This is a genomic window from Erythrobacter sp. GH1-10, assembly GCF_045363165.1.
Lineage (GTDB): Bacteria > Pseudomonadota > Alphaproteobacteria > Sphingomonadales > Sphingomonadaceae > Erythrobacter.
The window spans coordinates 1,845,180-1,900,258 of sequence record NZ_JBJFLP010000001.1; the positions used below are offsets into that span (position 1 = coordinate 1,845,180).

The 55,079-nt window shown below is 61.6% G+C and carries 59 protein-coding genes, 1 tRNA gene and 1 pseudogene (2 of these 61 cut by a window edge); 46 read left to right on the forward strand and 15 right to left on the reverse strand.

Annotated features, from left to right (window positions below; genetic code table 11):
* Positions 1-1,050 carry the 3' portion of a DNA topoisomerase IV subunit B gene (parE, locus tag ACI5KX_RS09090; protein ID WP_406810350.1) on the forward strand. It extends 939 nt beyond the left edge of the window, so 1,050 of the gene's 1,989 nt are visible here — the last part of the coding sequence; the start codon falls outside the window, past its left edge; the stop codon is at positions 1,048-1,050.
* A complete protein-coding gene (locus ACI5KX_RS09095) occupies positions 1,043-1,411 on the forward strand; it encodes a hypothetical protein (RefSeq protein ID WP_406810351.1) in 369 nt (122 codons plus the stop codon). Before parE ends, ACI5KX_RS09095 begins: the two co-directional genes overlap by 8 nt.
* Here ACI5KX_RS09095 and ACI5KX_RS09100 read toward each other — a convergent pair.
* On the reverse strand, positions 1,408-2,631 hold the full coding sequence (locus tag ACI5KX_RS09100; protein ID WP_406810352.1) for an alpha/beta fold hydrolase: 1,224 nt from the start codon (positions 2,629-2,631) through the stop codon (positions 1,408-1,410). The two genes, ACI5KX_RS09095 and ACI5KX_RS09100, sit on opposite strands and share 4 nt — an antisense overlap.
* A 111-nt stretch (positions 2,632-2,742) precedes the next feature.
* Between ACI5KX_RS09100 and ACI5KX_RS09105 the strand changes: the two genes are divergently transcribed.
* From ACI5KX_RS09105 to ACI5KX_RS09125, 5 genes are all read left to right on the forward strand, one after another.
* Entirely contained in the window at positions 2,743-3,267 is a 525-nt protein-coding gene (locus ACI5KX_RS09105; RefSeq protein ID WP_406810353.1) for an RNA polymerase sigma factor, read from the forward strand.
* Positions 3,264-3,839, forward strand: coding sequence for a hypothetical protein (locus tag ACI5KX_RS09110; RefSeq protein WP_406810354.1), 576 nt, complete (start codon positions 3,264-3,266; stop codon positions 3,837-3,839). Before ACI5KX_RS09105 ends, ACI5KX_RS09110 begins: the two co-directional genes overlap by 4 nt.
* A gap of 46 nt (positions 3,840-3,885) precedes the next feature.
* A complete protein-coding gene (locus ACI5KX_RS09115) occupies positions 3,886-5,196 on the forward strand; it encodes a serine hydrolase (protein WP_406810355.1) in 1,311 nt (436 codons plus the stop codon).
* Between the two features lie 113 nt (positions 5,197-5,309).
* Entirely contained in the window at positions 5,310-6,179 is an 870-nt protein-coding gene (locus tag ACI5KX_RS09120) for an AAA family ATPase (RefSeq protein WP_406810356.1), read from the forward strand.
* A gap of 91 nt (positions 6,180-6,270) precedes the next feature.
* Positions 6,271-7,848, forward strand: coding sequence for a hypothetical protein (locus tag ACI5KX_RS09125; RefSeq protein WP_406810357.1), 1,578 nt, complete (start codon positions 6,271-6,273; stop codon positions 7,846-7,848).
* Positions 7,849-7,850: 2 nt separating this feature from the next.
* On the opposite strand, the gene ACI5KX_RS09130 is transcribed toward ACI5KX_RS09125, so the two are convergent.
* The gene (locus tag ACI5KX_RS09130; protein WP_406810358.1) at positions 7,851-9,251 is read right to left on the reverse strand and encodes a methyl-accepting chemotaxis protein; all 1,401 of its coding nucleotides are present in this window, start codon (positions 9,249-9,251) and stop codon (positions 7,851-7,853) included.
* Positions 9,252-9,385: 134 nt separating this feature from the next.
* Here ACI5KX_RS09130 and ACI5KX_RS09135 point away from each other — a divergent pair, with 134 nt between their 5' ends.
* From ACI5KX_RS09135 to ACI5KX_RS09145, 3 genes are all read left to right on the forward strand, one after another.
* Positions 9,386-10,570 (forward strand): vWA domain-containing protein, encoded by a 1,185-nt coding sequence (locus ACI5KX_RS09135; RefSeq protein WP_406810359.1) that lies wholly within the window; start codon positions 9,386-9,388, stop codon positions 10,568-10,570.
* 61 nt (positions 10,571-10,631) lie between these two features.
* Positions 10,632-11,045 (forward strand): hypothetical protein, encoded by a 414-nt coding sequence (locus tag ACI5KX_RS09140; RefSeq protein ID WP_406810360.1) that lies wholly within the window; start codon positions 10,632-10,634, stop codon positions 11,043-11,045.
* A 54-nt stretch (positions 11,046-11,099) separates the two neighbouring features.
* The gene (locus ACI5KX_RS09145) at positions 11,100-12,287 is read left to right on the forward strand and encodes a serine/threonine-protein kinase (RefSeq protein ID WP_406810361.1); all 1,188 of its coding nucleotides are present in this window, start codon (positions 11,100-11,102) and stop codon (positions 12,285-12,287) included.
* On the opposite strand, the gene ACI5KX_RS09150 is transcribed toward ACI5KX_RS09145, so the two are convergent.
* A complete protein-coding gene (locus tag ACI5KX_RS09150) occupies positions 12,284-13,480 on the reverse strand; it encodes an exo-beta-N-acetylmuramidase NamZ domain-containing protein (protein ID WP_406810362.1) in 1,197 nt (398 codons plus the stop codon). The two genes, ACI5KX_RS09145 and ACI5KX_RS09150, sit on opposite strands and share 4 nt — an antisense overlap.
* On the opposite strand from ACI5KX_RS09150, the gene ACI5KX_RS09155 reads away from it, so the two are divergent.
* Positions 13,479-14,036 carry a TspO/MBR family protein gene (locus ACI5KX_RS09155; protein WP_406810363.1) on the forward strand — a complete coding sequence of 186 codons (558 nt, stop codon included), beginning with the start codon at positions 13,479-13,481 and terminating at the stop codon, positions 14,034-14,036. The genes ACI5KX_RS09150 and ACI5KX_RS09155 overlap by 2 nt on opposite strands.
* On the opposite strand, the gene ACI5KX_RS09160 is transcribed toward ACI5KX_RS09155, so the two are convergent.
* Positions 14,033-14,551 (reverse strand): hypothetical protein, encoded by a 519-nt coding sequence (locus tag ACI5KX_RS09160; protein WP_406810364.1) that lies wholly within the window; start codon positions 14,549-14,551, stop codon positions 14,033-14,035. The genes ACI5KX_RS09155 and ACI5KX_RS09160 overlap by 4 nt on opposite strands.
* Before the next feature lie 90 nt (positions 14,552-14,641).
* Between ACI5KX_RS09160 and tyrS the strand changes: the two genes are divergently transcribed.
* From tyrS to ACI5KX_RS09185, 5 genes are all read left to right on the forward strand, one after another.
* Positions 14,642-15,874, forward strand: coding sequence for a tyrosine--tRNA ligase (tyrS, locus tag ACI5KX_RS09165; protein WP_406810365.1), 1,233 nt, complete (start codon positions 14,642-14,644; stop codon positions 15,872-15,874).
* A gap of 101 nt (positions 15,875-15,975) precedes the next feature.
* The gene (locus tag ACI5KX_RS09170; protein ID WP_406810366.1) at positions 15,976-16,314 is read left to right on the forward strand and encodes a PilZ domain-containing protein; all 339 of its coding nucleotides are present in this window, start codon (positions 15,976-15,978) and stop codon (positions 16,312-16,314) included.
* A gap of 62 nt (positions 16,315-16,376) precedes the next feature.
* Entirely contained in the window at positions 16,377-17,690 is a 1,314-nt protein-coding gene (locus tag ACI5KX_RS09175) for an MFS transporter (protein WP_406811349.1), read from the forward strand.
* 1 nt (position 17,691) lies between these two features.
* Positions 17,692-18,612, forward strand: a complete 921-nt coding sequence (gene cysK / locus ACI5KX_RS09180; protein WP_406810367.1) for a cysteine synthase A — start codon at positions 17,692-17,694, stop codon at positions 18,610-18,612.
* Between the two features lie 126 nt (positions 18,613-18,738).
* Positions 18,739-19,515 carry an aspartyl/asparaginyl beta-hydroxylase domain-containing protein gene (locus ACI5KX_RS09185; RefSeq protein ID WP_406810368.1) on the forward strand — a complete coding sequence of 259 codons (777 nt, stop codon included), beginning with the start codon at positions 18,739-18,741 and terminating at the stop codon, positions 19,513-19,515.
* Positions 19,516-19,585: 70 nt separating this feature from the next.
* On the opposite strand, the gene ACI5KX_RS09190 is transcribed toward ACI5KX_RS09185, so the two are convergent.
* The 4 genes from ACI5KX_RS09190 to ACI5KX_RS09205 all read right to left on the reverse strand — a co-directional run bounded on the left by ACI5KX_RS09190 (position 19,586) and on the right by ACI5KX_RS09205 (position 23,529).
* Positions 19,586-21,391 carry an acyl-CoA dehydrogenase C-terminal domain-containing protein gene (locus tag ACI5KX_RS09190; RefSeq protein ID WP_406810369.1) on the reverse strand — a complete coding sequence of 602 codons (1,806 nt, stop codon included), beginning with the start codon at positions 21,389-21,391 and terminating at the stop codon, positions 19,586-19,588.
* Between the two features lie 50 nt (positions 21,392-21,441).
* Positions 21,442-21,906, reverse strand: coding sequence for a MerR family DNA-binding transcriptional regulator (locus ACI5KX_RS09195; protein WP_406810370.1), 465 nt, complete (start codon positions 21,904-21,906; stop codon positions 21,442-21,444).
* Between the two features lie 60 nt (positions 21,907-21,966).
* Positions 21,967-22,353: a phosphoribosyl-AMP cyclohydrolase gene (hisI, locus tag ACI5KX_RS09200; protein ID WP_406811350.1), complete on the reverse strand. Its 387-nt coding sequence runs from the start codon at positions 22,351-22,353 to the stop codon at positions 21,967-21,969.
* Positions 22,354-22,722: 369 nt separating this feature from the next.
* On the reverse strand, positions 22,723-23,529 hold the full coding sequence (locus tag ACI5KX_RS09205) for a ComF family protein (protein WP_406810371.1): 807 nt from the start codon (positions 23,527-23,529) through the stop codon (positions 22,723-22,725).
* Between the two features lie 55 nt (positions 23,530-23,584).
* Between ACI5KX_RS09205 and ACI5KX_RS09210 the strand changes: the two genes are divergently transcribed.
* A complete protein-coding gene (locus tag ACI5KX_RS09210; RefSeq protein WP_406810372.1) occupies positions 23,585-24,301 on the forward strand; it encodes a methyltransferase in 717 nt (238 codons plus the stop codon).
* Here ACI5KX_RS09210 and ppdK read toward each other — a convergent pair.
* The 3 genes from ppdK to ACI5KX_RS09225 all read right to left on the reverse strand — a co-directional run bounded on the left by ppdK (position 24,298) and on the right by ACI5KX_RS09225 (position 30,411).
* Positions 24,298-26,970, reverse strand: a complete 2,673-nt coding sequence (gene ppdK / locus ACI5KX_RS09215; RefSeq protein WP_406810373.1) for a pyruvate, phosphate dikinase — start codon at positions 26,968-26,970, stop codon at positions 24,298-24,300. The two genes, ACI5KX_RS09210 and ppdK, sit on opposite strands and share 4 nt — an antisense overlap.
* A gap of 121 nt (positions 26,971-27,091) precedes the next feature.
* The gene (gene glyS / locus ACI5KX_RS09220) at positions 27,092-29,542 is read right to left on the reverse strand and encodes a glycine--tRNA ligase subunit beta (protein WP_406811351.1); all 2,451 of its coding nucleotides are present in this window, start codon (positions 29,540-29,542) and stop codon (positions 27,092-27,094) included.
* A complete protein-coding gene (locus ACI5KX_RS09225; protein WP_406811352.1) occupies positions 29,542-30,411 on the reverse strand; it encodes a glycine--tRNA ligase subunit alpha in 870 nt (289 codons plus the stop codon). Before ACI5KX_RS09225 ends, glyS begins: the two co-directional genes overlap by 1 nt.
* Before the next feature lie 301 nt (positions 30,412-30,712).
* On the opposite strand from ACI5KX_RS09225, the gene ACI5KX_RS09230 reads away from it, so the two are divergent.
* The 10 genes from ACI5KX_RS09230 to ACI5KX_RS09275 all read left to right on the forward strand — a co-directional run bounded on the left by ACI5KX_RS09230 (position 30,713) and on the right by ACI5KX_RS09275 (position 36,434).
* Positions 30,713-31,054, forward strand: coding sequence for a UrcA family protein (locus ACI5KX_RS09230; protein ID WP_406810374.1), 342 nt, complete (start codon positions 30,713-30,715; stop codon positions 31,052-31,054).
* 90 nt (positions 31,055-31,144) lie between these two features.
* Positions 31,145-31,549 carry a hypothetical protein gene (locus tag ACI5KX_RS09235; RefSeq protein WP_406810375.1) on the forward strand — a complete coding sequence of 135 codons (405 nt, stop codon included), beginning with the start codon at positions 31,145-31,147 and terminating at the stop codon, positions 31,547-31,549.
* Between the two features lie 70 nt (positions 31,550-31,619).
* Positions 31,620-32,111, forward strand: a complete 492-nt coding sequence (locus ACI5KX_RS09240; protein ID WP_406810376.1) for a hypothetical protein — start codon at positions 31,620-31,622, stop codon at positions 32,109-32,111.
* The gene (locus tag ACI5KX_RS09245) at positions 32,108-32,302 is read left to right on the forward strand and encodes a helix-turn-helix transcriptional regulator (RefSeq protein WP_406810377.1); all 195 of its coding nucleotides are present in this window, start codon (positions 32,108-32,110) and stop codon (positions 32,300-32,302) included. Before ACI5KX_RS09240 ends, ACI5KX_RS09245 begins: the two co-directional genes overlap by 4 nt.
* Positions 32,289-32,924 carry a hypothetical protein gene (locus ACI5KX_RS09250; RefSeq protein WP_406810378.1) on the forward strand — a complete coding sequence of 212 codons (636 nt, stop codon included), beginning with the start codon at positions 32,289-32,291 and terminating at the stop codon, positions 32,922-32,924. Before ACI5KX_RS09245 ends, ACI5KX_RS09250 begins: the two co-directional genes overlap by 14 nt.
* A 61-nt stretch (positions 32,925-32,985) precedes the next feature.
* Positions 32,986-33,912 (forward strand): TraB/GumN family protein, encoded by a 927-nt coding sequence (locus ACI5KX_RS09255; protein WP_406810379.1) that lies wholly within the window; start codon positions 32,986-32,988, stop codon positions 33,910-33,912.
* Positions 33,909-34,799, forward strand: coding sequence for a TraB/GumN family protein (locus tag ACI5KX_RS09260; protein WP_406810380.1), 891 nt, complete (start codon positions 33,909-33,911; stop codon positions 34,797-34,799). The genes ACI5KX_RS09255 and ACI5KX_RS09260 overlap by 4 nt, the downstream gene beginning before the upstream one ends.
* Positions 34,800-34,912: 113 nt before the next feature.
* A complete protein-coding gene (locus ACI5KX_RS09265; protein ID WP_406810381.1) occupies positions 34,913-35,596 on the forward strand; it encodes a 50S ribosomal protein L25/general stress protein Ctc in 684 nt (227 codons plus the stop codon).
* Positions 35,597-35,734: 138 nt separating this feature from the next.
* The gene (locus tag ACI5KX_RS09270) at positions 35,735-36,040 is read left to right on the forward strand and encodes an ArsR/SmtB family transcription factor (RefSeq protein ID WP_406810382.1); all 306 of its coding nucleotides are present in this window, start codon (positions 35,735-35,737) and stop codon (positions 36,038-36,040) included.
* A gap of 4 nt (positions 36,041-36,044) precedes the next feature.
* The gene (locus tag ACI5KX_RS09275) at positions 36,045-36,434 is read left to right on the forward strand and encodes a VOC family protein (RefSeq protein ID WP_406810383.1); all 390 of its coding nucleotides are present in this window, start codon (positions 36,045-36,047) and stop codon (positions 36,432-36,434) included.
* A 36-nt stretch (positions 36,435-36,470) separates the two neighbouring features.
* Here the strand turns inward: ACI5KX_RS09275 and ACI5KX_RS09280 are convergent, their stop codons facing one another.
* Positions 36,471-36,914 carry a hypothetical protein gene (locus ACI5KX_RS09280; protein WP_406810384.1) on the reverse strand — a complete coding sequence of 148 codons (444 nt, stop codon included), beginning with the start codon at positions 36,912-36,914 and terminating at the stop codon, positions 36,471-36,473.
* A gap of 35 nt (positions 36,915-36,949) precedes the next feature.
* On the opposite strand from ACI5KX_RS09280, the gene pth reads away from it, so the two are divergent.
* The 9 genes and pseudogenes from pth (at position 36,950) to ACI5KX_RS09325 (ending at position 42,639) form a co-directional block, all read left to right on the forward strand.
* The gene (gene pth, locus ACI5KX_RS09285) at positions 36,950-37,519 is read left to right on the forward strand and encodes an aminoacyl-tRNA hydrolase (RefSeq protein ID WP_406810385.1); all 570 of its coding nucleotides are present in this window, start codon (positions 36,950-36,952) and stop codon (positions 37,517-37,519) included.
* A gap of 40 nt (positions 37,520-37,559) precedes the next feature.
* Positions 37,560-37,883 carry a (2Fe-2S) ferredoxin domain-containing protein gene (locus ACI5KX_RS09290; RefSeq protein ID WP_406810386.1) on the forward strand — a complete coding sequence of 108 codons (324 nt, stop codon included), beginning with the start codon at positions 37,560-37,562 and terminating at the stop codon, positions 37,881-37,883.
* 84 nt (positions 37,884-37,967) lie between these two features.
* On the forward strand, positions 37,968-38,960 hold the full coding sequence (locus tag ACI5KX_RS09295; RefSeq protein ID WP_406810387.1) for an SDR family oxidoreductase: 993 nt from the start codon (positions 37,968-37,970) through the stop codon (positions 38,958-38,960).
* Positions 38,960-39,535: a hypothetical protein gene (locus ACI5KX_RS09300; protein WP_406810388.1), complete on the forward strand. Its 576-nt coding sequence runs from the start codon at positions 38,960-38,962 to the stop codon at positions 39,533-39,535. Before ACI5KX_RS09295 ends, ACI5KX_RS09300 begins: the two co-directional genes overlap by 1 nt.
* A 4-nt stretch (positions 39,536-39,539) precedes the next feature.
* Positions 39,540-39,617 (forward strand): annotated as a pseudogene (locus ACI5KX_RS09305) (GTPase); the annotation flags it as partial.
* 56 nt (positions 39,618-39,673) lie between these two features.
* Positions 39,674-40,234, forward strand: coding sequence for a hypothetical protein (locus ACI5KX_RS09310; protein ID WP_406810389.1), 561 nt, complete (start codon positions 39,674-39,676; stop codon positions 40,232-40,234).
* 14 nt (positions 40,235-40,248) lie between these two features.
* Positions 40,249-41,349: a redox-regulated ATPase YchF gene (ychF, locus tag ACI5KX_RS09315; RefSeq protein ID WP_406810390.1), complete on the forward strand. Its 1,101-nt coding sequence runs from the start codon at positions 40,249-40,251 to the stop codon at positions 41,347-41,349.
* Positions 41,350-41,404: 55 nt separating this feature from the next.
* On the forward strand, positions 41,405-42,139 hold the full coding sequence (locus ACI5KX_RS09320; protein ID WP_406810391.1) for a MauE/DoxX family redox-associated membrane protein: 735 nt from the start codon (positions 41,405-41,407) through the stop codon (positions 42,137-42,139).
* 86 nt (positions 42,140-42,225) lie between these two features.
* Positions 42,226-42,639 carry a hypothetical protein gene (locus ACI5KX_RS09325; protein WP_406810392.1) on the forward strand — a complete coding sequence of 138 codons (414 nt, stop codon included), beginning with the start codon at positions 42,226-42,228 and terminating at the stop codon, positions 42,637-42,639.
* 767 nt (positions 42,640-43,406) lie between these two features.
* Here ACI5KX_RS09325 and ACI5KX_RS09330 read toward each other — a convergent pair.
* Together ACI5KX_RS09330 and mutL are read right to left on the reverse strand one after the other, a co-directional pair.
* Entirely contained in the window at positions 43,407-43,826 is a 420-nt protein-coding gene (locus ACI5KX_RS09330; RefSeq protein WP_406810393.1) for a hypothetical protein, read from the reverse strand.
* A 255-nt stretch (positions 43,827-44,081) separates the two neighbouring features.
* Entirely contained in the window at positions 44,082-45,917 is a 1,836-nt protein-coding gene (mutL, locus tag ACI5KX_RS09335) for a DNA mismatch repair endonuclease MutL (protein ID WP_406810394.1), read from the reverse strand.
* 192 nt (positions 45,918-46,109) lie between these two features.
* Here mutL and ACI5KX_RS09340 point away from each other — a divergent pair, with 192 nt between their 5' ends.
* From ACI5KX_RS09340 to rodA, 5 genes are read left to right on the forward strand one after another with little or no spacing between them, the layout of a single operon-like run.
* Positions 46,110-47,153 carry a rod shape-determining protein gene (locus ACI5KX_RS09340; protein ID WP_406810395.1) on the forward strand — a complete coding sequence of 348 codons (1,044 nt, stop codon included), beginning with the start codon at positions 46,110-46,112 and terminating at the stop codon, positions 47,151-47,153.
* Positions 47,154-47,206: 53 nt separating this feature from the next.
* On the forward strand, positions 47,207-48,112 hold the full coding sequence (gene mreC, locus ACI5KX_RS09345) for a rod shape-determining protein MreC (RefSeq protein WP_406810396.1): 906 nt from the start codon (positions 47,207-47,209) through the stop codon (positions 48,110-48,112).
* Positions 48,109-48,672 carry a rod shape-determining protein MreD gene (locus ACI5KX_RS09350; protein ID WP_406810397.1) on the forward strand — a complete coding sequence of 188 codons (564 nt, stop codon included), beginning with the start codon at positions 48,109-48,111 and terminating at the stop codon, positions 48,670-48,672. Before mreC ends, ACI5KX_RS09350 begins: the two co-directional genes overlap by 4 nt.
* Positions 48,672-50,750: a penicillin-binding protein 2 gene (mrdA, locus tag ACI5KX_RS09355; RefSeq protein ID WP_406810398.1), complete on the forward strand. Its 2,079-nt coding sequence runs from the start codon at positions 48,672-48,674 to the stop codon at positions 50,748-50,750. The genes ACI5KX_RS09350 and mrdA overlap by 1 nt, the downstream gene beginning before the upstream one ends.
* 41 nt (positions 50,751-50,791) lie before the next feature.
* Positions 50,792-51,865, forward strand: a complete 1,074-nt coding sequence (gene rodA, locus ACI5KX_RS09360) for a rod shape-determining protein RodA (RefSeq protein ID WP_406811353.1) — start codon at positions 50,792-50,794, stop codon at positions 51,863-51,865.
* Positions 51,866-51,868: 3 nt separating this feature from the next.
* Here rodA and ACI5KX_RS09365 read toward each other — a convergent pair whose 3' ends face one another.
* A complete protein-coding gene (locus ACI5KX_RS09365) occupies positions 51,869-52,579 on the reverse strand; it encodes an autoinducer binding domain-containing protein (protein ID WP_406810399.1) in 711 nt (236 codons plus the stop codon).
* 239 nt (positions 52,580-52,818) lie between these two features.
* Between ACI5KX_RS09365 and ACI5KX_RS09370 the strand changes: the two genes are divergently transcribed.
* The 5 genes from ACI5KX_RS09370 to ACI5KX_RS09390 all read left to right on the forward strand — a co-directional run.
* The gene (locus tag ACI5KX_RS09370; RefSeq protein ID WP_406810400.1) at positions 52,819-53,130 is read left to right on the forward strand and encodes a hypothetical protein; all 312 of its coding nucleotides are present in this window, start codon (positions 52,819-52,821) and stop codon (positions 53,128-53,130) included.
* Between the two features lie 106 nt (positions 53,131-53,236).
* Positions 53,237-53,312, forward strand: a tRNA-Lys gene (locus ACI5KX_RS09375).
* Positions 53,313-53,429: 117 nt separating this feature from the next.
* Entirely contained in the window at positions 53,430-54,236 is an 807-nt protein-coding gene (locus ACI5KX_RS09380) for a hypothetical protein (protein WP_406810401.1), read from the forward strand.
* Between the two features lie 52 nt (positions 54,237-54,288).
* Positions 54,289-54,831: a hypothetical protein gene (locus tag ACI5KX_RS09385; RefSeq protein WP_406810402.1), complete on the forward strand. Its 543-nt coding sequence runs from the start codon at positions 54,289-54,291 to the stop codon at positions 54,829-54,831.
* Positions 54,806-55,079, forward strand: partial view of an MBL fold metallo-hydrolase gene (locus tag ACI5KX_RS09390; protein WP_406810403.1) — the 5' portion only. 863 nt of this gene lie beyond the right edge of the window; only the first 274 of its 1,137 coding nucleotides appear in the window; its start codon is at positions 54,806-54,808; its stop codon lies off the right edge, out of view. Before ACI5KX_RS09385 ends, ACI5KX_RS09390 begins: the two co-directional genes overlap by 26 nt.

A 55,079-nucleotide genomic window follows, 5' to 3' on the forward strand; every position in this document is an offset into this window, starting at 1 on the left:
AAAGGGCTTCGCGCCTTCGGAGAGCTCGTCGGCGCCAAGAAGTCCAAGGACATCACCGCCGACGACGTGATGACCGGCGCGGAAGTGATGCTCAGCGTCTTCATCCGCGATCCGCAGTTCCAGTCGCAGACCAAGGACCGGCTGACTTCGCCCGAAGCCGCGCGCCTCGTCGAGAACGCGGTGCGCGACCACTTCGACCACTTCCTCGCCGACAATATGGAGCGCGGCAAGGCGCTGCTCGGCGAGGTCATGGAGCGCATGGAAGAACGGCTTAAGCGCAAGCAGGAACGCGAGATTAAGCGCAAGACCGCGACCAATGCGAAGAAGCTGCGTCTCCCCGGCAAACTCACCGATTGTTCGGGCGAAGGCGACGCGGACACGGAGCTGTTCATCGTCGAGGGCGACAGCGCAGGCGGCAGCGCCAAGCAGGCGCGCGACCGCAAGACGCAGGCGATCCTGCCGATCCGCGGCAAGATCCTAAACGTCGCAAGCGCCACTGCCGACAAGATCCGCGCCAATGCCGAAATCGCCGATCTCGGCCTCGCGCTGGGCTGCGGGACGCGCAAGGACTGCGACCCCGAAAACCTGCGCTACGACCGCATCATCATCATGACCGACGCTGATGTCGACGGCGCGCACATCGCGACCCTGCTGATGACGTTCTTCTTCCAGGAAATGCCCGAGATCGTGCGGCAGGGGCATCTCTATCTCGCACAGCCGCCGCTCTATCGCCTCACCGCAGGCAAGGAGAGCCGCTATGCCCGCGACGACGCGCACCGCAAGGAGCTGGAAGAAACGGTGTTCAAGGGCAAGAAGGTCGACGTCGGCCGGTTCAAGGGGCTCGGCGAGATGAACCCGCAGCAGCTGCGCGAAACGACGATGAACCCCGATACGCGCTCGCTGATCCGCATCACCCTGCCGCCCGAGTTCGAACAGCGCGCGGCGGTGAAGGAACTGGTCGACCAGCTGATGGGCCGCAATCCCGAGCACCGGTTCAACTTCATCCAGAACCGCGCGGGCGAAATGGACCGCGACATGATCGATGCCTGACGGGAAATACCCCGACCCGCGCGAAGAGGACATTTACGCGGGGGACCGCCGCATCTCTCGGCCCGACAGCTCGCTTCCCGACTGGGAAGTGCCCGACACCGCTTACCGCCCGATCCCAATCGTCTGGTTCACCGGCGCATTCGTTATCCAGATGGTCGTGGTCTTCGCGATCTTTATCCTGCTTCTCGGTCAACACGGTGCGATCACCATCGCGCTGTCGGCGCTCGTCTCCGCCGCCATCGGGGCGTGGACCTGGGACCGCGGGATGAAGGACGCCGGGACCGGGTGGAAGGTCGCCACCATCGGGATCATGCTCGCGACGTTCCTGCTGGTCTGCGCGGGAGCCTACGACCGGCTCTAGTCGGCCTCCTCGGTGTGAATGTGCAAGTGCCCTTCCAGCGTGCGATGCACCGGGCATTTGTCGGCGATTTCCAGGATCTTCGCGCGCTGGTCTTCGCTCAATGCGTCGCCGATGATCTCGATCGAGCGGTGCAACGCCTGCGCCTCCATTCCTTCCTCTTCGGCCGAGAGCGCATGACCACAATCCTCGGCGTGATTGCGCTCGTGGGTGAGGTGGATGCGAGTCCCCTCGAATGGCCATTTCTTCCGGTCGGCATACATCTTCATCGTCATCGCGGTGCAGGTGCCGAGCGCGGCTAGCAGCAGGTCGTAAGGCGTCGGACCGGTGTCGTCGCCGCCATAGCTCTTGGGTTCGTCGGCGACGAAGCGGTGGCTCGCAGTGTGAACCTCGGTGCCGAACTTACCGTTCCCGGTCTGCACCACGATCCCTTCCTCGGGCATCGGCCAGTCCGCCCGCAGGGGAAGATAACGATGAGCCCAGCTGGCGATCATGCTCGCCGCGAATTCGGCGTCGGCGACATCGGTGAGGAGGTGGTCCGCACCGGCGAGGCTGACGAAACTCTTGGGATGGAATGCCGCTTCGAAGAGCGCGCTCGCATGCTCGATCCCGACCACGGTATCGATTGGCGAATGCAATGCGAGATAGGGCACGCGCATTCCCCGGATGAGAGCGATCAGGTCGGTCTCGCGGGTGCGCTCGATGAACTCCTTGCCGAGCCGGAAAGGGCGCCCACCGATGGTCACCTCACCCTCTCCATCGCGCTCGATCGCATCGAGATCGCCCGAGATGTTGTTCAACACGTGCGGCACGTCGGAAGGTGCGCCGATCGTGGCGACCGCAGCGATCTTCTCCGAACCCATATCGGCTGCCGCCGCGAGCACCGCTGCGCCGCCGAGGCTGTGCCCCACGAGCAGCAGCTTGCAGTCGAACCGTTCGGAGATGGTCTCCGACGCGGCAACGAGATCCGCGATATCCGTCACAAACCCCGCGTTCCCGAATTCACCCTCGCTTCCGCCGAGCCCGGTAAAATCGAACCTCAGGCAGGCTATGCCCTCCCGGGCGAGCGCCCGCGCGACGCTCACCGCCGCCTTCGATTGCTTGGTACAGGTGAAGCAATGCGCAAACACCGCGGCACCGCGCACCAGTCCGGTGGGCAGTTCGATGGCTCCGGAAAGCGTGTGTCCGGCAGCGGTTTCTATAGTCACGGTTTCGCTCGGCATGGCGGCCTCCTCGCTGGATTCTCGCGCGCATTCGCGTCCTTCTACGCTACACAGGGACGAATTATTACACCGGTCATGTAAGAAAGTTCGCGCGGGACAGACTAAAGGGGCATGACGGAGCGACAGGAACAGCTTTACCGGCAGGCAGGTGCGCAATTCGCCCCCGCTATCGCCCGCCTCGCCCGCGCGGTCGAACGCGACAGCGAAAAGGCGCGCGATCTCGAACAGGAAATGCATTGCGCGATCTGGTCGAGCCTCGCCCGTTTCGAGGGTGAAAGCGCGCTCAAGACATGGGTCTACCGCGTCGCGCACAATATTGCCGCCGACCATGTCGCCAAGGCTTTGCGCGGCCCGAGGCGCATTCCGCTGGAGGAGATCGAGACGCTGCCATCGGCGGGCAATCCGGAAAGCGAAACCGCCGAAGCGCACGCACTTGCGCAGGTCGCCGAACTGATCCGCCAGCTGCCGCCGCTCGACGCACAGGTGATCGTCCTGTGGCTCGAAGGCGAAAGTGGCGCGGAGATATCCGAGATAACCGGGCTTTCGCCGGGCGCCGTTAGCGTGCGGGTTCACCGCATCAAGACACTGCTCGCAAGCCATTTCGAACAACCCCGAAGCACAGGAGTATTATCGTGAGCACTCCCCCCTTCCCGCAATGGTGCGAAGCGGCACCCGACGCCGAGTTCAGCGCTTCTTCCGATTGCGCCGCCCGCATCGACCGGTTCGAACGCCGCATTCGCATCCGTAACGGCATCGAATACGGGGCCGGCGCAATGGTGTGCGTACTATTTACGGCAGCGGCAATCGCCGCGGCCTCGGTATCCGAATGGCTCATCGCCATCGCCTTCGCGCTCACTGTCGTGGGCGCAATCGTGGTGATGAAGGGTCTCTACACCCGCGGGAGCAATGTCGATCGGCGGCCGGAAGACCCGTGCCTGGTCCACCTCGAGCGCCAGTATCGCCGCCAGTACGAAGCGCTTCGTGACGTGCCCAAATGGTACATCGCCCCGCTCATCCCCGGAATCGCGATGTTCTACGCAGTGGTTTCTGCCAATGTCGCTGCCAAAGCCGGCTGGCACGAGGCGTTGCTGGGCTTGACCGGACCGCTCGCATTGACGCTCGCCATCTTCATCGGCGTGGCAGCGGCCAACTGGATCGCGGCGCGTGCCCTCAAGCGGAAACTGGCCTTGCTTGAAGACCTCGCCTGACTATCCTTTCAAATTGCACAAGCTGAAGGACAATCCTATGAATTGTTTGACAAACCGCCTCATTGCCAGCGCTCTGGCCCTCGGCTTCGTCGCCGCCCCGGCCGCGATGGCACAGGGCAATGACGTTGAGGCTGTCGCCGAGCAAACCCCGATAGAAATGCGCGCCGAACAAGTCGTGCTGTTGCTTAACGGCCAGCTGGACGAGCAACCCGACGCAGTATTCACAGAAGCCTTCCTCGCCGCTGTTCCGACCGAGCAACTCAAGGCCATTTCGCAGCAGCTTACAGGGCAGTTCGGCGCGGCGATTTCGGTAGAAGCGGTCGAACCGCGCGACGGCAATCGTGCCAGCCTCGCAATACGGCTGGAGCGCGCGATCGCCCGCGGCGGCATTGCGATCGATCCAGCAAGCGGCAACCGCATCAGCGAATTGCTGTTCCAGTCTTTCGAACCGATCAGCGAAAGCCCTGAGGAAATCCGCGCGGCGCTGGAAGACCTGCCCGGTGCCGCGAACGCGCTGTTTGCCCGCATCACTCGAGAGGGAGCGGTCCAGCCGGTGTTCGCGCACAATGAAGATACACAGCTGGCGCTGGGGTCGGCATTCAAGCTCTACGTGCTTTCGGCGCTGGCGAATTCGGTCGAGCAAGGAGAGCGATCGTGGGCCGACGTGGTCTCCTTGACGGAGAAATCGTTTCCTAGCGGGCAAATGCAGAACTGGCCGCAGGGCGCGCCGGTGACGCTCCAGACACTCGCCACCATGATGATTTCGATCAGTGATAACACCGCGACCGACCAATTGATAACGACGCTGGGTCGGCAAGCTGTCGAGGCCGAACTGGTCGCCAGCGGCAACAGCGATCCCTCGGCGACGATCCCGCTGATGACCACCCGCCAGCTGTTCGCGATGCGCGGCGTTTCGGAAGAGACCATCGCCCGCTACCGCGCGGCGGATGATGCCGGCCAGCGAGCAATCCTCGACGGGCTTACCGAAGCCGACGTTTCGCAGGAGAAGGTGCAGGCCGCTTTCGGTTCGGACACGCCCGGCGCGATCGATATCGAATGGTTTGCCTCACCCAACGATCTGGCTCGCCTGCTTGCGCGGCTCAATGCCTATGAGAACCCCGCAGCACGGCAAGTCATGGCGGTTGCGCCGCAGCTCACCGGCGCGCAGGGTGATGCCTGGGACTATGTGGGCTTCAAAGGCGGGTCCGAGCCCGGCGTGCTCAACTTCACCTGGTTGCTGCGTGACGGCAATGGCGATGCCTGGATCGCCACGGTCGGCTGGAACAATCCCGAAGCGGGAGTCGAGACGACGACGCTTTATGCAATTGCCCAGCGTATGCTGGCCTTACCGCGCTGACGCCTCCTCCCCATTCCGATAGCGCTGCAGCGCTCCCCCTTGCGTGGGCGCGCGGCGCGCCCTATCGCAGCGTAGCATTTCAGTTTCGAATACGGACCAATCGAAGGGACACCATGACCGATCAGCCCAATGGCCAGCAGCGCTTTGAAGGCACCAGCGACTACATCGCGACCGAAGACCTGAAGGTCGCCGTCAACGCGGCGGTTACCCTGCGGCGTCCGCTTTTGGTCAAGGGAGAGCCCGGGACTGGCAAGACAGTGCTCGCCCACGAAATCTCGAAGGCGATCAACGCTCCGCTGATCGAATGGAACGTAAAGTCGACCACCAAGGCGCACCAGGGTCTGTACGAATACGACGCCGTGGCGCGTCTGCGCGACGGTCAGCTCGGCGAAGAGCGGGTGCACGACATTCGCAACTACATCAAGAAAGGCAAGCTGTGGGAGGCCTTCACCTCCGAGGAGCTCCCCGTCCTTCTGATCGACGAGATCGACAAGGCCGATATCGAGTTCCCGAACGACCTCCTGCAGGAGCTCGATCGCATGAGCTTCGACGTTTACGAGACGCAGGAGCGGATCGAAGCGAAGGAACGCCCGATCGTCGTCATCACCTCGAACAACGAGAAGGAACTGCCCGACGCGTTCCTGCGGCGCTGTTTCTTCCATTACATCAAGTTCCCCGACCGCGAGACGATGCAGGCGATCATCGATGTCCACTTCCCGGGCATCCAGAAGACGCTGGTGAAGAAGGCGATGGATATTTTCTACGAGCTGCGCGAAGTGCCGGGCCTGAAGAAGAAACCTTCGACCAGCGAATTGCTCGACTGGCTCAAGCTGCTGCTCAACGAAGACATGCCGCTCGAAGTCCTGCAAGACAGCAATCCGAACAGCGCGATCCCGCCGCTTCACGGTGCGCTGCTGAAAAACGAACAGGATGTGATGCTGTTCGAGCGGCTTGCCTTCATGGCCCGCCGTAATCCCACCTGATTTTACTTAAAGCGTTCAGAAATATTCTCACGGGATTGCAAATCCCGCGAAATAGTATTGAATGATCCACTCTTGGGGATGGGAGGGGATCATGAGAAATATTTGGAAACGCGGTGCTCGGCTTGGAGTGACTTCGGGCCTGATCGGTGCAGTCGCCGTTCTGGCCGGCTGCGCCGACGAGGCCGACGAGCAGGTCGTCCCGGTCAGCGATATCGTCTTTTGCACCTCGCCTGCCTCGATGCCTCCTGGCCTCGGTTGGCCCGCCGCCGCGTCGCAAATTGCGGGATGGGTCGCGAACCGCGACGAACAGGCGACGCGTGAACACGGCTGGAAGCTGTTCGCCGGGTTGCAGGAAGAACAAGGCGCGGGATGGACCTGGCAAAGCTGGTGCACCGAAACTCAGGCGTTTTCGATCGATGACGAGGATGCTCCTCGCAGCGGAGGCACAGGGAAAAGCGCGGCGCTTGTAGCGCAAAGCGAAAAGCCCATGCGGGCGTTCAAAATCGATAACGGGCTGACGACCGGCGAAGAGCCGATCAATTTCAAGCCGCATCCGATCTATGCCGTGCCGCAACCGGTGCTGGACAATACCGACTACAAGGGTTGCATAGTCAGCACGCCTGGAGAAGCGGACTCGCTCGCCAATGGACCGACGCTCCAGAACAATGGCGACGTCATGCTCGCCGGAGTTATCTACAATTCGGCGGCTTACGACTGGATCCGACAGAATCAATTGTACAGCGCTGAAGTGCTGCAGGGCATGCGTCCGCCGCAGGACGAGACCAAACAGATCGCCGATTTCCCGAGCGAGGCGATCGTGCTCAAGCCGATGCTGTGGCCGATCAGCCAGGAAGGGTACACCGCGGTCCCGGTATGGGACGACCTGTCCGAGGATTACGGCAAGTATTCCGGCTTCGAGATCCAGACGCAATGGCCGAGGGCCGTGGCGGTGACCACCGGGCCGGTCTCGTCCGATCCCGTGGAGGTAACGATGCTCGCCAATAAAGGCGTTACGCTGGGCGGCAGCAGGGTCGGCCCGAACACCTATGAACAGGCAAGCCCGGTCAGCATCGACGACTTCTACAGTTTCGAACCGGACTTCGCGTCGATGGACCCGTGCGATCGCGCGCTGATCGATACGTCCGCCTATTATGCCTATGGCCGCACTTTCGAGCAGGGCGACCGCCTCGCGCTCGTCGCGATGCACATCCAGACGAAGGAGCAAGAAAGCTGGACCTTCCAGTCGGTATGGTGGAGCGACCGGCCGGATGAAGGCCCCTATTCGACCTATCGCCCTGAGATCGCCGGAGCCGGCGGCCCGTCGCAGCATTACCTGATGGCCTCGACCTACGACTGGCCTGCCGAGCCCGGTGGCTCGACTTGGCCGATCGCTTACAATCCGTACATCGAGCTCGCGGCGGCGCATCCGATCAAGACCAACTGCCAGAACTGCCACCAGCGCTCGGCTTTTCCGGGGCAGAAGGACGGGTATCTGGCAACCGGAGGCCCCGGCGCACTGGAGATCTACTCGTATGACGACGAGGAGATCTTCGCCGGCCTGATCGGCGCGGACTCGCTGTGGTCGATCCCCGACCGGGCACTCTGTCGCGACGGCAGCAAGCCGCCGTGCAGCGATGCCGAGACGGCTGCTCGCTCCGCGTCAGACTGAAATCAGTTGAAACTGTAGGCGACTTCGAAATCGCCCCAGCGACGTCCCTTGATGTACAGCGGAATATAGACGTTGCGGACCACACGATACTGCGTCCCGTCGCCTTCCTGACGATAGACCGCCATCATGTAGGGGGCGGTGCTGACCTTGGCTTTCTTGTCGATCGCCTCGAGCAGGATGCGCCCGTTGCGGCAATATTCCGTGTCGTGGGTTACATCGCCAGTGGGTTTGCGCGACTTCGCGGTCAGGTGGGTCGGGAGGAAACCGTTGGTATCGGTGCAGGCCGCAGCAAGGATCTGCGGGTCGCTGGCTTCGGTCTCGTCCAGGAACGGTCGCCAGTTCTCGTCGGCCCAATCAGACAGCCGGGTCCGGAACAAGGGAGGATTGGTACCTTCCACCTTCACGTATTCGTGATCGAAAACCGCCTGCTCCGTCAGTGCGCCTGCGTCGATTGCCGCCTCTGTTTCGCTGACGACTTTCGCCAGAATTTCCTGCGCTTTTTCTACCATCGCGCTATCCTGAGGCGAAAGCCCGGCCTGAACGATCCGGTCGAACATTTCGCTCGCCGTCAGTTCCAGTTCTTCCATCCGGCGGTGTGCGCCCTGGAGCTGGTCTTCGTTGATGCGCGCGGCGCGGTCGAAACTGACCAGCACGTCCTGCACCGCATCGACATGGCCGCTGATCGTGCCGGTCGAGCGAGCGATCACGTCGTTCTGCTTGTCCACTTCCTCGACCAGTTCACCCACGGACGTAATCGTGTTCTCGATCCGCGCGACCGACGCCTTGGCCTGCGCGCTGGCCTGCGAGCCCTCCTCGATCCTGCCGATCACTTCGCTCGCCTCGGCACCGAGCGCCTCGACTGTCTGGGAGATTTCCTCGGTCGCCTTGCGGGTATCGTTGGCAAGGCTCTTCACCTCGCTGGCGACCACCGCGAAAGTGCGCCCCGCTTCGCCCGCGCGCATCGCTTCGATGGTCGCGTTGAGCGCCAGTATGTTAGTCGTTTCGGCGATATCGTCGATGTCCTGAGCGCTGCGGCGCACCTGTTCCATCGCTGCCGAGAAGCTCGTGACATGCTGGCCGAGGGCATCGACCAGTTCGAGCAAACCGTTGATCTGGCCGAGCGAGGACTGGATCAGCGCCGTGCCCTCGCCGAGACGCTCGATCGCGCGTTCGGACAGCAATCGCGCTTCATCGCTGGCCTCGGCGACCTTCTCCTGATCGGCTTCGAGTGCGGCCACCGTACCCCGGAGCGCCTCGTGCTCTTCGCGAAGCCTTTCGGATGATTTGATCACCGCTTCGACGACCCCCGCGACGTCGGTGCATCCGACAGTTACCGCGCCGCAGCTTTCAGGTATTTTGTCGAGCGCGGAAGCGTTCGCGGTATCGATCGTGATCGGTTTCATGTTGCGCAGACCCTTGTGGCAATTCCTTGCTTCGCCTGTGCCTAAGCAAGGATGGTTAGCGAAGGTTTAAGCGCCCCCTGCGGATTGCGGTAAAATGCTGGAAAGCGCACCTTTCTGCGGCTAGACGGTGGGACATGTTTTTCAATTTCATGGACGAGCTGCGCGAAGCCGGGATCGGCGCGAGTTTCAAGGAGCACCTCACCCTGCTGGAGGCGCTCGAAAAAGACGTGATCGAGCAGACGCCCGAGGCGTTCTATTACCTGTCGCGCGCGACCTTCGTGAAGGACGAAGGCCTGCTCGACCGTTTCGACCAGGTGTTTCACAAGGTTTTCAAAGGCATACTGACCGATTACGGCCAGAACCCGGTCGATATTCCCGAGGACTGGCTAAAATCCGTCGCTGAAAAATTTCTTTCCGAAGAGGAAATGGCCGAGATCGAAAAGCTCGGCGATTGGGACGAGATCATGGAGACGCTCAAGAAGCGGCTCGAGGAGCAGGAAAAGCGCCACGAAGGCGGAAACAAATGGATCGGCACCGGCGGAACTTCGCCCTTCGGCAATTCGGGTTACAATCCCGAAGGCGTGCGGATCGGCGGCGAGAGCAAGCACAAGCGCGCGATCAAAGTCTGGGAAAAGCGCGAGTTCAAGAATCTCGACAACACCAAGGAACTCGGAACCCGCAATATCAAGATGGCGCTCCGCCGCCTGCGTCGGTTCGCGCGCGAAGGGGCGGCAGACGAGCTCGATCTGGATGCAACGATCGAGGGAACCGCTAAACAAGGCTGGCTCGACATTCACATGCGCCCCGAGCGGCACAATGCGGTCAAATTGCTGCTGTTCCTCGATGTCGGCGGGTCGATGGACCCGTTCATCAAGCTGTGCGAGGAACTGTTCAGCGCTGCAACCAGCGAGTTCAAGAATCTCGAATTCTTCTACTTCCACAACTGCCTTTACGAAGGCGTGTGGAAGGACAACAAGCGCCGTTGGCAGGAGCGCACCAAGACCTGGGACGTGCTCCATAAATACGGCCACGATTACAAGGTGATCTTCGTCGGCGATGCGGCGATGAGTCCCTACGAAATCACCCATCCCGGCGGCTCGGTCGAGCACATGAACGACGAAGCGGGCGCGGTGTGGATGCAACGCGTCACCAACACCTATCCCGCAACGGTGTGGCTCAACCCGGTGCCCGAAAAGCAGTGGGGCTATTCGCAGTCGACCAAGATGCTGAAACAGCTGGTCGACGACCGGATGTATCCGCTGACCCTCGACGGGCTTGATGACGCGATGAGAGAGCTTTCCCGCAAACAGGGGCACTGACGCCGGATTGGAATTCCGAAACGCATTCTGGTATCCCATTGGCAAGATTGGGAGAAGCTCCATGCGCCTATTAGTCTTGCCGCTCGCCGCATTCGCATTGATCGGCGCGAGCGATGCTTCTGCGCCCTCCGCGCCGCTCCTTGCTTCTACCGCTTCGGGAACCGCGCCGATCCCCTCGCCAGCAGCTGGAGGAGAAGCCCCGGCGGTCGCGATGCGTGAAGATCTAGCCCGGTCGCTGAACGTACAGAGCGAGGCGTGCCGCGACCGGATCATGCAGGCCCGCGAGGATACCGGCCTTCCCCTGCTGGAGCGCGAACCGGCCTCGCCGGAGAACCCCCATCTCATCTATGCGGTCGACAGGCGCCAGGACGGCTGTTCGGTGATGGTGATGATGGGCAATCCATCGGATATCAGGCCGCTTCCCGTGCGTCCCGACGATCCGATCGGTTTGATACCCGCCGACAACGGGCGTTGACGGAGCGCGCCGAAAGCTGCGAAACACCCTTCATCGCAGGGGGGACGACAGCTCATGGCGGCAGGCGCTTCCGGATCATCGTCGCGGCTTGAGCCCGGCACGATCCTCAACAACAACTACCGCATCCTAAAACCGCTTGGAGAGGGCGGCATGGGCGCCGTCTATCTCGCCTCGAACACCTTCATCGACGAGGACAAGGTCGCGATCAAGGTGATCCGCAGCGAACAGGCGCGCGACGAGCTGATCCAGAAGATGTTCGCCAAGGAAGTGCGCGCGCTTCTCAGGATCAACAATCCGCGCATCGTCGGCTATCGCACTTTCGCGAACGATCCCGAGCTGGGAATCGACTTCATCGTAACCGAATTCATCGATGGCGAAAGCCTCGCCGCGGTGATGGGCAACAGGCAGTTTTCGACCGATGACCTGGTCCGGCTCCTGATCGAAATCTGCATCGGGCTGCGGGCGGCGCACAAAGCGGGCGTGATCCATCGTGACCTCGCGCCCGACAATATCCTGCTCGAAAGCGGTGACATCACACGCCCCAAAATCATCGATTTCGGCATCGTGAAAGACACTGTGCAAGGCGGCACCATCGTTGGAACGGGCTTTGCCGGAAAGCCCAATTTCGTCGCTCCCGAACAGTTGGGCGAGCCGGAATACCCCATCGGGGCATGGACCGATATCTACAGCCTCGCCCTCGTGATTCTCGGCCTGGCCAAGGGCCAGCAGCTCGAGATGGGACACACGCCGGGCGCGGCGATCCGCAAGCGCCACGAGCCGATCGACCTTACGCCGGTTGCGCCCGAATTGCGCCTGCTGATCGCCGATATGCTGGCGCTCCATCCGGAGGAGCGCATCCAGTCTGTAGAAGAGGTAATGATCCGCGCCGAGGCGGTGTTGAGAGGAGAGGAACCGCCCGCGCCTGCAGACCCGGCCCTCGAGAAGACTATCGTGGCTCCGACTGCCACGATCAGCACTGTCTACGATCCGGGATCCTCGCTTGGCGATCTGGATACGAATGAGGCTGCTGAAGCGGCCACGAGTCCAGCGATGGAAGAAGACGAACTGCCCATGGATGATCCCACCACCGAGATGGTGAATGGCGAAGACGACTATGATGACGAGGAAGAGCCAGAGCCCGATGAAATCGGAGTCTGGATCTTCCTGGGATTCCTCGTGCTGGTGGCCCTCGCCGTATTCGCAGGTAGCTATTTCGGGGACGTCGCTCCGTTCGCCGACTAGTACAGGAGGTGGTCGCGCACCTGCGCGATCCACGCCGCTTCGTCCGCCGAGGCCAGTGCATCGAGATCGTCGGGCATGGCAGAGGAACTATCCACCCAATCGCGGAGCCCCGGCCCACCGTTGATCACGTCGATCGCAAGCCGGTCGAGTTCGTATTCGTAAGGGAAATCGCGCCACAGGTCGTAGTCGGGATAGAGCCGCCGGATCGCCTTGAAGGCGAGCGCCTGCAGCCGCCACGGCTTGAACACATCGTGATCGTAGAACGGGCCTTCCGCGTGGATCATCAGGGCGTTGCAGAGCTTTCCTGAGTGCTTGTGGAAGGTCGGCTCGAACCAGCAGGGCCGCAGCGCGCAGCCGATCAACCAGTCGGGAGCGAGCGCGCTCATTTCTGCCAGCACCGCCTCGGCATCGATATCGGGCGCGCCGAACAGCACCTCGAGCGGGCGGGTCGTACCCCTTCCCTCGCTCAGCGTCGTACCTTCGAGCATCACCGTGCCGGCATAGGCACGCGCCATGTTGACGTTGGCCGCATTGGGCGACGGGTTGATCCAGATCCGCGATCGAGGCCATCCGTGCCCCTCCTCGCCCGGTTCCCATCCGCGCATACGGACGACGCGATAGTCCACGTCGAGACCGAAATGGGCGATAAACCAGTGCCCCATTTCCCCCAACGTCAAACCGTGCCGCATGGGCATCGGGCCGGCACCGACGAAGCTCTCCTGCCCCGGTATCAGCAAAGTGCCTTCAACCGGTCGCCCGGCGGGATTGGGCCGGTCGAGAACCCAGACTTCCTTGCCCGCCTTCGCAGCTTCTTCCAGCAGGTAGAGCAGCGTGGTGACGAAGGTGTAGATCCGGCAGCCGAGGTCCTGCAGGTCGAACAGGAACACATCCGCGCTCGACATCATCTGCCCGGTCGGGCGGCGGACTTCTCCGTAGAGTGAAAAGATCGGGATGCCGTATTTCGGATCGATCTCGTCCGCGGTCTCCACCATGTTGTCCTGCTTGTCGCCCTTGAGCCCGTGCTGCGGACCGAAGGCGCTGGTGACATTCACGCCGGCAGCGATCAAAGCATCGAGACTGTGGGTGAGATCCTGCGTCACGCTGGCCGGGTGCGCCACCAGCGCGACCCGCTTGTCCTGGAGCTCGGCCAGCAGTTCGGGATTGCCCAGCAGGCGGTCGATTCCAAACTTCATGGCGTTTCAGTTGGCGCAGCGCCGCAGCAAAGGCAATGGCATTTGCGCGTGCGATCCCTATATCCGGCACATGGACTGGACCTTAGCCATCGTCGCCGCTCTGTGGGCGATCATCCTCGGAGGCGCGGGCGGCGTGCTTACCGACATCGGCGAGTGGTATCGCAATTTGAGCAAGCCCAGCTGGCAACCGCCCGATTGGCTGTTCGGTCCGGCATGGACGATTATCCTCGGTCTGTCGGCCTGGAGCTTCTACCTCGCGTGGACGGGCGCGCCAACCAGCGGCGACAAGACGATCGTAGGCGTGCTGTTCGCGATCAACTTCGTCTTGCACCTGCTGTGGTCACCGTTGTTCTTCAAGTGGAAGCGCCCCGACTGGGCCTTGTTCGAAAACACATTTCTGTGGCTATCGGTGCTGTCGCTGTGCGTGGTGCTGCCCAATTACTCACCGCTCGCGGGCTGGCTTAACGCGCCCTACATCGCCTGGGTCAGCTTCGCGTTTGTGCTGAACTGGAAGATCGTGCAGCTAAACCGTCCGTTCGGGAACGCTGCGACCTAATCGCGTTGGACGATCCATTGGCGGCAGGCTTCGGAATGGAATTCCGGTTTGCCCGGCGGAAATGCCAGCGCCCAGTATTGCAGCGAACCGTCTCCATGCTCGACGATCGCGTTGAGCGCGACCTGCGCGGGATCGGGCAATTCCGACGCGATGCTTGCCTTCAGAAGCAATTCCCGACCGTTATGCGAACTTGCGATGGCTATCGCTTCGACCGGAGCATTGCGCATCCCTTCGCGAAAACTGTCGAAATCGTAGCAGGCCCATTTGCTCGACGGGGAAAGATTGAACTCGCGGTAGTAGGTTCCCCCGATCGGTTGCCAGAAGATCTCGAAACAGGTGGTCTTCCACAAATTGTCCTCGCGCACGGCGGAAGCATGAACAGGGACCTTGATCCGCGAGATGTCTCCTTCCAGCCTGAATTCGGCATCACATCCGACATCGGTGGGTTTGATGGAGGCGGTCACAGCCTTGATCGGGCCGAGGTCGCAGGTCTGGTGCAGCATTAAAGGGGTCATAGGCCCTGTATCGCCAAGCCCGGCGCTTCGGGCAAGCGGATACGAACGCCACTTCCCCCTTCCCCTTCACGCTGTTAAGCGCGCAGCACCATGACACAGGCTTACGAATCCGACCTGCTGCGCCTGCTCGACGAGCGCGGCCATATCCACCAAGTGACTGACCCCGGCGCACTCGACGCTCTGGCGAACAAGCAGGTCGTCACCGGATATGTCGGTTTCGATCCGACCGCGCCTTCGCTGCACATCGGCAACCTTGCCTCGATCATGCTGCTGCGGCGGCTGCAGCAGGCGGGCCACCGCCCGATCGTCATTATGGGCGGGGGCACCGCCAAGGTCGGCGACCCTTCGGGCAAGGACGAAACCCGGCAATTGCTGACCGAAGAGCGGCTCGCGAGCAATATCGAAGGTATCAAGGGCAGTTTCGAGCGGATCCTGCGTTTCGACGACAGCGAAACCGGCGCGCTGTTGATCAACAACGACGATTGGCTGAGCGAGCTCGGCTACATCGAGCTGCTGCGCGATGTCGGTCCGCATTTCACCATCAACCGCATGCTGACTTTCGATTCGGTCAAGCTGCGGCTCGAACGCGAGCAGCCGCTCAGCTTTCTCGAATTCAACTACATGATCATGCAGGCCTACGATTTCCTCGTACTGGCCCGTGATTACGACTGCCGCCTGCAACTCGGCGGCAGCGATCAATGGGGCAATATCGTCAACGGGATCGAATTGAACCGCCGGATCGATGGGCGCGAGGTCTACGGCGTGACCGCGCCGCTGATCACCCGTGCCGATGGTGCGAAGATGGGCAAATCGGTCGATGGCGCGATCTGGCTCAACGAGGATGCGCTGGCCGCCTACGATTTCTGGCAATACTGGCGCAACACCGACGACCGCGACGTGAGCAAGTTCCTGCGGCTGTTCACCGACCTGCCGCTGGACGAGATCGCGCGGCTCGAAGCGCTCGAGGGAGCGCAGATCAACGATGCCAAGATCGTGCTCGCCAATGAAGTGACGAAGCTCGTGCGCGGCGATGACGCTGCCAAGACCGCCGAAGCTACCGCGCGCGAAACCTTCGCCGGTGGCGGCGCTGGCGAGGATCTGCCGACGATCGCGGTGGGCGCAGAGGGAATGCGTGTAGGCGCGGTCCTGACCGAACTCGGCTTCACCGTTTCCAATGGCGAAGCGAAGCGCAAGCTTGCCGAAGGTGCGGTAAAGCTCGATGGCGAGACCATATCCGACCCCGGATATGTGATCGCTCCCGGTGACGGTGAAACGCTCAAACTCAGCCTCGGCAAGAAGAAGCACGGCCTCGTCACGCGTTAGCTCCGTTAGGTGCAAATCGGCGCCCGTATCGGTGCTTTACCAAATGTCAGCCTTTATACGGCATTAGGGAAGCGACGGATTTGTATTGGAGGTCGAATAGCGTGACTGCAGGAGCAAACCTGAGCGTAACCGACATGCGCCGCGCTGCGCGTCACCCGGTGGATTTCCCGGTGATCGTCGAGCATTTCACCCATGGTGATCTCAACCTCCACGTCGCCAATATTTCGGCGCATGGCTTCATGGTCGACGACGCCGAAAAGCTGTCGCGCGGCGACCGCGTGATGATCCGCCTGCCGATCGTCGGCCGGATCGAGGCCTATGTTATCTGGACCCGCGACAATCGCGCCGGTTTCCAGTTCGAACGGATCATTCGTCTCGACGATTTCGTCGCAATCATCGATACCCTGCAGCCCAATCCGCGCCTGCGGCGCAACCGCTGAACTAAAGCGCTTCTTGGCGGACCGTTAGCAGTGCCTGCTTGGCACGCGCGGCCGCGCCTGCCATGGGCCTTCGGGTGAGCGCATCCGAACCCACCCATCCGATCCAGATCCACAATTTCCGCGCCTACTGGGTGTGCCGCCTGGCGATGACGCTGGGGCAGTACGCGATGATGATCGTGATCCAGTGGCAGGCCTACAACCTGGCGCGCGAAAGCGGGATGAATGTCGCCGAGGGTTCGGGCACGCTCGCGATCATCGGACTGCTGCAATTCCTGCCGCTGTTCGTGCTGACGCCGTTTTCGGGCCTTGCCGCCGACCGTTTCGACCGGCGCAGGCTCGGCCAGATGACGATCCTGCTGCAACTGCTGTGCTCCGCCGCGCTGGCGTGGACGAGCTGGAACGACGCCGTCAGCCTCCCGATCCTGTTTGCCATCGCGGTGGTCCTCGGGGTCGCGCGAGGATTCGCCGGGCCGGCCCTGTCTGCCCTCGCCCCCAACCTCGTGCCGAAGAAATTGCTGCCGACTGCCATCGCGCTGTCCTCGATCTCGTGGCAGGTCGGGATGCTGGTCGGCCCGGCCATCGGGGCAACGCTCTACGCCGTGGAGCCCGCCCTGCCCTATGCCGTTGCAGCCGCCCTGTTCGTCGTTTCGGTCGGGGCGTTGACGCTGGTGGGCAAGGTTCCGCAGCCGGCGATGCGGAAGGACCAGCGCCCGATTGGCGCGATCGTCGATGGCCTCAATTACGTGGTGAAGAACAAGATGGTGCTGGGCGCGATCACGCTCGACCTGTTCGCCGTTTTCCTCGCCGGAGCCAACGCGCTGATCCCCGTCTTCGCCAGGGACATCCTCCACACCGACGAGATCGGCCTGGCCATGCTCGCCTCGGCGACTCCAGCAGGAGCGCTGGTGACCGCGATTTTCTTCTCCTTCAGCCCGCTCCGTACGCAGGTAGGACCCAAGATGCTCGGCGCAGTCGTCGTCTTCGGGCTTGCAACGATCGTCTTCGGGCTTTCGACCAGCCTTCCGCTCAGCCTCGCGATGCTGTTCATCATCGGGGCGGCGGACATGTTCAGCGTCTATGTGCGCCAATCGCTGATCCAGTTGCACACGCCCGACGACAAGCGTGGCCGGGTATCCTCGGTCAGCATGATGACCATCAGTGCATCGAACGAAGGGGGTGACGCATTTTCGGGCGCGCTCGCATTCCTGATCGGTCCGGTCGCCGCTATTGCCGCGGGAGGAGCCGGCGCGATCGCAATCGTCGCGCTGTGGAGCCGGATCTTCCCGGTGCTGCGCACCACAAAGACCTTCGATCCGCCCGAGGATTTGCTAGAAGGCATACAGCATACGAAAGACAAGAACCCCCAGGAGGCCTGACATGAAAGCCGCAAGCATTCTCGAAACCATCGGCAACACCCCTCACATTCGCGTCGCGCGGCTGTTTCCCGATCACGAAGTCTGGCTCAAGTCGGAACGCGCAAACCCTGGCGGCTCGATCAAGGACCGCATTGCGCTTGCGATGGTCGAGGATGCGGAGAAAACGGGCGCGCTGAAGCCCGGCGGCACGATCGTGGAACCGACCAGCGGCAACACCGGCATCGGTCTGGCGATGGTCGCTGCGGTCAAGGGCTACAAGCTCGTGCTTGTCATGCCCGAAAGCATGAGCATCGAACGTCGGCGCCTGATGCTGGCCTATGGCGCAAGCTTCGACCTTACGCCGAAGGAAAAAGGCATGAAGGGCGCGATCGAACGCGCGACCGAGATCGTCGAGACCACCGACGGTGCCTGGATGCCGAGCCAGTTCGAAAATGCGTCGAACCCTGCCGTGCACGCCCGGACGACCGCGCAAGAGATCCTTGCGGATTTTGCCGATGAACCGATCGACGTGATGATCACCGGTGTCGGCACGGGTGGCCACCTCACCGGCTGCGCCGAGGAACTGAAGAAGCACTGGAGCGCGATGAAGGCTTTTGCGGTCGAGCCCGAATTGTCCCCGGTGATCAATGGTGGCCAGCCCGGCCCGCACCCGATTCAGGGCATCGGCGCGGGGTTCATTCCGGAAAACCTCCACACCAACGCCATCGATGGAGCGATCGCAGTCGATGCGGGCGAAGCGAAGGAAATGGCGCGCCGCGCTGCAAGCGAGGAAGGCATGCTGATTGGTATCTCGTCGGGTGCTACCCTGGCGGCGATCGCCAAGAAACTGCCCGAACTGGACGCTGGCACGCGTGTCATGGGCTTCAATTACGACACCGGAGAGCGGTATCTCTCGGTGCCCGATTTCCTGCCTATAGAATAACAGAAGGCCGCTGAACGGTCTTGAGAGCGCACCGGTCGAGGGGCCCGTTTTACATCCTGCAAGCCTTTGCTAAGAGGCTGCTTCGTCATTGTAACTTGTGCATCGGGTCGCGCGAACAGGACGAAGATGGGCTGGTCAAACGGATTTGGATTGCTGTCGAACGACCCGGGGCGTCCGCTGCACTATCGCTTTCTGAAGCGGCAGCGGCACCGGGTGAACGACCAGATCGCGAAGAGTTCGCGGATTTCCAATGCTCCTTTGCTCGATCCGGCGGATTTCGACTGGACAGGCGAACTCGCAAAGCACTGGGAGGAAATCCGGGACGAGGCGCTGGCGATATACCGGCACCGTGACGCAATCCCGCCTCTGCGCGAAATCTCCCCTGATCACCGAGGGATCGTGAAGGACAATGCCTGGCGCAGTTTCTTCCTGATCGGCTACGGCCATCGGCAAGAGGAAAACATCGCCCGCGCACCTCGCACCGCCGAGCTGGTGAACCGGGTTCCCGGCCTCAATTCGGCGTTCTTCTCGATCCTTGCGCCCGGATCGGAAATCACCCCGCACCGCGGAGTTACGAAGGCTTTCATAACCGCACATCTCGGACTCGTAGTCCCGAACGAACGCGGCAAATGCTGGATGCGCGTCGATGACCGGCGTGTTGGCTGGCGCGAAGGTGAATGGACCATGTTCGACGACACCTACGAACACGAGGTCAAGAACGAGACCGACGAGACGCGGATCATCCTGCTTTGCCAGGTCGAACGCCCCCTCGACCAGCCCGGCAAGTTTCTCGCCGGTGCATTGATGGGTTACGTGCGCCGCAGTCATTTCGTGCAGGAGGCGAAGGACAATCTAGCCGACTGGGAGACCGCTTACGCCAAGGCGGAGAACGAATTCCTCTAGAACCCGGACGTGAAAAAGCCCGGCAGGTCCCCACCCGCCGGGCTTTTTTCGGTGACGATCTGTCGATCGATCAGGCTGCGGTGGCGAATGCCTCTTCCGGCAGCTTCATCATGTTCTCGCTGCCCGCCTCGAGCTTGCGGCGGAGCGCGCCGGCATCGGGCAGGAAACGTTCGGCGTAGTATGCCGCCGAAGTCATCTTGGCTTCGTAGAACGCCTTGTCCTCGGGATCGCCAGCGAGCCTCTCATTGGCGACCTTGGCCATTTTCAGCCAGAAGAAGCCGAGCGTCACGATGCCCATGATGTGCATATAGTGATGCGCACCTGCTCCGAGGTGGTTCGGGTTTTGCATCGCGTTCTGCATGAACCACATCGTCGCGGCCTTCTGCTCGCCCAGAGCCTTTTCAAGCTTGGCGGCAATGTCTGCCAGCGCTTCGTTGCCTTTGGCCTCGGCAATTTCATCGTCGATCATTTTGAAGAATGCCTGCACCGCGCGGCCGCCCTTGCTGGCGAGCTTGCGGCCGCACAGGTCCATGGCCTGGACGCCGTTGGTGCCTTCGTAGATCATGGCGATACGGCTATCGCGCACGAACTGCTCCATGCCCCATTCCCTGACGTAGCCGTGCCCGCCATAGACCTGCTGCATGTTGTTGGCGATGTCGTATCCCTTGTCGGTGCCGTAGCCCTTGATGACCGGGGTCATCAGACCGATGAGGTCGTCAGCCAGCTGCCGCTCTTCCTCGGTCTGCGCCTTGTGGGTGAGATCGACCTGGAGGGCGCCCCACATGCACAGCGCGCGCATGCCTTCGTTGAACACCTTGGCGTCCATCAGCATCCGGCGCACGTCGGGGTGGACGAAGATCGGATCCGCCTTGGCTTCGGGTTCGGCCGGACCGCTAAGCGCGCGTCCCTGACGGCGATCGAGCGCATAGGTGACGGCGTTCTGGTAGGACACTTCCGCCTGCGCGAGGCCCTGAAGGCCGACACCGAGGCGCGCCGCGTTCATCATCACGAACATCGCCGCGAGACCCTTGTTCTCCTCGCCGATCATGTAGCCGGTGGCTTCATCGTAATTCAGGACGCAAGTGGAGTTACCGTGAATGCCCATCTTCTTTTCGATCGAACCGCAGGTAACGCCGTTGCGCTCGCCCGGTTCGCCATTCTCGTCGAGAATGAACTTGGGCACGATGAAGAGCGAAATGCCCTTCGAGCTATCGGGTGCGCCCGGCGTCTTCGCGAGGACGAGGTGGATGATGTTGCTTGTGAGGTCGTGCTCACCGGCAGAGATGAAGATCTTGGTCCCGGTGATCTTGTACGACCCGTCATCCTGCGGAACGGCCTTGGTGCGGATCATGCCGAGATCGGTGCCGCAATGCGGCTCGGTCAGGTTCATCGTGCCCGACCATTCGCCCGAAATCATCTTGGGCAGATAGGTTTCCTTCTGCTCCTGCGAACCGGCGACCTCGATCGCTGCGGTAGCGCCCGAAGTGAGGCCCGGATACATGGCGAATGCCTGGTTGGCAGTGCCAGTGTATTCCTCGAGCACCATCCCGAGCGTGTGCGGAAGGCCCTGGCCGCCGAATTCTTCCGGTTTGGCCAACGTGCCCCAGCCCGCTTCGCAATAGGCGTCGTAAGCTTCCTTGAAACCTTCGGGTGTAGAGACGGAACCGTCTTCATGCCGGGTGCACCCCTGTTCGTCACCGATCTGGTTGAGCGGAGCGAGAACTTCCGAACAGAACTTGCCCGCCTCGTTCACGATCGTGTCGATCATGTCTTGCGTGGCATTCTCGAAGCCCGGCAGGTTGCCGTAGCTGGCAAGATCGAGCATCTCGTTGAGCACGAAGCGCGTGTCGCGGGTGGGTGCAGTGTAGGTCGGCATCGGTTGATCCCTTTAGTGTGCGTGTGGTTCTTCAAATACGGAGGGGAGTGTCAGCCGAGATCGAGCTTCTGGATCTCGGCAACGAATTCGGTGAGTTCCTTGATCGACGAATCGATGTCGGCGCGTTGCGCCTTCAGCTTGGCGATATGCGCCTTGCACTTTTCGACGGTCACACGGCGCTGTTCGACCCGCCCGTCATCGAGATCGTAGAGATCGATCATCTCGCGGATTTCGGTGAGGCTGAAGCCGACATTCTTGGCGCGCATGATCCATGCAAGCCTGGCGCGGTCGCGCTTCGAATAGACGCGGGTCAGCCCGACGCGTGCCGGACTGATCAGCCCCTCGTCTTCATAGAAACGCAAAGCGCGTGCGGTGCATCCGAATTCCGATGTGAGGTCGGAAATCGAGAATTGTTCGCGTTCGTGCTTGTCGGGACGATCGAGGTGTGCGCCGTTGCGACGCTGCTCGTTACCGGTATCCTTGCCGGCGTTCTCGTTTGCGGGTGCAGTAGCCATGGATGGCCTTCTACCTTCCCTTTACGTGAACGTCAAGCCCTAACCTTTACGGGAACCTGATCACTCCTCACGAAGGAACGATAGCGCATGCGTATCGTCGGCCGCAGGATCGAGCTGCCGGTAGAAGCAAGAACGCTCACCGGTGTGGCATGTCGGACCGGCGGGCTCGGCGTGGATCACAAGCGCGTCCTGATCACAGTCGACAAGAATTTCCGCCACAGTCAGGAAATTGCCCGAGGTCTCGCCCTTCAGCCAAAGGTCAGCCCGCGACCGCGACCAGAAGTGAACTTTCCCGGTCTTGCGAGTCTTTTCCAGGGCTTCGGCGTTCATATGAGCGACCACCAACACCGCACCCGACCCGGCATCTACGATCACTGCCGTAAGCAGTCCGTTCGAATCGAATTTGGGCGCAAAACGCGAACCGGATTCGCGTTCCCGAACTGAAATGCTTTCCGGCTTGGATTTCTGACTCACTGTGCCTCGCTCCTCATTCGTCCCGTATCGATACGCACTGGCGGCGAACAGGTCACCAGTTGCGACGGTTTGTTGCACGATAACAACAGATGTGGGTCAAAATGGAATGTGACAAATGTTTCATCTTTCGGAACCGAAGGATGGATGAAAGAACGTTCACATGAGCCGCAAGGCTCTCCACCGAACAGCGGCGCAAGATAGTGCCAGGTTCAGGGGGTGCCGGACCGCAGACCAACAGCGGGGTGTTGGAATGGTCCGGTTGAACGATGAAGGAATAGGATCCTGGTGCCGAAGTTAGGGGGTCGGCGCCTGAGCTCTCAAGAGCGGTTCCGAATGATTTCGTCACGTGGCGCCCGGGGCCTTTATGGTCTCGGGCGTTTCGTTTGCGGGCTTCCCGTTTCCGTGCGCGCCATCCACTACCCGAGCGAAGCAGGCGATCTCGACCGACGCGGCACCCGCCTTCAGAAGCGAAGTCGTGCAGGCGTGGCTCGTCGCCCCGCTGGTGAGCACGTCGTCTACGAGGAGGACGTGTTCTCCCGAAATCCTCCGGACATGCGAATCGCGAACCGCAATGGCACCTGCCAGCGCCTGTTCACGCGCGGAACGTCCGAGCCCGCCAAGGCTGGGTGTCCGCTTCTGCCGGACCAGCGCATCGACCAGCACCTTAGCTCGACCGAGCCTGGCCAGTTCGTCCGCCAGCAAGGCGGCCTGGTTGAACCCGCGATGCCACAGCCGCCAGCGATGCAGCGGCACCGGGATCAAGAGGCGGTCGCCCCCTTCGGTCGCAGGCAGCCGTGCGGCCATCAAGCGCGCCATCAGTCGGGCGAGCGCGATCTTGCGACCGTGTTTGTATGCAAGGACCAGCTTTCGCGAGGCATCGTTGTAGACACAAGCCGCGTGGATACCTGCATGGAGCGGCGAACTGGTTTCGCAGTGGAAGCAGATGTTCTCCCTGTCGGCGATCGGCAGGTTGCAGAGCGCGCAGGCTGGCTCGCCCGGGAAATCCAGCTCGCTCCAGCACTGAGTGCAAAGACCACCCTGCTCGGCGATGGCTTCGCCGCACAGCGGACAGCGCGGGGGGTAGACCAGATCGACGACCGGCTTCAGTCCCGCTTTCATATTGGCGCCAAGATACGACCCTAAGCCCATGCTTCGATGTCGCATGGCTTGCCCTTTGCTGGCAAGCACGGCAGGGCGGGCGGCAATGGACCGCTCCCCGCCCCGCATCTTCGACCGTCGCAAGGCGCCGGCCAAGTGGAACCGCGCCCGCGCCCGGCAGGGCGCCACGTTTCTTTCCGAAACCATGGCGAAGGACATCGCCGATCGGCTCGAATTCATGCGGTTCGAGCCCCACAATTCGCTGGTGATCGGCGATGTTGCGCACATCCTTCCGGCGACCGCGCGCGGCGAGCTTGGCGTATTCGACGAGGAACACCCCTGGCCGAGCGATGCCCACGACCTCATCGTCCACCTCCTCGGTCTCGGCATGGTCAACGATCTCCCGGGCGCGCTCATCCATGCCCGCAATGCCCTGGCCGAAGGCGGACTGTTCATGGCCGCCTTTCCCGGTGCCGGGAGCGTTCCCGTTCTTCGCCAGCTGGCCCTCGCCGCCGATGGCGATCGGCCTGCTTCCCGAATCCATCCGCAGGTCGACAACCGCGCCGGAACGGCCTTGCTCGAACGTGCGGGGTTCGCACGGCAGGTGGTCGATTCCTATCCGCTCAAGGTCCGCTATTCCTCGCTCGATCGGCTCATATCGGACCTGCGCGACCACGGCCTCACGTCCTCCCTCGCGAGCCCCTCCCCGCCGATGACACGCACCGGATGGCACCGCGCTCGCGAAGCCTTCGATGCCTTGCGCGAGGATGATGGGAAGGTCACCGAGACCTTCGAAATCCTCGTGCTCACCGGCTGGCGTTAGGCCTTGGCCAAAGCGGCCTGCGCCGCCGCGAGCCGCGCGATCGGCACGCGGTAGGGCGAGGCGCTGACGTAATCGAGCCCGACCTCCTCGCAGAACGCAATGCTCGCCGGATCGCCCCCGTGCTCTCCGCAGATGCCGAGCTTGATGTCGGGCCGCGTCGCCCTCCCCCGTTCAGCAGCGAGCTCGACCAGCTGACCCACGCCATCGACATCGAGACTGACGAACGGGTCGCGCGGAAAGATGCCCTTGTCGACATATTGCGAGAGGAATTTTGCCGAATCGTCGCGGCTCACGCCGAGCGTCGTCTGGGTCAGATCGTTGGTGCCGAAGCTGAAGAACGCGCCTTCGTGCGCAATCTCGCCCGCCATCAGCGCAGCGCGCGGCAGCTCGATCATCGTGCCGACAAGGTAATCGACCGTGAAACCTGCCTCGTCGAACACCTGCGCGGCCACGCGATCCACCAGTGCTTTCAGCAATTCGAGCTCGCGCTTGGTCGCAACCAGCGGAATCATGATCTCCGGCAAGGGCGCTTCACCGCTCTCCTTCTGAACCGCGCACGCCGCTTCGAAAATCGCGCGCGCCTGCATTTCGTAAATCTCGGGAAAGGTGATCCCGAGCCGGCAGCCGCGATGACCGAGCATCGGGTTGAATTCGTGCAGCTCGCCCGCGCGGCGCTTGAGGTGGTCGATGCCCAAGCCGGTCGCATCGGACAGCTCTGCAAACTCCTCGTCGGCGTTCGGCAGGAATTCGTGAAGCGGCGGATCGAGCAGGCGGATGGTGCATGGCAGGCCGGTCATCACCTCGAAAATCGCGGTGAAATCCGCGCGCTGCTCGGGCAGCAGCACGTCCAGCGCCTCGCGCCGGGCGCTGTCGCTCTCGGCAAGAATCATCTGCCTCACCGCCTTGATCCTGTTGGCGTCGAAGAACATGTGCTCGGTGCGGCACAGGCCGATACCCTCCGCACCGAATTGCCGCGCCATCGTGCAGTCCTCGGGCGTCTCGGCGTTGGTACGAACCTTCATCCGGCGGAGCTTGTCCGCCCATTCCATCAGCGTGCCGAAATCGCCGGCAAGTTCTGGTTCGACGGTCGGCACGATACCGAGCATCACCTGCCCGTTCGCCCCGTCGAGCGTGATCTCGTCACCTTCCTTCAGCTCCTGCGAGCCGATCCGCAGGGTGCGCGCTGTGCGGTCGATCGACACGCCCGATGCCCCCGAAACGCAGGGACGCCCCATGCCGCGCGCGACCACGGCGGCGTGCGACGTCATGCCGCCGCGTGCGGTCAGGATACCCTGTGCGGCGTGCATGCCGTGAATGTCCTCTGGACTGGTCTCGACCCGCACAAGGATCACTTTGTCGCCGCGCTGCGACCACTGCTCTGCGGTATCGGCATCGAGCACGATCTTGCCCGCCGCCGCGCCCGGCGAGGCCGGCAGCCCGGTGGTGAGCACGTTGCGCTCCGCCTCGGGATCGAGCGTCGGGTGCAGCAGCTGGTCGAGCGCCATCGGATCGACCCGCCGCACCGCCTCGCGCTCGTCGATCAGACCTTCGCCGACCATATCGACCGCCATTTTGAGCGCGGCCTTGGCGGTGCGCTTGCCATTGCGGGTCTGGAGCATCCAGAGCTTGCCGCGCTCGACGGTAAACTCGATGTCCTGCATGTCCTTGTAATGGCCCTCGAGCAGGTCGAAGACCTTGGCGAGCTCGCCGAACGCTTCGGGCATGGCCTCTTCCATGCTGAGCGGCTTGGCGTTCGCGGCCTCGCGCGCAGCCCTGGTCAGGTATTGCGGCGTGCGGATGCCCGCGACGACATCCTCGCCCTGCGCATTGATCAAGTACTCGCCGTAATAGGCCCGCTCGCCGGTCGCCGGATCGCGGGTGAAGGCGACGCCCGTGGCCGAAGTGTCGCCCATATTGCCGAACACCATCGCCTGCACGTTCACCGCGGTGCCCATGTCGTGCGGGATATCGTTCAGCCGGCGATAGATCTTCGCGCGCTCGGTATCCCAGCTGTCGAACACCGCGCCGATCGCGCCCCACAATTGCGCCTGCGCGTCTTGCGGGAAAGGCTCGCCAAGTTCGCTTTCGACGATGCCCTTGAACTCGCTCACCAGCGCGCGCCATTCGTCGGCGGACAGCTCGGTATCGGCGTAGTAGCCGTTGTCTTCCTTCAGTATCTCGAGGGCTTCTTCGAACAGCCCGTGATCGACGCCGAGCACGACGTCGGAATACATCTGGACGAAGCGGCGGTAGCTGTCCCAGGCGAAGCGTTCATCGCCACTGGTCGCCGCCAGCCCTTCGACGGTCTCGTCGTTGAGGCCGAGGTTGAGCACCGTGTCCATCATGCCCGGCATCGAGATCGCAGCGCCAGAGCGGACCGAGACCAGCAGCGGGTCCGACGCATCGCCGAAGCGCTTGCCGACCGCGCTTTCGATGTGCGTCACCGCGTCGGCCACTTCTGCGCGCAATTCGTCGCTGAAGCCCTTCTCGCCCGCGAGATAGGTGAGGCACTGCTCGGTCGTGATGGTGAAGCCGGGAGGAACCGGCAGGCCGATGCTCGCCATCTCCGCCAGGTTTGCGCCCTTGCCGCCGGTTACGGTCTTGTCCTTCTGCCGCGGATCGTCGTGCGGAGCGTTGCCACCGAAAGTGTAGACCGTTTGCTGCGACATATTCTTTCCTACGAAGTTGACAGAGTTGACAGTGTGTCACCCTGCATTTTCGGGACTTTATTCCCTCGAATCATGGGCTTGAGCGCGAAAAGCGAAGTTGACACTCCTGCGGGCGGTTTTTTCATCCTTCGATCCGCGAGAAGTCGGCCACGCTGTGGACGGCGTCGCGGAAGCGGGCGAGCAGGGCAAGGCGGGCGGCGCGCTTTTCCGGGTTTTCGTCGTTCACCGTCACCTCGTCGAAGAAGGCATCGATCGGCGCGCGCAGGCTTGCGAGCGCGGCCATGGCCGCTTCGAAGTCCTCCTTCTCGATGGCCTGTGCCGCTTCGGGTTCCGCTTTCCCGAGCGCGTCGATCAGTGCCTTTTCGGCTGTTTCGGGCGAGTAGGAAAGGGCGTGCGGTTCCGCGCTGGCGGCGACGACGGCGTCGAACTCCGGCTTGCCCGCAAGCGCCAGCGGATCTTCCTCGCCGGTGTGTTCGGGCTCGTTCGAGGCGCTCTCGTCCCAATCCTCTTTCTTGAGGATATTCGCCGCGCGCTTGTAGCCTGCGAGGAGATTGGTGCCGTTTTCGGTTTCGACGAAGGCCTGCAACGCCTTCACCCGGGCAAGCAGGCGGACGAGATCGTCCTCGCCTCCGAGGGCGAACACCGAGTCGATGAGGTCGTGGCGAACCCCAGCCTCGCGCTGCTGGACTTTGAGGCGGTCGGCGAAGAAATCGAGAAGGTCTGTGACGCCCTGATGCGACGTCGCAATGATTTCTGAATGTTCGTCCGACAAGTCGCGTGCCGCCAACGCCGATGCAAGTTCCGACTTTGACGGTGCGCGACCGTAAACGTCCTCGAGACCGAAATACACTTCCATAAAGATCTCTCGGCGAGTTGAGTCCATGATCTGGCCGTAGTGCTCGTAGGAAGCGGCGAGCGCAGCGATCACGAGCCGGAACCGTAGTTGGCTACTCACAGTGAGTTGAATAACGGCGAGTGCGGCCCGTCTCAGGGCGAACGGGTCTTTCGACCCCGTCGGCGGCATTCCCTCAATGAAGAAGCCAACCAACGTATCCAGCTTATCCGCCAGCGACACCGCCACCGTGACCGGCGCAGTCGGCACTTCGTCGCCCTGCCCGACCGGCTTGTAGTGATCGCGGATCGCGTCGGAGACTTCCTGCGGCAGGCCTTCCTTCTCGGCGTAGTAGCCGCCCATCAGACCTTGTAGCTCGGGGAATTCGCCAACCATCTCGGTGACGAGGTCGGCCTTGCACAGCCGCGCGGCTTGCTCGGCGAGGTCGCCCAGTTGCTCTCGCGTGAGTCCCAGCGAAGGCTGGGACCTCCCTCCATCTGGCGCTTCCTCGTTGGAGGTCCCAGCCTTAGCTGGGACTCGCTCTGCGCCGACAATCCCCTCTTCCACCAGCCACCGCGCCAGCTTCGCCACCCGCTCGACCTTGTCGGCGACGGTGCCCAGCTTTTCGTGAAAGGTAATCCGCTCCAGCTTTGTCGCGTGTTCGGCCAGCGGCGTCTTCTGGTCGAGTTCCCAGAAGAACCGCGCATCGCTCAAACGCGCCGCCAGCACCTTGCGGTTGCCGTCGACCACAACCGCCGGATCGACCGCCGCGATGTTGGCTGTGCAGACGAAGGCATTGGCCAATTCCTGAGTCCCAGCGGAGGCTGGGACCTCGTTCGGTCGCGCTTGATCGTTGGAGGCCCCAGCCTGCGCTGGGGCTCGGGTGCACACGAAATACTTCTGGTTCACCCGCGCGGTGAGCTGGATGACCTCGGGCGGAACGTCGAGATAGCTCTCGTCGAACCGGCCAAGCAGCGGCACCGGCCATTCGGTGAGGCCGGCGTTCTCGATCACCAACCCCTCGTCCTCGACCAGTGTCAGCCCGGCCTCCGCGGCGACAGCTTTCGCGCCTTCGCGGATGCGGTCCTGGCGCTGCTCGTGATCGACGATCACCGAAGCGGCGCCCAGCTTGGCGGCGTAGTCATCGACACCGTCGATGCTGATCACGCCGACCGAATGGAAGCGGTGCCCTCTGGTCTCGCGGCCGCTGGCGATACCGTCCATGATGCACGGCACCACATCGCCATCGAGCAGCGCGACGATGCCCGAGAGCGGGCGCACCCAGCGAATGCTTTCGCTGCTGAGCGAGGCCGCACCCCAGCGCATCGATTTGGGCCAGCTGAAATCCCCGACGATCGCGGGGATCGCGGCGGCAAGCAGGTCGCTGACCGACTGGCCGGGCTTCTCGATCACCGCGAAATAAGTCTCGCGCCCCTTCACCTCACGCACTTCGAGGTTATCGCGCCCCACGCCATTCTTGCGGCAGAACCCGTCGACCGCCTGGTCGGGCGCGCCAACCGGCGGTCCCTTGGCTTCCTCGCGCACCGCCTTGGTTTCGACCGGCAGACCGCGCGCGATCAGGGCGAGCCTGCGCGGCGTGGACCAGACGGTGAGTTCGCCGAATTCGACCCCGGCAGCTTCCATCTCGCGGCGGAACAGCTTTTCGAGTTCGCCGCGCGCACCGGCCTGCATTCGCGCAGGGATCTCTTCGGAGCGCAGTTCGAGCAGGAAGTCGGCCATCAGACGAGACTCCAGCCCGGGAATTTCGCTTCCCATTCGGGCTGCATTTTCTCGGCGTATTTTTCGCACGAGGAGCGCGCGAGATCGCGCACGCGGCCCATATAGCTCGCACGTTCCTGAACGCTGATCACGCCGCGCGCCTGCAACAGGTTGAAGATGTGGCTCGCCTCGACCGCCTGTTCGTAGGCGGCGATCGGCACGTCATGGGCGAGCGCGTTCTTGCACTCCGCCTCGGCCTTGGCGAACAGGTCGAACAGCGCATCAGTTTCGGCGACCTCGAAGTTCCACTTCGACATCTGCTTCTCGTTTTCGAGGAACACCTCGCCATACGAGACCCCGCGCACGTTGAAATCGAGGTCGTAGACGTTGTCGACGCCCTGGATGTACATCGCGAGGCGTTCGAGCCCGTAGGTAAGCTCGCCTGCGACCGGCTTGCAGTCGAACCCGCCCATCTGCTGGAAATAGGTGAACTGGGTGACTTCCATCCCGTCGCACCAGACCTCCCAACCCAGCCCCCACGCGCCAAGCGTGGGCGATTCCCAATCGTCCTCGACGAAGCGGATGTCATGCTTGAGCGGGTCGATCCCGATCGCCTTCAGGCTGTCGAGATACAGTTCCTGAATGTCGCCGGGCGAAGGCTTCAGGATCACCTGGTACTGGTAGTAATGCTGCAGCCGGTTCGGGTTCTCGCCGTAACGCCCGTCGGTCGGGCGGCGGCACGGCTGGACGAATGCCGCGTTCCACGGCTCCGGCCCGAGCGCGCGCAGGGTCGTCGCCGTATGGAACGTCCCCGCCCCCATCCGCATGTCATAAGGCTGCAGGATCAGGCAGCCATTCGCCGCCCAGAAATCGTGCAGCGTCAATATCATGTCCTGAAACGAGCGCGTCGGATCGCGACCCGGGTTTCCGGTCGATTCGCGGGGCATGGATTTGACCTCTGATTCCATGGTCGCGGCCATGGCTCATGCCCCCACCGGGGTCAATGCCGCAGCGCAGCATAGGCCGCTTTTGCACCCTGCGAATCCAAGGATCTCTGCGGTTTTGGTAAGGTCAGCATGACCAAATGTCAGGTTATATTGACATGGTCAGCGAATCGCGACATAAAGTAAGGGCAACCTGACATTCCGGAAGGTTGATATGACACTTTTCTCACTCCCCAGGAGATTTCACATGCGTATCGCTCTTGCCACTTTCGCCGCTTCTCTCGCCCTCGTCGCCGCTCCCGCGGCTGCTAGCGGGATCGATGCCAAGGACTTCACCGCCGAGGTCAAGCACAATGATGTCGACCTCACCACGCAGGACGGCGTCGCTCTGCTCGATGATCGGCTGAAGACCAAAATCCGCCAGCAATGCACCAATGGCGGGCGCGACTTCGAATCGATCCGGCTCGAACGCCAGTGCCGCACCACCGCGTTGGCCTCGGTCCAGAAGCAGGTCCGCTTCGCCATCGCCAAAGCGCGGGCCAACAAGGTTCGTCTCGCCCAGGTCACTCCAGTTGCACCCCAGGGCTGACGACATCGCCGCCTCTCGCGTGGCAGGAATCTGCCCCCGGCCTGCCCGCGAGAGCGGCACCCCCTTTCGACACGATCCTGAAAGAGAACGATGAGCTACCCAGAAGACCCGCACGGACCGCGCAGCTACGGCAGAATGCACTTGGTGCTGAGCCATGTGGCAGCTGTTTCATTCATCGTCATGGTTCTCGCAGCGGCAGACCTAGTCGGAGACGCCTTCGGAGTGATCGGGATCACGTTCGGCGTCCTGTCGATCGTCTTCATGTTCACAACGCGAAACAGCGACGAATGGATCGCCTCACTTTGGTCCGCTGGAGCCAATGCCGGATTTTTCGCAGCCATGGCATGGCTGATCGTCCTGCCATTCGCGGAAGGGTTCTACGACGGGCTGACCGGAAACGAATCCGGACAAGACTTGCCCGCCGATCTCGCTTCATATGTGGCGCTTGGCGCGTTTCTCGTCGGGTTCAACCTCAAGCGCATCCGAGGGTACTGATGGTCACCCGGACCCAAGCCGATACGGGTTTCGTGTGCCTCGTAGGCTCCTTTTTTGCCGGAGAAATCGCATGAACAAGACACATCGCAGGGACGACCCGCTCCGTTTCCGCCTCTACTTTGTGCTGATGAACATCTGTCTGTTCTTCGCGGTCGTCGGCCTCATTAACTGGTTGGTCGACCCCTTCCAGCAAGAGAATGCACCCTCTTGGTATATGGCGCTTGTGTTTGTCACGAGCATCTTCAACGGCTTCGTCCCGCTGTTCCTGGTCGTCGCAAAGTTCATGCGGGACGATTATGCCGAGGGGCTCTTGCGTCGATGCCTCGTGGTTATGGCCTATGTGGCTGCCATAATCCCGCCGATCCTTATCCTCGGACCGTGGATCCTATATCTTGCACTGGCCGGAGACGGATCGCTTCGACCGGACTTTTACGTCGCCTTCGAAGATGCATTCTACGAAACGAGGGTCGCACCCTCGACCGTGGTTCGCAATGTGTGGATCACCTTCATGGGGGCATTTGTCGTCGTCTTCCAGTTCCTGCGATGGCGAGACAGCCGATGAAGAACCGCCTCAAAGTGCTCCGCGCCGAACGCGACTGGTCGCAGGCCGAACTGGCCGTGCACCTCGATGTGTCGCGTCAAGCCGTGAACGCTATTGAGACCGGCAAGCACGACCCCTCTCTCCCCCTCGCCTTCCGCATCGCGCGGCTATTCGAAATGCCAATCGAAGAGATTTTCTATGACGAAGCCTGATGAAAACGCCGACAGCTATTCCGGACTACGCAGGTCGCTGATCGGAGGAATCGGCGGCATCACGCTGCTGTTTCTCGCCGGTGTTCTGGCCGGATACTCCGTGGCTACTCTGGAACACGGCGGCCCGACCTTGAAGGACGCGGCTGTCATGGTCGCGATATTCGGAATGATCCTCGCGGTTTGTCTCGCCGGATGGAAACTCTGGCCTGAGACCTCTGGCGAGCCGATTGCCCCTAGTACCAAGCGAGCCCGGAAATGGATGTATGCGATCATCGGCTTCAGCCTCGTTGCGGGCATGGGCTTCGCGGTCATCGAGGCACCGGATGCGAACGCATTGTATTCCAACGCCCCGATCGGACCCATGGTCGCGATGCTGGCGCTGGTTTTCTGGCTGGTAATCACGCCGGCCCTGGGCTGGGCGTGGTGGCGCAATGTCGATGAGCTCGAAGCCAGCGCGTATCTCGAAAGCTCCGCGATTGCCATTCATGCCTATTTCATGATCGTGCCCGCCTTGTGGCTCGCATCGCGCGCAGGGTGGATTCCAGCACAGGATCCGATGATTGTGTTTCTGATCGTGACAGTCATCTGGTCTGTTGCGTGGCTCTATCGGAAGTATTTCTGAGCAGCCCCGCAATTCTCACTCGCCCCCATCCCTCCACACTCCTTTAGGAAGGCCCCCACCGATGAAACCGACAAGACTTCTCGTTGCCACCGCGTCTGCCGTTGCGCTCCACTCCGCGAGCCCCACCCTTGCGCAGGATGAAGCGGTTGCCCATCCGGCTGAGAGCGAGGCGGCTGCCGAAGCTGGCGCCCCCGCGCTGTGGTTGGTCGCCGACGAAGATACAAACATTTATCTTTTCGGCACGGTTCACAAACTTCCCGGAAATATCGACTGGAACAGTGGGCCGGTGGAACAGGCGCTGAACTCGTCGGACGAGCTCGTTACCGAGATCGACATGACCCCCGAATCGCTTGGACAGATTTCCGTGGCGATGAGGGAAAAGGGTATGCTGCCCGAGGGCCAGACCCTGCGCGGGTTGATGACCGAGGAACAGCGCGCGACATTTGAAGCGGGCATCGGCAAGCTGGGCCTGCCGGCGAATGCGTTCGACAAGCTCGAACCATGGCTTGCGGCGCTGACTATCCTCCAGATCACGCTGAGCGCCTCGGGTTTCGAGGAAGATTCAGGCGTCGAGAAGGTGCTCGAAGCAACCGTGCCCGACGATACCAAGCGGGTGGCGCTCGAGGCGATCGACTTCCAGATTTCGATCTTCGACGAATTGCCGGTCGAGCAGCAGATTCTTTTCCTCCTCGAAGGGGCAGAAAATCCGGTCGAAAGCATCGGAATGCTGAACCAGCTGGTAGACGTGTGGGCGTCGGGCAAAGTCGATGAGCTGGGTTCGATGATGAACGAAGCCCTGCTTGCGCACCCCAATCTTGCCGAGCGGATGCTCTATTCACGCAACGCCAACTGGGCTGCATGGATCGACGAGCGTCTCGACCGACCGGGAGTGGTCTTCCTCGCCGCCGGCGCGGGCCATTTTGCAGGCGAGAAGAGCGTGCAGGATTACCTTGCCGAGCGGGGGATCGAGACTAAACGGGTGCAATGACCGGTACGAGGCAACGAGCATCTATCCTGGGTTTCGGCGCGCTGGCACTTGCCAGCTGCTCCGACGCCCCGGATGACCCTCAGCCCCTCCCTGATCCGCCCGTTTACGAAATCGTCGGCGCCGATGGCGCGGTGGAGGGGTGGATGCTGGGCACGATCCATGCGCTTCCCAAAGGAACGGGCTGGCGAAACCCTGCCATCGACAAGGCCATTGCCGATGCCGACTACCTGATCGTCGAGATAGCCGACCTCGAGGATCGCGAGGCAATGGCAAAAGCCTTTTCCGATCTGGCCTCGACGCCCGGCCAACCCGCAATCGCGAACCGTGTCGGACCCGAATGGCGCCCCGCCCTCGCCGACGCCATCGCCCGCTCGGACTACTCACCCGACGATTTCGGCTCGACCGAGACCTGGGCCGCGGCGCTCATGCTCGCCCGGGTCGCGGCGACCGGCGATCCGGCAAGCGGCGTGGACCGTGCCATTATTCGCGAGTTCTCGGATCGCGAAGTGCGCGAATTCGAAGGAGCCATCGACCAGTTGCGGGTGTTCGACACGCTCAAGGAGGAAGACCAGCAAGACCTGCTCGAAGGCGTACTGGCCGAGATCGAGACTTCTCGCGAAGAACCTGGAAGGCTGCGCGAAGCCTGGCTGGCTGGCGACGAGGCGACGCTGGAAGAAGCCACGCGAACGGGGATGATGGCCGATCCGGAGATCTACGAGGCGCTGCTCGTCCAGCGCAATACCCGGTGGTTGGACATGCTGGTTGCCCAGCTCGAGGATGCCCCAAGACCGCTCGTGGCGGTTGGCGCGGGCCATCTGGTAGGGCCCGACAGCCTCGGCGCGATGCTCGAAGAACGCGGTTACACGGTGACGCGCCTGGGGCGATAAGGCTTGCCAAAGCCCCGCCCGCCCTGTAACGGCGCGCCCTTCGGTGTCTTGGTCATCCCTGGAGGCGGGCACCCGATACACATTTCTAACAATGCATTCGAAAGGCACGTACCATGAGCGACGCTCTTACACTGCCCGCCGAAGCGCGCGAACGGGCTGGCAAGGGAGCCTCCCGTGCACTTCGCCGCGAAGGTCGGGTCCCCGCTGTCATCTATGGCGGCAAGGAAGAACCCACTCCGATCCACGTCGAGGAGAAGCTGCTGGTCAAGCAATTGATGACCGGCCACTTCATGAACTCGATCGTCGAGATCGAAATCGGCGGCGACAAGGTCCGCACGATCCCCAAGGACGTTGCGCTCAACCCGGTCACCGATCGTCCGACCCACGCAGACTTCTTCCGCCTTGCCAAGGGTGGCAAGATCGAAGTCAGCGTGCCGGTTATCTTCACCGATGAGAAGAAATCGCCAGGCCTCGAGAAGGGCGGCGTGCTCAACGTGGTCCGCCACGAGCTCGAACTGGTCTGCGACAACGACAAGATTCCGGGCGAGATCGAGATTTCGGTCGAGGGCAAGGAAGTCGGCGATTCGATCCACATCAGCGAAATCGTCCTGCCCGAAGGCAGCGAGAGCGCGATCACCGATCGCGACTTCACCATCGCCACGCTGGTCGCTCCGTCGGCTCTGAAGAAGAGCGAAGAGGAAGAGACCGACGAGGAAGAAGTTGCAGCCGACGAAGTCGAAGCCTCCGAACAGAAGGGCGACGACGAAGACGGCGAAGAGGAAAGCAGCGAAGACTAAGCCTTTCGCGCTTCCAACACGCAATCACCAAGGCGCCGGGCTGGGAAACCAGTCCGGCGTTTTGCTTTTGGCGCGGCGTCGGATCGGGGTGCTCTTCCGCCAACCTTTACATGCAACAATTTTGTTGCATAATAGGGCATGGGCGTTCCATTCGATCCGAACCTGAGCAAGCTTTTCCGCGCACTGGGCGACGACACCCGCCTGCTTATCCTCGAACAGCTCAGGGAGCGAGACGATCAGAGCCTGTTCGAAATCTGCGCGCGCTTAGTCGAGCAACACGACATCACTCTCACCCGGCAGGCGATTACGAGGCATCTGAACACGCTCGAAGAGGCCGGCCTCATCAGCACCGCATGGCGCGGACGGACCAAGGTCCATTCGCTCACCGCCGATCCTTTGGAAGAAACCGTACACCCTTGGCTGCAACCGTATTTTGGGGAGTGATGAAATGAAAATGTATATCAAGAGCGTCATGGTCGAAGACCAACAGAAGGCACTCGAATTCTACACCGAAACGCTAGGCTTCAAGATCAAGCACAACATCCCGATGGGCGAGCACAGCTGGATCACACTGGTGTCCGCCGACGAGCCCGACGGAGTCGAACTCGCGCTGGAGCCCAACCAGTATCCTGCCGCCCGCAAACTCCAGGACTCGCTCATGGAAGACGGTATCCCGTGGACCGCCTTCGGCGTCGACGACATTCATTCCGAAGTTCAGCGGCTAGAAGAAAAAGGTGTCAGCTTTACCCAACCGCCAATGAAAGCAGGCGACGCGACGATGGCTGTTTTCGACGACACATGCGGTAACCTGATCCAGCTAATCGAACTTCACGCCTAGCACCACGCTGCATATCGCTAATCGGAACGCGATGGATCAGTCCAGATGGGCGTCGCATTCCTGCACGCCTTCATCGATGCCATGCTTCTCGTAGATCTGCCGCGCCTGCTGCCAGTTCTCGACGGAGCGATCGCCCTCTCCCACGCCTTCCTGCGCGAGCGCGACGAGCCGGAGCGTGTTCGCCGCGTTGAGCGATCCGCCTCCGCCACTCGCTTCATAAATGCCAAGCGCCTCGCTCGCATCGCCGAGGGCCTTTTCGAAGTTTGCGTTTTCGATCTCGGCAATCGCGCAGTGTCGCAGCGCGTAGGCGCGTTCGTTGGCCAACCCCGCCTGCTGTGCTGCCACCGCCGCGCTATGGAACAAGGAGGCCGCTTCGAAGTGATCCGCGTCTTTCAATGCCCGCTTCGCGCGGTCGACCAATTCCGTATATGCCGGCTCCGTCATGGTCGCAGCATACCACGCGCTGTCGCGCGAAGCCATTTGCCAATTCGAACGCATTCGCTAGACGCGCAGCCATGCAGATCTGGGTAGGCCTTGGAAATCCGGGACCGCGTCATGCGATGCACCGGCACAATGTCGGCTTCATGGCGGTCGACGTCATCGGCGAAATGCACGGCTTCGGCCCGGTGCAGAAGAAATTCCAGGGCTGGGTGCAGGAAGGCCGGATCGGCAGCGAGAAGGTGCTGCTGCTGAAACCGGCGACTTTCATGAACGAAAGCGGCCGAAGCGTCGGCGAAGCCCTGCGCTTCTACAAGCTCGGCACCGATGCGCTCACCGTCTTTCACGACGAACTCGACCTGGCACCGTTCAAGATCAAGGTGAAACAGGGTGGCGGTACGGCCGGCCATAACGGACTGAAATCGATCGACCGGCATTGCGGACCCGACTTTCGCCGCGTGCGCATCGGCATCGGTCACCCGGGACACAAAGAGCGCGTTCACGGTCACGTTCTCGGCAATTACGCCAAGAGCGAACAGGACGATCTCGTCCAGATGCTCGGCGCGATCGGAGCAGAGGCCGAATGGCTCGCGCAAGGCGACGATCCGCGCTTCATGAGCGATGTTGCGCTGAGGATGCAGGACTGATCCGCGAACTCATCACGCAACTTTCAAGTCTCCCGTGCGTTTGGCCGATGAAATGAAAACACACATCAAATCAAACTGGTCGCACGCCATCCTCGTCTGCAAGAAGTGCAGCCGGAAAGCGAAGAAGCGCGGCATCACCTTCGGAAAAGCAGGCAAGACATTGCCCAAAGCGCTGAAGGCCGAACTGGGTACGAAGAAAGGCCGCAAGGCATCGCTCGGCATTGTCGAGGTTTCCTGCCTGGAAATCTGCCCCAAGAACGGCGTGGTTCTCGTCGATAGCCGAACGCCCGGACAGTGGCGCTTGATCGGGCCGGATGCGGACATGGGCGAGCTCGCCCGGCAACTTCAAAACGTCGAGGCTTGAGCATCGATGGCCCGTTCGAAATCGCGCTGGCGCGCTTCTTTGGTGGCAGATACAGTCATCACGACAACACTGGGAAACTGAGACATGGCCAACATCAACCGCCGCACCCTTCTTGCCGGAGCCGCCGCAACCGGCGCGCTCGCCGCGACTTCGCGCATCGCTGCTCAGGACATGGTCGAAGCTGCCCCGGACCTTAAAGGCAAGAGCATCCTGATTACCGGCTGTTCGACCGGATTCGGGCGGCTCGCGGCAGAGCATTTCGCCAAACTGGGGGCAAAGGTGTTCGCGACGATGCGCAACACGCCGCGCCCCGAGGCCGATGAATTGCAGGCCGTGGCCGATGAAAACGGGCTGGATATTCACATCCTGCGCCTCGACGTGCTCGAGCAGAACGAAATCGACGATGCAGTGGCCTACGCTCACGAAAAGTCTGGCGGCGCCCTGGATGTGCTCGTCAACAATGCCGGAATATCGTTCGGAGGCCCGATCGAAATCCAGGATCTGGAAGCGACCCAGCTGACATTCGACACCAACGTGTTCGGCCCGCAGCGCATGATCCGCGCGGTATTGCCTGCGATGCGCGCGAAGAAATCCGGGCTCATCATCAACGTCTCCTCGCAGCTCGGCCGGGTCATCGCGCCCTCCTATGGCGTCTATTCGCCGACCAAATTCGCGCTTGAGGCCTTGAGCGAGGGGCTCGCCTATGAGCTCGTCCCGCACGGCGTCGACGTGACCGTGATCGAGCCGGGCGGCTATCCGACAATGATCTGGAAGAACTCGAACGAGAACAGCATGGCTCTGCTCGCGCGCTCGGATGGCACCCACACGTCGGGCTATCCGGAGCTCGTCAGCCGGCTCGGTCAGCGCACCGGCGGCGGCTCGACCGATCCGATGGATGTTCCGCGCGCCATGGCCGAGATCATCGCCATGCCCGCAGGCACTCGTCCGTTGCGCCGCCCGGTGCATCCGGGCGCCAAGCCGCAAATCCCGATCAACGAGCTCTGCGCACAGGTACAGGTCGGATGGCTCGGCGAGAGTCCCTTCGGTCCGTGGATCAAGGACGTGCATAACGTCTGATGGCCAAGCTGAACGGCCTCGATTATTTTGCCTTCCCCTTCGACAAGCTGGGTGTCGAGGCAGGAGAGCTGACTTGGTGCCGAGAGTTCGAGGACAGCCCGGTCGAAGGCTTCGATCTCGAATTCAAAGTTCCCGCAGTGCCTCTTCCAGGCGACGATCCGGACGAAGGATATCGCGCCAAGGAAGACGCTGTCGCATTGGGCCTTTCGGTCCGACATCCTTTCGTTGCGATTGGCGAGCTTGAAGGAAAGGTGATTGACAACAACGGCCTGCCCGCCACTGACTGTGGCGGCAACATCTATCTCGGTTCGCGGCACTATGGCATTGAGGTGCTCAGGATAGCCTTCCGCGATCTCGAAGCGGATCGGTTGCAGGTCGATGTTTCCTGCCGCGTTTTCTTCACTCACGGAGGGTTGGGTGCGGGGGAAAAATGCGAGTTCGATGACACTGACTGGAACTTTAGTGCGCCTGTGGTTGTGCAAGATGAAATTCACACCTATCGGACCGGCCAATCGCCCTCGATGTTGAGCCGCGCGATATCCGCCGCTGGCAACATCTTCCGCTCGAAAGGATAGATTGATGGGTTCCCGTTGCGGGATCGTGGGTCTGCTCAGCGTCGGCAAGTCCACCCTTTTCAAAGCACTAACCGAAACGCAGACCGATTGGCTCGGCGCATCGGCTGATGGCCCATGGATCAAGGCGGTGCACAACGCGTGAGCGAATTCGATTACTTCGCAATCGTAGTGGCCATCCCACTCGGCCTTGCACTGGTCGAGATCGCGCAGGGTGTGTCCGTCACGCTGCGGCGCCATCGCGATGTCGCAGTCGGCCTTCTCACACCACTCCTGGCGGTTGTGCTCCTGACGCTGTTGATCGATGCGTGGTTACAACTGTGGGCGGCGCAACAGAGCGTCGAGATCAACCGGCTGTATCTCACGATGGGGCTGTTCGCTGCGAGCGTATTCTATGTCGCAGCGTCGTTCATCTTTCCCGACCAGATCGAAGCCGGGGCCGATCTCGACGATTGGTTCATGCAGTATCGCAAATATTCGCTCGGCGGCACCTTTCTGCTCGTGTTCGCCTTGCGCCTAGCGCAGGGATACGGAATTCCCCAGCTCGATCAGGATAGCATTGTGGGAACGGCGGCCTATCTGGTCGGGTGGGGTCTGCGACCGGGATTGATCTTGGTCGCCATTTTCGCCAAGCGGCGCTGGATCATCGTTTCCGCGCTGAGCGCGCTTATCGTCATGCCGATATTCGTCGCCATGAGCTAACAGGATTTTTCACCATGGGTTTCCGTTGCGGGATCGTGGGTCTGCCCAATGTCGGCAAGTCCACCCTATTCAATGCACTCACCGAGACGCAGGCCGCACAGGCCGCAAACTATCCATTCTGCACGATCGAGCCCAATGTCGGGCAGGTCGCGGTGCCTGACGAGCGGCTCGACAAGATTGCCGCAATCGCGAAGAGCGCGAAGAAGATCGCCACTCAGCTGAGCTTCGTCGACATTGCAGGGCTCGTGAAGGGCGCCAGCGCGGGCGAAGGCCTCGGCAACCAGTTCCTCGGCAACATCCGCGAGGTCGATGCCATCGTCCACGTGCTGCGGTGCTTCGAAGATGACGACATCCAGCACGTCTCCAATACGGTCGATCCGATCGCCGATGCCGAAGTGGTCGAGACCGAGCTGATGCTGGCCGACCTCGAAAGCCTCGAAAAGCGTGTCCCCAACGCACAGAAGCGCGCGACCGGCGGCGACAAGGAAGCCAAGATCATGGCGTCGGTGCTCGGGCAGGCGCTCGAACTGCTAAAGGACGGCAAGCCCGCGCGGCTGACCGAGCCGAAAGACGACGAGGAAGCGCGGATCTTCAAGCAGGCGCAGCTGCTCACCGCCAAGCCGGTGCTCTATGTCTGCAACGTCGCCGAGGAAGACGCCGCGGAAGGCAATGAGATGTCGGCCAGGGTCTTCGAAAAGGCGGCAGCCGAAGGCGCGCAGGCGGTGGTCGTGTCGGCCGCGATCGAAGCGGAACTGGTGGCGATGCCGCCCGAAGACCGCGCCGAATACCTCGCAGAACTCGGACTGGAAGAAAGCGGCCTCGCCCGCGTCATTCGCGCCGGATACAAGCTGCTCGGCCTCAAGACGTTCTTCACTGCAGGTCCGAAAGAGTCGCGCGCCTGGACCTTCCCCGATGGCGCCAAGGCCCCGCAGGCAGCGGGCGAAATCCACACGGATTTCGAGAAGGGCTTCATCCGCGCCGAGACCATCGCCTACGACGATTACGTCGCGCTTGGGGGCGAAGCGGGGGCCAAGGAAGCGGGCAAGATGCGGCAGGAGGGCAAGGAATACCTCGTGCAGGACGGCGATATCATGTTGTTCAAGTTCAACGTCTGACCGGGTTTCGGGGCGCTCCTTGAAGGATACCCCCATGGGGTATATATGGCTCCCCATGACCAAGACCGCACAACTCCACCGCATGGTGATGGACAAGCACGTCTGTCCCTATGGCATCAAATCGAAATACCTGCTCGAGCGCGAAGGCTTCGAGGTGGAGGACCACCACCTCACCACCCGCGAGGAAACCGACGCGTTCAAAGCCAAGCACGACGTAGAGACGACGCCGCAGACCTTCATCGATGGCGAGCGGATCGGCGGCTACGAAGCGCTGCGCAAGCATTTCGGCCACGCGAAAGACACGGGCGGAAAGAGCTATCGCCCGGTGCTCGCGGTGTTCGCGGTCGGCGCGGCGCTCGCCGTGTCGCTTTCTCTTGCGTTCTTCGGGACGCTCGGCGTGCGCACGGTCGAATGGTTCGTCGCGTTCTCAATGGCGATGCTGGCCATGCTCAAGCTGCAGGATGTCGAGCAATTCTCGACCATGTTCGTCGGCTACGACCTGCTCGGGCGGCGCTGGGTGCCCTATGCCTACGCGTATCCCTATCTGGAGGCGCTGGCTGCGGTTCTGATGGCAGGGCGCATCCTGCCGTGGATTTCGATCCCGGTCGCCTTCACCATCGGCACGATCGGGGCGGTGAGCGTGATCTACGCGGTCTACATCCAGAAACGCGACATCAAATGCGCCTGCGTCGGCGGCAGCGGCAACGTGCCGCTGGGCTTTATCTCGCTGAGCGAGAACCTCGCGATGATGGGCATGGCAGTGTGGATGCTGGTGCAACTGGGACTGTAAATCGCTCGACCCAGAATGTCCGATCATGGGTGGAAAGCGGAAACTTTGTCCGGCATGGTTTCCGCTTACGAAGCAGGGCAATAACATTGAAGCGTAACTTCCAATTCGACAGTTTTTCGGTGGTGCGTTGGGGCGACAGGTTCATTGATCTCCACAACGCATATGACCTCAAGAGCTTTGGCACCGACCTGAAGGGGAACGAGGTGAGGTTGGGCTTCATCCGGAATGAATATGCAATCGACCCTGACAAGCTGCCGTCGAAAGTTACGCTTGCATGCACTGGGAAAGTGAGGGTTGCCTTCAATAACCTTGGTGAGATTGCTGCGCCTCTCAACAATGAGGGCATCGAGATTGCGTATTTCGATGAGGGATGTGACTGGCTTTCGTTTCTCGACGAGGACACTGCTCGGTCGCAAGAGCCGCTGGGCTTGCACATCAGCTTCATCAATGGCTTCGCGCTTCGCATCTTTTGCGACGAAGCTACGCTCGCCACTCAGTGATGCCCGCAACTGGGTCGTGAGCGGAATGTCCCGTTTCGGCCTTTAAGTCAGCGAAGCAGCCAGTCGGTTTTCAGGATGGCATCTGAGCCCGTCTAAAGGCTGCTTATGGGTGGAAAGCTGACGTTGCTTAATGTAACTTTCCCATATGGGTAATTCGTCTTTCTTCTCCCGAGAACCCTACCGCCGCCGCACTTGGCTCCGTCAAGTGCTGCCGTTCTGGATGATCAATCTGGCTCCGAAGGGCACAGACTGCGAGAATGCTGGCGGGCAACACGAGTGGTACAACCAAGATGGGGAGCGTTCCGCCTGTTACCACTGCAGCATAGTGACGGAAGGGCGGCTCTGGGATTGAACGGGATGTCCGCCATCTGGTCGATGACAGACAGCTATCTTTGACCGGGGAGAATCCCTTCGCAAAGTCCGCGTTGAAAATCCCAGCGCCCACTTGCATCGAGGCAGCCATCTATCGAGAAGAAGGTCTGAAGCTCCCAGCCAGCCCACAGACCCAATGCTCCAGCAATGGAAGCAACAAGAACAATTCGGCGTTTCATCCCGTTGTTCTAGCGAATCACAGAATGTCCGCAATTGGGACGAAAGCAGTCCAGCGACCGAAAAAAGAACCTTCGCAAGCAGCGGGTCCATGACTGGCGTGGCGCGGGGTCAAGCCCCTTCACCGCAACTAAATTCAGGATGGGAAATCAAAGCCCAAGACTGCATAAGTCGACACAACGCAATAAGCGTTGAGAAATGCGGCGCAACCTCACCCCCTAACGTCGAGGAAAGGCGGTGACGATCTCCGTCTTCCATCCGTCGCTGCTGAGCTTCCGCATTTCCTTATTTCTCTCTGTTCGCGCATCTCGCAAGGAGCGAAATTCCCAAACCCAACAGTCGAAGTTGTAACCATACCACTTATCAGAAATTTCTTGGTAGAAGTCTGCTTCGATTTGAGCTTTGGTCGCGCTACTTTGAAATGGATTACTGAAAAAAGAGACGTTGCCGACAGTTGAATTCCCTTTCACCATCTTTTCGTAACTGCCATCGCATTGGGTGTAGACAGGCCGCGAATCGACTTGCGCTGCTAAGTGAAATGCAGCTGGCGTTTGGTCAGATGCAGCTGTCGCTGGGACCGTGAGGGCAACGACAGGTAGCGCCCAAGGGAATGCTTTCTTCATATGTTCTCCAATCATTTCGAGAGCATAGGGAGCGTCGATTTGAATTGTCAACGAAGCTGGATTCATGCTCCTCCAGAATTGAAAGGTGCCTTCGTTCAGGGTCAGCGTCCTTCCGCGCGCTCCCGTTGCATTATGGTCCGCGTGTTGGGAAATAGGGCCCCCTATTCGGCACCGACGCCGGCGAAAGGGGGCCGTACTGGTTGGACTAAGCGATGCAGACTTCTTGAGCCCGCAATTGGGTCGAAAGCGGGCCTTAATGCACGTGGATACTCAATGCCGCCCGAACAGCTTCTCGACGTCTTCCATGCTTAGCTTCACCCAGGTCGGACGGCCGTGATTGCACTGGCCTGAGCGCGGGGTTGCTTCCATTTCGCGCAAGAGGGCGTTCATCTCCTCGACGCGCAGCACGCGCCCCGCCCTGACCGATCCGTGGCAGGCCATCGTCGCGAGCACGTATTCGAGTTTCTCGGAGAGCAACAGCGCGCCCGAATCCTCGTTCTTTCCGTGCTTGGCAATGTCGTCGGCGAGGTCCTGAAGGAGCTTCCCGGTATCCGCTTTGGCGATGGCAGCGGGGACGGCGCGCACCAGCATCGCGGCGGGGCCGAAGCGCTCGATGCTGAGGCCGAAGCGCGCCAGACCCTCGGCGGCGTCTTCGAGCCGGTCGCAATCGGCCTCGTCCATCTCGACCACAGCGGGCACCAGCAGCGCCTGCGAGCGCGCTACGCCCTCCCCGGCCCCTGCCGATTTGAGCCGTTCGAGCACGAGCCGTTCGTGCGCCGCGTGCTGATCGACCAGCACCAGCCCGTCCGCCGCCTCGGCGACGATATAGGTGTTCGCAACCTGCCCGCGCGCGATGCCGAGCGGGAATTCCTTCGCCTCCTCGGGGATCGGTGCGGCTTCCTCGGCGCGTCCGGTGGGGAGCGCCTGAGGCTGCTGCGGCGTCCATTCGGGTCGCGGCTCCGACACGCGCGCTTGCGGCGCCGTCCAGTCGCGCCCCTCGAAGATCGAACGCAATGCCGCAGGGGTTTCCTCGCGCGCGGGCTCCTGCTGCCAGCGTTCCATCGCCTTGCGGTCAGGACCGTTGGCGCTGCGCCGGTCCCCGGTCGCCAGCGCTTGCCGCAGGCCCGAGACGATAAAGCCCCGCACGCCATTGGCATCGCGGAAGCGCACCTCGGTCTTGGCCGGATGCACGTTCACGTCGACATCCTGCGGCGGCAGGTCGAGGAACAGCGCGAGCACCGCGTGGCGGTCCCTCGCCAGCATGTCCGAGTACGCACCGCGCACCGCGCCGGTCAGCAGCCGGTCCTTCACCGGACGACCGTTGACGAACAGGTGCTGATGATCGGCGACCCCGCGATTGTAGGTCGGCAGGCCCGCGATCCCGGTCAGCCGCATCGCCCCGTGCGGCGTTTCGCGGGCAAGGTCGATGGCAACCGCATTGTCCTTCAGCTCGCGCGCGATGATCTGCGAGACCCGCGTCGCCAGCGGCTCGTCCGCTTGCGTAGCCAGCGCCTTGCGGGTCTTGCCCTCCGCGCCGTTTTCCAGCGTGAAGGCAATTTCGGGCCGCGCCATCGCGAGCCGCCGCACGATATCGAGGCAGGCGATGTATTCGCTGCGCGGCGTGCGCAGGAACTTGCGCCGCGCCGGGATCTTGGCGAACAGGTTCTCGATCCGCACCCGCGTCCCTGGCGGGAGAGCGGCGGGGCCTTCCTCCACCAGTTCGCCATGGTCGAGCACCATGCGCCAACCATCCTCGGCTCCGCGCACCCGGCTCTCGATCGTCAGCCGTGCAACGCTCGCAATCGAAGGCAGCGCCTCGCCGCGAAAGCCCAATGTCGAAACCATCTCGATGGCGTCATCGGGCAATTTCGAAGTCGCATGGCGCTCAAGGGCAAGCGCCATGTCGTCGCGGCTCATCCCGCAACCATCGTCGGTCACTTCGAAACGGGTCAGCCCGCCATCGGTCAGCGCGACCGCGATTCGCGATGCGCCCGCGTCGATCGCGTTTTCGACAAGCTCTTTGAGCGCGGAAGCGGGCCGTTCGACCACCTCTCCGGCGGCAATACGGTTCACGAGATCGCTTGGAAGGCGGCGAATTTGGGCCATTTGTCGCAAGCTAGCGCTCAAGCATCGCAATTTCGAGGGTAACCCCCCATATTAACGCTGGCGATCAACAATTATTTTGGTGTTTTGGCTACGGATTCGCTAGGCGCATCGGGTCATGTCATATCGGGGTCGAAAAGCTTTGCAGGGGGTCTGCAAAGCGCCCGCCCCGACATCCACGGAATAAAAGCAAAAATGAGCTTCTTCTCAAATCTCTTCAAGTTCGGTTCGCAGAATATGGCGATCGATCTCGGGACCGCGAACACTCTCGTTTACGTGCAGGATCAGGGCATCGTCCTCAACGAACCTTCGGTGGTCGCGATCGAGACGATCAACGGGATCAAGCGCGTGAAGGCTGTCGGCGACGACGCGAAGATGATGATGGGCAAGACGCCGGACACGATCGAAGCAATCCGTCCGCTGCGCGACGGCGTGATCGCCGACATCGAAATCGCCGAGGAGATGATCAAGCACTTCATCCGCAAGGTTCACGGCAAGCGCAACCTGCTGCGCTATCCGGAAATCGTGATCTGCGTTCCTTCGGGTTCGACCTCGGTCGAAAAGCGCGCGATCCGCGATGCGGCGTCGAATGCGGGCGCTTCCGAAGTCCACCTTATCCTCGAACCGATGGCCGCCGCGATCGGCGCCGACATGCCGGTGACCGAACCGGTCGGCTCGATGGTCGTCGACATCGGAGGCGGCACCACCGAAGTCGCGGTGCTCTCGCTGCGCGGTCTTGCCTACACCACCTCGGTTCGCACCGGGGGCGATAAGATGGACGAAGCCATCGTTTCCTATGTCCGCCGACACCACAACCTGCTGATCGGCGACAGCACCGCCGAGCGGATCAAGAAGGACTACGGCATTGCCGTCGTGCCCGAGGACGGCGTGGGCGAGACGATCACATTGAAGGGCCGCGACCTCGTGAACGGCGTGCCCAAGGAAATCACCATCAACCAGGCGCATGTCGCCGAGGCACTGTCCGAACCGATCGGCGCGATCGTCGAAGGCGTGCGCATCGCTCTCGAGAACACCGCGCCCGAGCTCGCGGCAGACATCGTCGACCAGGGCATTGTGCTCACCGGCGGCGGCGCATTGATCCGCCGCCTCGACGAGCACCTTCGCGAGGAAACAGGCCTGCCGGTTTCGATCGCCGAAGATCCGCTTACCTGCGTCGCCATCGGCACCGGCCGGGCGATGGAGGATCCGATCTATCGCGGCGTCCTGATGAGCGCATAATCGCAATCGAACCGAGAAGGAGCTCGGACGATTAGAAGAAGGGAATAGCGGACATGGCGCCGCCGTCATCGCGCCGGACGGGCTTTTCGAAGAAGGCCCAATATTCGGTCTTCACCGGCTACTTGCTGGCCGGACTCGGCGCGCTGCTCGGTCTCGGCATGCTCGCGCTGTCGCTGTGGCAGCCCGCGGCGTTCGCTCCCTTGCGAGGCGGCGCACAGGATGCGGTGGCTCCGGTCGGCGAAGGCACCGCAGCTGTGCGCAGCGGATCGCACAGCCTGTGGGATTCGATCAGCGGATATTTCAACGCCGGTTCGCAGAATGCTGCGCTGCGCGAAGAAGTCGAACTCGCGCGCATCCGCCTCGCAGAAGCCGAAGCGGTGGCGCAGGAAAACGAACGCCTGAAGTCACTGGTCGCGCTTTCCGAAAGCGAGATCGAACCGGTCGCGGTTGCGCGGCTGGTCGGATCGAGCGCGTCGAGCAGCCGCCGGTTCGCCTATATCGCCCGCGGCCGCAGCGACGGGATCGAAGTCGGCATGCCGGTTCGCTCGCCGCGCGGTGTGGTCGGGCGCGTGCTCGAAGTTGCGCGGAGCTCGTCGCGCATCTTGCTGCTGACCGACACCGAAAGCGTTCTCCCGGTGCGCCGGTCCAGCGATGAAACGGTGGCTTTCGCGGAAGGGCGCGGCGACGGGCTGCTGCGCATTCGACTGATCAACCTCGGCCTCAACCCGCTCGAAGTCGGCGATGTCTTCGTCACCAGCGGCGCGGGTGGCTATTACCGTCCCGGGGTCGCAGTCGCAGTGCTGAGCGAGCTGACGCCCGATGGCGGGATTGCCCGCCTGATCGCCGATCCTTCGGCAACCGATTTCGTTTCGGTCGAACCGATCTACGTTCCCGAAGCGGTGGACGCCGCGCGGGTCCGCCCGGAAACCACGCTGGAAGAAGCCGAGAGCGACGATTGAACGACCGGCTGACGTCTTCCCCGCGCCGACGCGCGAGCCCCTATGGCACCGGGATCAACCGGGTCCACTCCCCGCTGCGCGCGCGCAGCGTGCCCTATATCAGCATCATGCTCGGGTCGCTGCTTCCCGTCCTGCTGCTGGCCGATGTCATGCCGATGCTGCCGCCGCTAGGCTACATGATGCTGCTCGGGTGGCGCATTGTCCGTCCGGGCCTGTTGCCGCTCTGGGTCGGTGTGCCGCTCGGCGCGTTTGACGACCTGTTCAGCGGTCAACCGTTCGGCAGCGCGGTGCTGCTCTGGTCGGTGACGATGATCGCGCTCGAGATCATCGAAACGCGGTTTCCGTGGCGCGGCTTCTGGCAAGACTGGTTCACCGCAGGTCTAGCGCTGGTGCTGTACATCCTGGCGGCCATGGTGGTTTCCGGCGCTCCGATAACCTTGCACATGTTCGTCGCTGCGATCCCGCAGATCGTCCTCGCTGTGCTGCTCTATCCGCTGTTCGCGCGGATCATCGCGTGGCTCGATCTGTTTCGTCTCGCCCGCGCTCGGAGGGTCGGCTGATGGCCGGTCTGTTCAAGAAAAGGAAGGGAGCGAGACGCCGTGGTCCGGTGGTGAACGCCTCCACACTCAAGAACACTTTCGACCGGCGCAGCGTGGTGATCGGCACCATTCAGGGCGGGATCGGTGTGCTTCTGGCGGTGCGCATGGGCTACATCGCCATTGCCGAGAACGAAAAGTACCGGCTCGAATCCGAAAGCAATCGCGTCAACCTTTCGCTTATCCCGCCCCGGCGTGGGTGGATCCTCGATCGCAATGGCGCCCCCCTCGCCTCCAACCGCGCCGATTTTCGCGTCGATGTGATACCCGAACGGCTGACCGATGCCGAAGCGACGATCGACCAGATCGGCAGCCTGCTGGAGCTGGAAGACACCCGCATCGCCGACATCAAGGCAGAGGTGACGTCTTCTCGCGGGTTTGCCCCGGTCGAAGTCGCCAGCGGACTGGACTACGAACAATTCGCCGCACTCAGCGTGCGACTGCCCGATTTGCAGGGGGTCGTCCCGCAGCGCGGCTTTTCGCGCTTCTACCCGACCGGGTCGAGCGTCGGCCACCTGATCGGCTATGTCGGCCCTGCCAATGCCGAGGAATACGAGCAGGAGCGCAACCCGCTGCTGATCACGCCGGGCTACAAGATCGGCAAAGACGGTCTCGAAAAGCAGTTCGAGCAGGAATTGCGCGGCGTCCCCGGCGCGCGCCGGGTCGAGGTCACCGCTTCGGGCCGGATCGTGCGCGATCTCGAAACGCGCGAGGACATTCAGGGCGATCCGGTCAAGCTGACGATCGACGGGCCGCTGCAGGATTACGCCGCGCGCCGGATCGGCCTCGAAAGCGGGTCGGTGGTCGTGATGGATTGCGAAACCGGCGACCTGCTTTGCATGGCTTCGATGCCAAGCTTCGATCCGAACAGTTTTTCCGACGGCATCGGCAGCGTCGAATACGCCATGTTGCGCGAGGACCAGCGGGTGCCGCTGCGCAACAAGGTGCTCAAGGGGCTTTACCCGCCCGGTTCGACCGTAAAGCCGATGCACTGCATGTCCTTCATGCAGGCCGGCATCGACCCCAGCGAGACGATCGTTTGCGGAGGCGGGCGCCGGATCGGCAACCGTTTCTTCAATTGCTGGAGCAATCACGGCGTCGTCGACATGGCCAAGGCGATTTACCAGTCCTGCGACAGCTATTTCTATCACTTCGCCCAGCAGGTCGGCTTCGACCACGTCGCCGCGATGGCCAAGAATCTCGGGCTCGGGCAGGAATTCCCGCTGCCGGTCACCAGCCAGTTCTATGGCACCGTCCCGACCTCGGATTGGAAGCTCAACAAGTTCGGGCGCGAATGGCAGCCGTTCGATACAGTCAACGCCTCGATCGGCCAGGGATATTACCTCACCAGCCCGCTTCAGCTGGCGGTGATGAGCACGCGTCTGGCGACGGGGCGGCATGTCGAACCGCGCCTGACCATGAACGCCAAGCCGAAGGGCTTCGACCAGGTCGATTTTCCCGCTGACCAGGTTGCCTACATCCGCCAGGCGATGAGCGATGTGGTGAATGGACCGGGCACTGCCGGACGCGGGCGGCTGCCCCTGCCCGATGTCCAGATGGCCGGAAAGACCGGGACAGCGCAGGTCGTCTCGCTCAGCGTCTCCGACGGTCGCAGCGGCCCGTGGAAATACCGCGACCACGGACTGTTCGTGTTTTTCGCTCCGATCGACAAGCCGAAATACGCCGGCGCCGTCGTCATCGAGCATGGCGGCGGATCGGGCGCTGCCTATCCCATCGCCCGCGACGTGATGACCTTCATGTTCGATCCGGCGAAAGGGCTCGAAGCGCTTCAGGCACTCGAGAAGCAATGGGGCGGCACCGCACAGCAGCGGCTAGAAGCGCGGTATGCCGCCTTCGCCGCCGAACGCGGGGCGACCGTCACCCCGCCCCCGCGCCGCGACGAGGACATCTTCGACCGGGTCGAGGCGGAAGCCCGGCTCGAAGCCACCCGCACCCAGGAAATCGGCGAGGAGTTCGTCGCCCCTCGGCCCAACCCGGTCGCATCGGGATCGCCTCCTCCGGTCGAGGGAGCCGAACGGTGACGGGGATCGTCCCGGCCCCGATTGCACGCCAGCCCTGGGGCATGCTGATCCCGCTGTTCCTGCTGGTCGCCTTCGGTGCGGCGGTGCTGTATTCGGCCGCAGGCGGCGCGATGCAGCCCTTCGCCTCCTCGCACCTGATCCGCTTCGGCGTGTTTCTGGTGATGGCTTCGATCATCGCATCGGTGCCGCGCGAGCTGGTGAAGTTGCTTACCTATCCCGCCTATATCGCGGTCGTGCTGATGCTGTTTGCAGTGGAGCTCATCGGCTTTGTCGGCGGGGGAAGCCAGCGTTGGCTCGACCTCGGTTTCATGGTGCTCCAGCCTTCGGAGCTCATGAAGCCCGTAATCGTATTGACGCTCGCGCATTTCTATTCCGCGCTTCCGGCAGGCATGATCACGAGCTGGCGCGCGCTCGTGTTGCCGGGAGCCATGATCGCGCTGCCGATGGCGCTCGTGCTGTTGCAGCCGGATCTCGGGACGTCGCTCGCAATCGCCTTCGGCGGCGGGGTCGTGATGCTGCTCGCTGGGTTGCCGATGAAATGGTTCGTGGGAGGCGGCTTCCTTGCCGCCGCCGCCGCGCCGGTAGTCTTTTTCTTCGGGCTCCAGCCCTATCAGCAGCGGCGCGTGATGACGATGTTCGATCCCGAGGCCGATCCGCTGGGCGCCGGCTACCACATCACCCAGTCCAAGATCGCGATCGGATCGGGCGGGATCTTCGGCAAGGGATTCAACGAAGGGTCGCAGAGCCACCTGCAATACCTCCCCGAACCGCACACCGATTTCGTGTTCGCGACGATGGCGGAGGAATGGGGCCTGATCGGCGGTCTGTTCGTCATCGCGGTCTTCAGCGTGATCCTGCGCTGGGGCTGGAATGTGGCGCGCGCCTCGCGCGATCGCTTCGCCACGCTGCTCGCCGCCGGAATGGTTGCAACCATTTTCTTCTACATCGCGGTGAACCTGATGATGGTTATGGGCATGGCACCCGTTGTCGGAATCCCGCTGCCCTTCATGAGCCATGGCGGATCCTCGATGATGACCAACATGATCTGCATCGGCGCGCTCATGATGGTCAATCGCTGGAACCGCGAGGCGCCCCGCAGCGGGCTTTCGGGCTAGGCTTCAGGCGGTAACCAGGCCGAGCTTGAGCGCTTTGACCACGGCACCCACGCGATCGTTGGTTCCAAGTTTGGCGTAAATACGCTTGGCGTAAGTCTTCACCGTATCCTGCGACAGGCCGAGGATGTCGGCCGTGACGGAAAGCGATTTGCCGCGCACCAGCCATTCAAGCACCTCGAGCTCGCGCGGCGAAAGCTCGACCGGCTGTCGCGCCGATTCAAGCAAGACACACACCCGCTGGTGCGCGGCCTGCGAAATCGATCGTGCGATGCCGAGTTTCTTTTCGCCGACTTCGCTCCCCGGCCTGCCGAAATCGATCGAGGCATAGGCATTGCGGCTGCGCGGCCCGAACAACGGCAAACCGAAACCGTGCACCAGTCCGAATTCACGCATTCTTGCGAAGAAAGCCTCGTTTTCGGACGTGTTCGGTGCGATCGTCATCGCCCGCTCCCAGCTCAGCATCGCGCCGTAGGCCATGGTGCGCGGGGGAATAGGATCGCTCTTCCGGAAATTCGATTCGTCGTAGAGCTCAAGCCACTCGGGATCGAAGCCATGGGCATGAACGACTGTCCGCTCGGAATTCTGTCGTTCGAAAAGCGGTGTGAAATGATAACTTTGCCGGACAGCGCCCAATTCTTCGCACACGCCGACCGCGTACCAGAGTACTTCTCCGATATCCTCTAGCGCTTCGATTTTGCCGAAGTAACGCTGCATGACATGAGGCACGTTACACTACGTCACCCGATTGGGCGACTTTCCGTTTACGTAAGGGAAGTCCATAAGCATTGACGGTGGCTCGAAGAGAGCGCCCGCGTTCGGGTCGTATGCTCGCGGTTTTCCGCAAAGCGGTAGTTGGACGCGAAAGCCCTGGCGGCAGGCTCCCCCCCTTACGGAACTGTCGCCAGGCACGAGATCATACCTTCGGAAGGACCGGAATGTTTCGCTTGCGCGCGATGACCGACTGGCTGCGCCGCCAATTGGGCTGGCCACAGAACGGAAACGAAGACAACATTGTCTCGCTGGCCGGCGATGCAGCGACCGTCGCGATCGTCGTGCACGAACGTGCGAGCAGCGGAACGTCCACAACCCTGCGGCAATTGCCTCAAGCCACCGGCCTTCCACAGCGCCGCGCTCTATCTGCTGTCGCCGAACTCGAACGAAGCGGTCTGATCGTCATCGAGCGCGACGTTCACGACGCGCTGGAGTCCGCGATCTCTCTGGGCAGGGAGATCCGTGAAGAGCTCGAAAAGCGCAAGGCCGCATAATCCCCTTTTCATCCGCGAAATGGTCGCTATATGCAGCGCCTCACCTGATTCGGGACGCTGTCGATGACGCCCCGAACCCCAGGCAAACCGATGTTTCGATCGGAATGGACGCATAGCTCAGTTGGTAGAGCAGCTGACTCTTAATCAGCGGGTCCTAGGTTCGAACCCTAGTGCGTCCACCACTTTTCAAAAGCTTACAGAAGAATTTCCTCGAATAGCCTTTCCGAAAGCGCTCAGGGCAACATAGGGGGCAACGGAGTGGACTCCCTCTTGCTGATTAACGATCCAGCACGACTGGTGTGCAGCAATTCCTAAACCGCTTTTTGCGCACCGAATCAGGCAGAACTCGTGCGATACTTGATATCGGTGCAGGATTGTTGCAGTTGACCGGTGCTGAAAGGGGAGAGCAATGCGTGGCTGAGTTCCGCGACAAGAATTATTCAACCGTCCTTTTGGGACGATTCAACCCTCTCATATTTTCGCCCGAGTGGCTCAGAGATAACAAGGTAATTGGCCCTGAGGAGGCACAGAATGCTCTAGAGGACGGCGGCATAGAGATTATGGCGCCAAATGTCGTGTCCATGAAAATTGGGTCGATGAAGCTCTTGGTCGAGGATAAGAGGTTCATGCTTCTTGTTGGCGATGAACCACTGATCAGGGCAAAAGACTTCCCGGCGTCGTGCTTCAGTCTATTGAGACACACTCCGGTCTCCGCTGTGGGTCTCAATTATAACGTTTCCCTGATTGGCGACGAGGAAGACAAGTGGAATAGGTTTGGAGACATCCTGGCTCCAAAAGACCATTGGGGAAGCTTTATGACGTCGGATTCGGGTGAGCGGATGGGTGGGCTACGTTCGATCACGCTCGATCGCCAGAAGACAAATACAGACGGCCTATCCTATCGCAGATTAATTCTCGAGATCCCAGAAAGTTCGAAAGAGCGCCTCGCCATTCTTAAGATCAATAATCACTTCGATTTGTCGAAAGACGGTGTGCTCAGCGATGGCGACGCAGCACTTGAGATTATCAACAATCATTGGGATGAGATGATGGAACGCTCAAATGAGTTAGCACAGCAGGTAAAAGACTTAGCAGACAATGCCTAATGCGTACCCTACACTCGCGGTCTCTTCCTCATACCGTTTTGTTCCTACAGCGATGAACGAGCCACACCGTGGTTTGGAAGATACAGCCGATGACGATAGTCGTCTGGCACTCCCACTTCCATCACCTTCTTCTAAAGATCCATCAACGCTTCTAGAGCCTGAGAGGGCGAATGAGACTTATGACGGTGTGCGGATTTTCGACCAAGTCAGTCCCATCGCACCACTTCAACGCGCAAATCTAGAAAGATTAGACCTAGCCAACCGGCTGGAGGTTCTACAGGCGTGGGAAGGTGTCGTGACATTTGTTGACGAGGAGGAACAGGAGTTCACTGCAAGACTTTTCGATTTGACAGATTCAGAGGGTCAGGAGTCGCAAGCAGTCTTCGATATGTCGGATGTCAGCTTAAACGATCGAGACCTCTTACAGAACGGCGGAGTGTTTCAATGGTCAATTGGCTATCGGCGCCACAGAACCGGTCAGATCGAGAGAGTTTCCGCCATAACTTTTCGAAGATTGCCAGCTTGGCTCAGCGAAGACATTCATAACGCTAGACACGAAGCAGACCGACTTGCAGCCTCTTTTTCCATCGAGTGAAGGCTACAACAAGGCTCCTGCTGACGACGAAATCGAGGTCACCCTTATTGGCCCAGGATTCGGAGAGTGTGTGCTGGTCCATGTTGGCGAGGGTCACTGGATAGTCGTAGACTCTTGCGTGGAAGCAAAGTCACAAACACCCGCGGCTTTGAGATATCTTGCAGACATTAATGTCTGTCCAAGCAAGGTTTCCCATCTAATCATCACCCATTGGGATGCAGATCACTGCAAAGGCATCGCGGAGCTTG

Coding starts and splice junctions, on each gene's coding strand:
- ACI5KX_RS09095 (WP_406810351.1), top strand. CDS start 1,043: ATGCCTGACGGGAAATACCCCGACCCGCGCGAAGAGGACATTTACGCG.
- ACI5KX_RS09100 (WP_406810352.1), bottom strand. CDS start 2,631: ATGCCGAGCGAAACCGTGACTATAGAAACCGCTGCCGGACACACGCTT.
- ACI5KX_RS09105 (WP_406810353.1), top strand. CDS start 2,743: ATGACGGAGCGACAGGAACAGCTTTACCGGCAGGCAGGTGCGCAATTC.
- ACI5KX_RS09120 (WP_406810356.1), top strand. CDS start 5,310: ATGACCGATCAGCCCAATGGCCAGCAGCGCTTTGAAGGCACCAGCGAC.
- ACI5KX_RS09125 (WP_406810357.1), top strand. CDS start 6,271: ATGAGAAATATTTGGAAACGCGGTGCTCGGCTTGGAGTGACTTCGGGC.
- ACI5KX_RS09130 (WP_406810358.1), bottom strand. CDS start 9,251: ATGAAACCGATCACGATCGATACCGCGAACGCTTCCGCGCTCGACAAA.
- ACI5KX_RS09135 (WP_406810359.1), top strand. CDS start 9,386: ATGTTTTTCAATTTCATGGACGAGCTGCGCGAAGCCGGGATCGGCGCG.
- ACI5KX_RS09140 (WP_406810360.1), top strand. CDS start 10,632: ATGCGCCTATTAGTCTTGCCGCTCGCCGCATTCGCATTGATCGGCGCG.
- ACI5KX_RS09145 (WP_406810361.1), top strand. CDS start 11,100: ATGGCGGCAGGCGCTTCCGGATCATCGTCGCGGCTTGAGCCCGGCACG.
- ACI5KX_RS09155 (WP_406810363.1), top strand. CDS start 13,479: ATGGCGTTTCAGTTGGCGCAGCGCCGCAGCAAAGGCAATGGCATTTGC.
- ACI5KX_RS09150 (WP_406810362.1), bottom strand. CDS start 13,480: ATGAAGTTTGGAATCGACCGCCTGCTGGGCAATCCCGAACTGCTGGCC.
- ACI5KX_RS09160 (WP_406810364.1), bottom strand. CDS start 14,551: ATGACCCCTTTAATGCTGCACCAGACCTGCGACCTCGGCCCGATCAAG.
- tyrS (WP_406810365.1), top strand. CDS start 14,642: ATGACACAGGCTTACGAATCCGACCTGCTGCGCCTGCTCGACGAGCGC.
- ACI5KX_RS09175 (WP_406811349.1), top strand. CDS start 16,377: ATGGGCCTTCGGGTGAGCGCATCCGAACCCACCCATCCGATCCAGATC.
- cysK (WP_406810367.1), top strand. CDS start 17,692: ATGAAAGCCGCAAGCATTCTCGAAACCATCGGCAACACCCCTCACATT.
- ACI5KX_RS09185 (WP_406810368.1), top strand. CDS start 18,739: ATGGGCTGGTCAAACGGATTTGGATTGCTGTCGAACGACCCGGGGCGT.
- ACI5KX_RS09190 (WP_406810369.1), bottom strand. CDS start 21,391: ATGCCGACCTACACTGCACCCACCCGCGACACGCGCTTCGTGCTCAAC.
- ACI5KX_RS09195 (WP_406810370.1), bottom strand. CDS start 21,906: ATGGCTACTGCACCCGCAAACGAGAACGCCGGCAAGGATACCGGTAAC.
- ACI5KX_RS09205 (WP_406810371.1), bottom strand. CDS start 23,529: ATGGGCTTAGGGTCGTATCTTGGCGCCAATATGAAAGCGGGACTGAAG.
- ACI5KX_RS09210 (WP_406810372.1), top strand. CDS start 23,585: ATGGACCGCTCCCCGCCCCGCATCTTCGACCGTCGCAAGGCGCCGGCC.
- ppdK (WP_406810373.1), bottom strand. CDS start 26,970: ATGTCGCAGCAAACGGTCTACACTTTCGGTGGCAACGCTCCGCACGAC.
- glyS (WP_406811351.1), bottom strand. CDS start 29,542: ATGGCCGACTTCCTGCTCGAACTGCGCTCCGAAGAGATCCCTGCGCGA.
- ACI5KX_RS09225 (WP_406811352.1), bottom strand. CDS start 30,411: ATGATATTGACGCTGCACGATTTCTGGGCGGCGAATGGCTGCCTGATC.
- ACI5KX_RS09230 (WP_406810374.1), top strand. CDS start 30,713: ATGCGTATCGCTCTTGCCACTTTCGCCGCTTCTCTCGCCCTCGTCGCC.
- ACI5KX_RS09235 (WP_406810375.1), top strand. CDS start 31,145: ATGAGCTACCCAGAAGACCCGCACGGACCGCGCAGCTACGGCAGAATG.
- ACI5KX_RS09240 (WP_406810376.1), top strand. CDS start 31,620: ATGAACAAGACACATCGCAGGGACGACCCGCTCCGTTTCCGCCTCTAC.
- ACI5KX_RS09245 (WP_406810377.1), top strand. CDS start 32,108: ATGAAGAACCGCCTCAAAGTGCTCCGCGCCGAACGCGACTGGTCGCAG.
- ACI5KX_RS09250 (WP_406810378.1), top strand. CDS start 32,289: ATGACGAAGCCTGATGAAAACGCCGACAGCTATTCCGGACTACGCAGG.
- ACI5KX_RS09255 (WP_406810379.1), top strand. CDS start 32,986: ATGAAACCGACAAGACTTCTCGTTGCCACCGCGTCTGCCGTTGCGCTC.
- ACI5KX_RS09260 (WP_406810380.1), top strand. CDS start 33,909: ATGACCGGTACGAGGCAACGAGCATCTATCCTGGGTTTCGGCGCGCTG.
- ACI5KX_RS09265 (WP_406810381.1), top strand. CDS start 34,913: ATGAGCGACGCTCTTACACTGCCCGCCGAAGCGCGCGAACGGGCTGGC.
- ACI5KX_RS09270 (WP_406810382.1), top strand. CDS start 35,735: ATGGGCGTTCCATTCGATCCGAACCTGAGCAAGCTTTTCCGCGCACTG.
- ACI5KX_RS09275 (WP_406810383.1), top strand. CDS start 36,045: ATGAAAATGTATATCAAGAGCGTCATGGTCGAAGACCAACAGAAGGCA.
- ACI5KX_RS09280 (WP_406810384.1), bottom strand. CDS start 36,914: ATGGCTTCGCGCGACAGCGCGTGGTATGCTGCGACCATGACGGAGCCG.
- pth (WP_406810385.1), top strand. CDS start 36,950: ATGCAGATCTGGGTAGGCCTTGGAAATCCGGGACCGCGTCATGCGATG.
- ACI5KX_RS09295 (WP_406810387.1), top strand. CDS start 37,968: ATGGCCAACATCAACCGCCGCACCCTTCTTGCCGGAGCCGCCGCAACC.
- ACI5KX_RS09300 (WP_406810388.1), top strand. CDS start 38,960: ATGGCCAAGCTGAACGGCCTCGATTATTTTGCCTTCCCCTTCGACAAG.
- ychF (WP_406810390.1), top strand. CDS start 40,249: ATGGGTTTCCGTTGCGGGATCGTGGGTCTGCCCAATGTCGGCAAGTCC.
- ACI5KX_RS09320 (WP_406810391.1), top strand. CDS start 41,405: ATGACCAAGACCGCACAACTCCACCGCATGGTGATGGACAAGCACGTC.
- ACI5KX_RS09330 (WP_406810393.1), bottom strand. CDS start 43,826: ATGATTGGAGAACATATGAAGAAAGCATTCCCTTGGGCGCTACCTGTC.
- mutL (WP_406810394.1), bottom strand. CDS start 45,917: ATGGCCCAAATTCGCCGCCTTCCAAGCGATCTCGTGAACCGTATTGCC.
- ACI5KX_RS09340 (WP_406810395.1), top strand. CDS start 46,110: ATGAGCTTCTTCTCAAATCTCTTCAAGTTCGGTTCGCAGAATATGGCG.
- mreC (WP_406810396.1), top strand. CDS start 47,207: ATGGCGCCGCCGTCATCGCGCCGGACGGGCTTTTCGAAGAAGGCCCAA.
- mrdA (WP_406810398.1), top strand. CDS start 48,672: ATGGCCGGTCTGTTCAAGAAAAGGAAGGGAGCGAGACGCCGTGGTCCG.
- rodA (WP_406811353.1), top strand. CDS start 50,792: ATGCTGATCCCGCTGTTCCTGCTGGTCGCCTTCGGTGCGGCGGTGCTG.
- ACI5KX_RS09365 (WP_406810399.1), bottom strand. CDS start 52,579: ATGCAGCGTTACTTCGGCAAAATCGAAGCGCTAGAGGATATCGGAGAA.
- ACI5KX_RS09370 (WP_406810400.1), top strand. CDS start 52,819: ATGACCGACTGGCTGCGCCGCCAATTGGGCTGGCCACAGAACGGAAAC.
- ACI5KX_RS09385 (WP_406810402.1), top strand. CDS start 54,289: ATGAACGAGCCACACCGTGGTTTGGAAGATACAGCCGATGACGATAGT.